The sequence below is a fragment of the Streptomyces sp. NPDC032198 genome, assembly GCF_040636975.1.
Classification (GTDB): domain Bacteria; phylum Actinomycetota; class Actinomycetes; order Streptomycetales; family Streptomycetaceae; genus Streptomyces.
The window spans coordinates 225,300-282,789 of the sequence record NZ_JBEZVL010000002.1 but is presented as its reverse complement, the minus strand read 5'-3'; the positions used below and the strand labels follow the sequence as shown (position 1 = coordinate 282,789).

At 68.1% G+C, this 57,490-nt stretch carries 49 protein-coding genes and 2 tRNA genes; 22 read left to right on the top strand and 29 right to left on the bottom strand.

Annotation, left to right across the window (positions count from 1 at the left end):
* Positions 1–40 precede the first annotated feature (40 nt).
* Positions 41–113: transfer RNA gene (locus AB0E78_RS06445), tRNA-Ala, on the bottom strand.
* 182 nt (positions 114–295) lie between these two features.
* On the opposite strand from AB0E78_RS06445, the gene AB0E78_RS06440 reads away from it, so the two are divergent.
* Both AB0E78_RS06440 and AB0E78_RS06435 read left to right on the top strand, forming a co-directional pair.
* Positions 296–844, top strand: a complete 549-nt coding sequence (locus AB0E78_RS06440) for a DNA-binding protein (protein ID WP_361828966.1) — start codon at positions 296–298, stop codon at positions 842–844.
* A 49-nt stretch (positions 845–893) separates the two neighbouring features.
* Positions 894–2,363, top strand: a complete 1,470-nt coding sequence (locus tag AB0E78_RS06435) for a serine/threonine-protein kinase (protein WP_361828964.1) — start codon at positions 894–896, stop codon at positions 2,361–2,363.
* A 90-nt stretch (positions 2,364–2,453) separates the two neighbouring features.
* Here the strand turns inward: AB0E78_RS06435 and AB0E78_RS06430 are convergent, their stop codons facing one another.
* Both AB0E78_RS06430 and AB0E78_RS06425 read right to left on the bottom strand, forming a co-directional pair.
* A complete protein-coding gene (locus tag AB0E78_RS06430; RefSeq protein WP_361828962.1) occupies positions 2,454–3,794 on the bottom strand; it encodes a hypothetical protein in 1,341 nt (446 codons plus the stop codon).
* Positions 3,795–4,083: 289 nt separating this feature from the next.
* A complete protein-coding gene (locus tag AB0E78_RS06425; protein WP_003999697.1) occupies positions 4,084–4,212 on the bottom strand; it encodes a DLW-39 family protein in 129 nt (42 codons plus the stop codon).
* A 336-nt stretch (positions 4,213–4,548) separates the two neighbouring features.
* On the opposite strand from AB0E78_RS06425, the gene AB0E78_RS06420 reads away from it, so the two are divergent.
* Entirely contained in the window at positions 4,549–4,878 is a 330-nt protein-coding gene (locus AB0E78_RS06420) for a DUF6344 domain-containing protein (protein ID WP_361828960.1), read from the top strand.
* Between the two features lie 100 nt (positions 4,879–4,978).
* Here AB0E78_RS06420 and AB0E78_RS06415 read toward each other — a convergent pair.
* The 9 genes from AB0E78_RS06415 to dnaA all read right to left on the bottom strand — a co-directional run bounded on the left by AB0E78_RS06415 (position 4,979) and on the right by dnaA (position 17,754).
* Positions 4,979–5,052: transfer RNA gene (locus AB0E78_RS06415), tRNA-Ile, on the bottom strand.
* Between the two features lie 268 nt (positions 5,053–5,320).
* Positions 5,321–6,046: a DUF3566 domain-containing protein gene (locus AB0E78_RS06410; RefSeq protein ID WP_361828958.1), complete on the bottom strand. Its 726-nt coding sequence runs from the start codon at positions 6,044–6,046 to the stop codon at positions 5,321–5,323.
* Positions 6,047–6,064: 18 nt separating this feature from the next.
* Positions 6,065–8,665 carry a DNA gyrase subunit A gene (gene gyrA, locus AB0E78_RS06405; protein WP_361828956.1) on the bottom strand — a complete coding sequence of 867 codons (2,601 nt, stop codon included), beginning with the start codon at positions 8,663–8,665 and terminating at the stop codon, positions 6,065–6,067.
* Positions 8,666–8,707: 42 nt separating this feature from the next.
* On the bottom strand, positions 8,708–10,777 hold the full coding sequence (gene gyrB, locus AB0E78_RS06400) for a DNA topoisomerase (ATP-hydrolyzing) subunit B (protein ID WP_361828955.1): 2,070 nt from the start codon (positions 10,775–10,777) through the stop codon (positions 8,708–8,710).
* A 265-nt stretch (positions 10,778–11,042) separates the two neighbouring features.
* Positions 11,043–11,615: a DciA family protein gene (locus AB0E78_RS06395; protein WP_361828953.1), complete on the bottom strand. Its 573-nt coding sequence runs from the start codon at positions 11,613–11,615 to the stop codon at positions 11,043–11,045.
* A gap of 22 nt (positions 11,616–11,637) precedes the next feature.
* A complete protein-coding gene (recF, locus tag AB0E78_RS06390; RefSeq protein WP_361828951.1) occupies positions 11,638–12,759 on the bottom strand; it encodes a DNA replication/repair protein RecF in 1,122 nt (373 codons plus the stop codon).
* An 81-nt stretch (positions 12,760–12,840) separates the two neighbouring features.
* Positions 12,841–13,725 carry a phosphogluconate dehydrogenase (NAD(+)-dependent, decarboxylating) gene (gnd, locus tag AB0E78_RS06385; protein WP_361828949.1) on the bottom strand — a complete coding sequence of 295 codons (885 nt, stop codon included), beginning with the start codon at positions 13,723–13,725 and terminating at the stop codon, positions 12,841–12,843.
* Between the two features lie 89 nt (positions 13,726–13,814).
* A complete protein-coding gene (dnaN, locus tag AB0E78_RS06380; protein WP_344518427.1) occupies positions 13,815–14,945 on the bottom strand; it encodes a DNA polymerase III subunit beta in 1,131 nt (376 codons plus the stop codon).
* Between the two features lie 871 nt (positions 14,946–15,816).
* Positions 15,817–17,754, bottom strand: a complete 1,938-nt coding sequence (gene dnaA / locus AB0E78_RS06375; protein WP_361828947.1) for a chromosomal replication initiator protein DnaA — start codon at positions 17,752–17,754, stop codon at positions 15,817–15,819.
* 367 nt (positions 17,755–18,121) lie between these two features.
* On the opposite strand from dnaA, the gene rpmH reads away from it, so the two are divergent.
* From rpmH to AB0E78_RS06330, 9 genes are all read left to right on the top strand, one after another.
* Positions 18,122–18,259 (top strand): 50S ribosomal protein L34, encoded by a 138-nt coding sequence (gene rpmH, locus AB0E78_RS06370; protein ID WP_006381191.1) that lies wholly within the window; start codon positions 18,122–18,124, stop codon positions 18,257–18,259.
* A gap of 20 nt (positions 18,260–18,279) precedes the next feature.
* Positions 18,280–18,651, top strand: a complete 372-nt coding sequence (rnpA, locus tag AB0E78_RS06365; RefSeq protein ID WP_361828946.1) for a ribonuclease P protein component — start codon at positions 18,280–18,282, stop codon at positions 18,649–18,651.
* Positions 18,648–19,007: a membrane protein insertion efficiency factor YidD gene (gene yidD / locus AB0E78_RS06360; RefSeq protein WP_361828944.1), complete on the top strand. Its 360-nt coding sequence runs from the start codon at positions 18,648–18,650 to the stop codon at positions 19,005–19,007. The genes rnpA and yidD overlap by 4 nt, the downstream gene beginning before the upstream one ends.
* Before the next feature lie 3 nt (positions 19,008–19,010).
* Positions 19,011–20,309, top strand: a complete 1,299-nt coding sequence (yidC, locus tag AB0E78_RS06355; RefSeq protein WP_361828942.1) for a membrane protein insertase YidC — start codon at positions 19,011–19,013, stop codon at positions 20,307–20,309.
* 14 nt (positions 20,310–20,323) lie between these two features.
* Positions 20,324–20,845 carry a R3H domain-containing nucleic acid-binding protein gene (locus tag AB0E78_RS06350; RefSeq protein ID WP_361828940.1) on the top strand — a complete coding sequence of 174 codons (522 nt, stop codon included), beginning with the start codon at positions 20,324–20,326 and terminating at the stop codon, positions 20,843–20,845.
* Between the two features lie 99 nt (positions 20,846–20,944).
* Positions 20,945–21,661, top strand: coding sequence for a 16S rRNA (guanine(527)-N(7))-methyltransferase RsmG (gene rsmG, locus AB0E78_RS06345; RefSeq protein ID WP_361828938.1), 717 nt, complete (start codon positions 20,945–20,947; stop codon positions 21,659–21,661).
* A 284-nt stretch (positions 21,662–21,945) separates the two neighbouring features.
* The gene (locus AB0E78_RS06340) at positions 21,946–23,022 is read left to right on the top strand and encodes a ParA family protein (protein ID WP_283779165.1); all 1,077 of its coding nucleotides are present in this window, start codon (positions 21,946–21,948) and stop codon (positions 23,020–23,022) included.
* On the top strand, positions 23,019–24,167 hold the full coding sequence (locus tag AB0E78_RS06335; RefSeq protein WP_361828936.1) for a ParB/RepB/Spo0J family partition protein: 1,149 nt from the start codon (positions 23,019–23,021) through the stop codon (positions 24,165–24,167). The genes AB0E78_RS06340 and AB0E78_RS06335 overlap by 4 nt, the downstream gene beginning before the upstream one ends.
* A gap of 308 nt (positions 24,168–24,475) precedes the next feature.
* Positions 24,476–25,093, top strand: a complete 618-nt coding sequence (locus AB0E78_RS06330) for a GNAT family N-acetyltransferase (protein ID WP_361828934.1) — start codon at positions 24,476–24,478, stop codon at positions 25,091–25,093.
* 107 nt (positions 25,094–25,200) lie between these two features.
* On the opposite strand, the gene trxA is transcribed toward AB0E78_RS06330, so the two are convergent.
* From trxA to AB0E78_RS06295, 7 genes are all read right to left on the bottom strand, one after another.
* Positions 25,201–25,533: a thioredoxin gene (trxA, locus tag AB0E78_RS06325; protein WP_135332065.1), complete on the bottom strand. Its 333-nt coding sequence runs from the start codon at positions 25,531–25,533 to the stop codon at positions 25,201–25,203.
* A 43-nt stretch (positions 25,534–25,576) separates the two neighbouring features.
* Positions 25,577–26,536 (bottom strand): thioredoxin-disulfide reductase, encoded by a 960-nt coding sequence (gene trxB, locus AB0E78_RS06320; RefSeq protein WP_361828932.1) that lies wholly within the window; start codon positions 26,534–26,536, stop codon positions 25,577–25,579.
* 182 nt (positions 26,537–26,718) lie between these two features.
* Entirely contained in the window at positions 26,719–27,726 is a 1,008-nt protein-coding gene (locus AB0E78_RS06315) for a hypothetical protein (protein WP_361828930.1), read from the bottom strand.
* Positions 27,723–28,451 (bottom strand): RNA polymerase sigma factor SigM, encoded by a 729-nt coding sequence (sigM, locus tag AB0E78_RS06310; protein ID WP_361828928.1) that lies wholly within the window; start codon positions 28,449–28,451, stop codon positions 27,723–27,725. The genes AB0E78_RS06315 and sigM overlap by 4 nt, the downstream gene beginning before the upstream one ends.
* Positions 28,452–28,483: 32 nt before the next feature.
* Positions 28,484–30,193: a protein kinase family protein gene (locus AB0E78_RS06305; RefSeq protein WP_361828926.1), complete on the bottom strand. Its 1,710-nt coding sequence runs from the start codon at positions 30,191–30,193 to the stop codon at positions 28,484–28,486.
* A gap of 118 nt (positions 30,194–30,311) precedes the next feature.
* Complete coding sequence (gene murJ, locus AB0E78_RS06300; RefSeq protein ID WP_361828924.1) at positions 30,312–32,594, bottom strand: murein biosynthesis integral membrane protein MurJ; 2,283 nt, start codon at positions 32,592–32,594, stop codon at positions 30,312–30,314.
* A gap of 47 nt (positions 32,595–32,641) precedes the next feature.
* A complete protein-coding gene (locus tag AB0E78_RS06295; RefSeq protein ID WP_361829529.1) occupies positions 32,642–34,996 on the bottom strand; it encodes a DUF6049 family protein in 2,355 nt (784 codons plus the stop codon).
* 192 nt (positions 34,997–35,188) lie between these two features.
* Here AB0E78_RS06295 and AB0E78_RS06290 point away from each other — a divergent pair, with 192 nt between their 5' ends.
* A complete protein-coding gene (locus tag AB0E78_RS06290; RefSeq protein WP_361828922.1) occupies positions 35,189–36,631 on the top strand; it encodes a CCA tRNA nucleotidyltransferase in 1,443 nt (480 codons plus the stop codon).
* A 111-nt stretch (positions 36,632–36,742) separates the two neighbouring features.
* On the opposite strand, the gene AB0E78_RS06285 is transcribed toward AB0E78_RS06290, so the two are convergent.
* The 4 genes from AB0E78_RS06285 to AB0E78_RS06270 all read right to left on the bottom strand — a co-directional run bounded on the left by AB0E78_RS06285 (position 36,743) and on the right by AB0E78_RS06270 (position 40,497).
* Positions 36,743–37,219: a hypothetical protein gene (locus tag AB0E78_RS06285; RefSeq protein ID WP_361828920.1), complete on the bottom strand. Its 477-nt coding sequence runs from the start codon at positions 37,217–37,219 to the stop codon at positions 36,743–36,745.
* 114 nt (positions 37,220–37,333) lie between these two features.
* Entirely contained in the window at positions 37,334–38,590 is a 1,257-nt protein-coding gene (locus tag AB0E78_RS06280) for an MFS transporter (RefSeq protein ID WP_361828918.1), read from the bottom strand.
* Between the two features lie 78 nt (positions 38,591–38,668).
* A complete protein-coding gene (locus tag AB0E78_RS06275; RefSeq protein ID WP_361828916.1) occupies positions 38,669–39,751 on the bottom strand; it encodes an inositol-3-phosphate synthase in 1,083 nt (360 codons plus the stop codon).
* 59 nt (positions 39,752–39,810) lie between these two features.
* Complete coding sequence (locus AB0E78_RS06270) at positions 39,811–40,497, bottom strand: helix-turn-helix transcriptional regulator (protein WP_361828914.1); 687 nt, start codon at positions 40,495–40,497, stop codon at positions 39,811–39,813.
* A 373-nt stretch (positions 40,498–40,870) separates the two neighbouring features.
* Between AB0E78_RS06270 and AB0E78_RS06265 the strand changes: the two genes are divergently transcribed.
* Complete coding sequence (locus AB0E78_RS06265) at positions 40,871–43,621, top strand: transglycosylase domain-containing protein (RefSeq protein ID WP_361828912.1); 2,751 nt, start codon at positions 40,871–40,873, stop codon at positions 43,619–43,621.
* A gap of 134 nt (positions 43,622–43,755) precedes the next feature.
* Complete coding sequence (locus tag AB0E78_RS06260; RefSeq protein ID WP_361828910.1) at positions 43,756–45,303, top strand: glycosyltransferase 87 family protein; 1,548 nt, start codon at positions 43,756–43,758, stop codon at positions 45,301–45,303.
* Between the two features lie 111 nt (positions 45,304–45,414).
* On the opposite strand, the gene AB0E78_RS06255 is transcribed toward AB0E78_RS06260, so the two are convergent.
* The 3 genes from AB0E78_RS06255 to AB0E78_RS06245 all read right to left on the bottom strand — a co-directional run bounded on the left by AB0E78_RS06255 (position 45,415) and on the right by AB0E78_RS06245 (position 48,116).
* On the bottom strand, positions 45,415–46,446 hold the full coding sequence (locus AB0E78_RS06255) for an alanine racemase (protein WP_190082970.1): 1,032 nt from the start codon (positions 46,444–46,446) through the stop codon (positions 45,415–45,417).
* 90 nt (positions 46,447–46,536) lie between these two features.
* The gene (locus tag AB0E78_RS06250) at positions 46,537–47,658 is read right to left on the bottom strand and encodes a peptidoglycan bridge formation glycyltransferase FemA/FemB family protein (protein WP_361828908.1); all 1,122 of its coding nucleotides are present in this window, start codon (positions 47,656–47,658) and stop codon (positions 46,537–46,539) included.
* Positions 47,659–47,804: 146 nt separating this feature from the next.
* Positions 47,805–48,116 (bottom strand): hypothetical protein, encoded by a 312-nt coding sequence (locus tag AB0E78_RS06245; RefSeq protein ID WP_361828906.1) that lies wholly within the window; start codon positions 48,114–48,116, stop codon positions 47,805–47,807.
* 276 nt (positions 48,117–48,392) lie between these two features.
* Between AB0E78_RS06245 and rpsF the strand changes: the two genes are divergently transcribed.
* The 4 genes from rpsF to rplI all read left to right on the top strand — a co-directional run bounded on the left by rpsF (position 48,393) and on the right by rplI (position 50,133).
* Positions 48,393–48,683 carry a 30S ribosomal protein S6 gene (gene rpsF / locus AB0E78_RS06240; RefSeq protein WP_006604399.1) on the top strand — a complete coding sequence of 97 codons (291 nt, stop codon included), beginning with the start codon at positions 48,393–48,395 and terminating at the stop codon, positions 48,681–48,683.
* An 80-nt stretch (positions 48,684–48,763) separates the two neighbouring features.
* On the top strand, positions 48,764–49,375 hold the full coding sequence (locus AB0E78_RS06235; RefSeq protein WP_361828903.1) for a single-stranded DNA-binding protein: 612 nt from the start codon (positions 48,764–48,766) through the stop codon (positions 49,373–49,375).
* A 56-nt stretch (positions 49,376–49,431) separates the two neighbouring features.
* Positions 49,432–49,668 (top strand): 30S ribosomal protein S18, encoded by a 237-nt coding sequence (gene rpsR, locus AB0E78_RS06230; RefSeq protein ID WP_003949403.1) that lies wholly within the window; start codon positions 49,432–49,434, stop codon positions 49,666–49,668.
* 18 nt (positions 49,669–49,686) lie between these two features.
* Positions 49,687–50,133 carry a 50S ribosomal protein L9 gene (rplI, locus tag AB0E78_RS06225; protein WP_361828901.1) on the top strand — a complete coding sequence of 149 codons (447 nt, stop codon included), beginning with the start codon at positions 49,687–49,689 and terminating at the stop codon, positions 50,131–50,133.
* Between the two features lie 132 nt (positions 50,134–50,265).
* On the opposite strand, the gene AB0E78_RS06220 is transcribed toward rplI, so the two are convergent.
* Positions 50,266–51,603, bottom strand: a complete 1,338-nt coding sequence (locus tag AB0E78_RS06220) for an MATE family efflux transporter (protein WP_361828899.1) — start codon at positions 51,601–51,603, stop codon at positions 50,266–50,268.
* Positions 51,604–52,063: 460 nt separating this feature from the next.
* Between AB0E78_RS06220 and dnaB the strand changes: the two genes are divergently transcribed.
* On the top strand, positions 52,064–53,542 hold the full coding sequence (dnaB, locus tag AB0E78_RS06215; RefSeq protein ID WP_344525039.1) for a replicative DNA helicase: 1,479 nt from the start codon (positions 52,064–52,066) through the stop codon (positions 53,540–53,542).
* 39 nt (positions 53,543–53,581) lie between these two features.
* On the opposite strand, the gene AB0E78_RS06210 is transcribed toward dnaB, so the two are convergent.
* Positions 53,582–54,148 (bottom strand): dihydrofolate reductase family protein, encoded by a 567-nt coding sequence (locus tag AB0E78_RS06210; protein WP_361828897.1) that lies wholly within the window; start codon positions 54,146–54,148, stop codon positions 53,582–53,584.
* A gap of 168 nt (positions 54,149–54,316) precedes the next feature.
* On the opposite strand from AB0E78_RS06210, the gene AB0E78_RS06205 reads away from it, so the two are divergent.
* Positions 54,317–54,643 (top strand): hypothetical protein, encoded by a 327-nt coding sequence (locus AB0E78_RS06205; protein ID WP_361828896.1) that lies wholly within the window; start codon positions 54,317–54,319, stop codon positions 54,641–54,643.
* A gap of 48 nt (positions 54,644–54,691) precedes the next feature.
* On the opposite strand, the gene AB0E78_RS06200 is transcribed toward AB0E78_RS06205, so the two are convergent.
* Positions 54,692–55,705 carry an NADPH:quinone reductase gene (locus AB0E78_RS06200; protein WP_361828894.1) on the bottom strand — a complete coding sequence of 338 codons (1,014 nt, stop codon included), beginning with the start codon at positions 55,703–55,705 and terminating at the stop codon, positions 54,692–54,694.
* Between the two features lie 223 nt (positions 55,706–55,928).
* Between AB0E78_RS06200 and AB0E78_RS06195 the strand changes: the two genes are divergently transcribed.
* Entirely contained in the window at positions 55,929–57,311 is a 1,383-nt protein-coding gene (locus AB0E78_RS06195; protein WP_361828893.1) for a serine hydrolase domain-containing protein, read from the top strand.
* The last annotated feature ends 179 nt before the right edge of the window (positions 57,312–57,490 follow it).

The window sequence follows — 57,490 nt, the reverse complement described above, 5'->3', positions numbered from 1 at the left end:
TGGTCCCCAGCTGGGGACCACCCGCCCTACGGCGTTTCTGTGGAGCCTAGGAGATTCGAACTCCTGACATCTGCCTTGCAAAGGCAGCGCTCTACCAACTGAGCTAAGGCCCCAAAAACGGTGCGCCCAGCCGGAAGAATCCCGCTCCGGTGAGCAACGCAGACCAGAGTACCGGGTCTCCCCCCAGATCTCGCAAAAGGATTGGGGGTCCCGGTGAACGACCACGCTCCGTAAGATGCTCGGCGTGGTTCGCGGCAGCGAACCACGGTTTTTGGGGAAGCGATGGGGAGACGCAATGGACGCCGCACAACAAGAGACGACCGCGAGAGCACGAGAGCTCCAGCGGAACTGGTACGGAGAGCCGCTGGGGGCGCTTTTCCGTCGTCTCATCGATGATCTGGGCCTCAACCAGGCACGCCTCGCCGGCGTCCTCGGTCTGTCCGCGCCCATGCTGTCCCAGCTGATGAGCGGACAGCGCGCCAAGATCGGCAACCCGGCGGTCGTCCAGCGCGTCCAGCTCCTCCAGGAGCTGGCGGGCCAGGTCGCCGACGGCAGTGTGAGCGCGGCCGAGGCCACCGACCGCATGGACGAGATCAAGAAGTCCCAGGGCGGCTCCGTCCTGACCAACACCACGCAGGCGACGACGAGTTCGGGTGCGCCCACGGTGAAGCGCGTGGTGCGCGAGATCCAGTCGCTGTTGCGCTCCGTCGCGGCGGCGGGCGACATCATCGATGCCGCGGACTCCCTCGCCCCGACCCACCCGGAACTGGCAGAGTTCCTCCGGGTATACGGTGCCGGACGCACCGCGGACGCGGTCGCCCACTACGAGGCGCACCAGAACTGAGCCGTCGGCCGGGCCACCGGGCGGCCCGGAGGGGGAGCAATGCGCGACCATGGGTGAGGTCTTCGCCGGCCGCTACGAACTGGTCGACCCGGTCGGCCGCGGGGGAGTCGGAGCGGTCTGGCGCGCCTGGGACCACCGGCGGCGCCGATATGTGGCGGCCAAGGTCCTGCAGCAGAGCGACGCGCACGCGTTGCTGCGCTTCGTGCGGGAGCAGGCGCTGCGGATCGACCACCCCCATGTACTCGCGCCCGCCAGCTGGGCCGCCGACGACGACAAGGTCCTGTTCACCATGGCCTTGGTCGCCGGCGGCTCGCTGGCCCATGTGATCGGGGATTACGGCCCGCTGCCGCCCCGACTGGTCTGCACGCTCCTGGACCAGCTGCTCTCCGGGCTCGCGGCGGTGCACGCCGAGGGGGTCGTGCACCGCGACATCAAGCCCGCCAACATCCTGCTCGAGGCCACCGGCGTCGCGCGCCCGCATCTGCGGCTCTCCGACTTCGGCATCTCCATGCGGATGGGCGAGCCGCGCCTGACGGAGACCAACTACGTCGTGGGGACGCCCGGTTACTTCGCGCCCGAGCAAATGCTGGGCGCCGAGCCGCACTTCACCGCCGATCTCTTCGCCGTCGGCCTGGTCGCCCTCTATCTGCTGCAGGGCGCCAAGCCCGACGCCAAGGCACTGATCGAGCACTTCGCCGCCCACGGCACGCCTGGGGCACCGCGGGGCGTGCCGGAGCCGCTGTGGCAGGTCGTCGCCACGCTTCTCCAGCCGGATCCGCAAGCGCGGTTCCGCACCGCCACGGGCGCGCGCAAGGCGTTGAACTCGGCCACCGAGCTGCTGCCCGAGCCGGGGCCCAATGACGAGATCGTCGAAATCTTCGACCAACTGGGCCCGCTTCCCAAGGGGTTCGGGCCCGACGGCCCCCTCACGGCCCCACCGCAGCAGCCGGGCTTCGCTCCCCCTTCCGTACCGCCACCGCCTCTCTCCGCACCCCAGACCGGCAGCTACCCGCAGACGCCACCGCCACCGCCACCACAGGCGATGCCACCGCAGGCCACGCCGCCGTCGGGGCAACCGGGGCAGCCAGTGCAGGCGGTGCAGCAGGCTCAACACGATCAGCAGGTGCAGGCCCAGCCACCGGCCCAACCGATACAGCAACCGGCAACGCCGCCCGCTCCCCCCGCTCAGTCCCCGCATGTCCCCTCCCCCCACTCGTTTCCAGCGCCGTCTCCGGCGCCCGCTCCCGTTCCGGTCCCAGACCACGTCCCGGCTTACGTCCCCGCACAGCTCCCTGCTCACCACCCGTCACAGTCCGTGATGTCACTGGCGCATGGTGTGTCCGCCCCTACTTATCCATACACCGCTCAAGCCCCACAGGTTCCACTCCAGCACCGGCCGGTTCCGCACCGGCAGAAACGACAGAAACGGCCGGGACCGCCGCCGAAGGTGGCGATCCCCATGCTGCTCGCCGCTCTGGCGTGCTTCGCGGTGGGCATCTGGGCCCTGACGCAGATCTGACGTCTGGCCCTGACGCAGATCTGCCGTCTGGCTCTGCCCCAGATCTGCCGTCTGGCTCTAAGCAAAGCCAGCCCGCGGCCTCGCCAGCCCTCAACTACCGTTCGCAGCCGAAGCAGAAGCAGAAGCCGAAGCCCTCCGCCGCCCGATCAGCGTCCACACACCCAGGACCATCAGCAGCAAGGACCCGCCACCGAACCCACCGGCGGCAACCACCTTCATCGCGTCTCCGTCTCCGTTGCCGTTGCCGTTGCCGTTGCCGTTCCCGCTCTGGCCACCGCTCCCGCCCCCGGCATCCGTCTCACCCCGCACCGCCGCGTCCTTGTCCTCACCGGTGACGCTGAACTCGTCGGCGGGCCGCGCCGTCCCCACATACGCGGGCCCCTCCTTCGCCACCCCGTCGACGTTCACCCGCAGCGTCAGGTCCAGCGGCCCCTTGCCGAACTGCCGGGCGACCTGCGGATTGAGATGGACCGAGAGGTAGTACCACCCGGCGAACCGGGTTCCGGCCACGCGGTCCATCGGAGAGAAGCGGTTCTCGTACGCCACGGGGGCCACTGGTTTCAGCGCGGTCGTCTTCTGCTGGCCGTCGTACGCCGTGTCGGCGTCGTCGATGCGGGCGCGAACCGGATTAGTCAGTGACATCACGAGCGCCGACGTGACGTACTCGTCCCTGCCCCCGCTCGCACTGCCCAGCTCGGCACTGGCGGAGATCTGCTGCCCCCAGTCGACCGGCACGCGGTAGAAGAGCGTCTGGCCCGGCTTGATCCGGTCGCCCCAGACACCTGTCTCCAGCGCCCGCGCATCGTTGAAGCCCGTGCCGCCCCTGCGTTCCTCGCGCGAACCGTCGGCCGGCGTGGGCGAAGCGGAGTTCCACGAGTCGGGTGGCGTCGTGGAGCCTCTCTTGGACACTCCGGGCTCCGATACGACGCGAAGCTCCGTGTCCCACGTCTCCGTACTGGAGCCGGGGTCGCTGTTCCGCTCGACCACTACGTAGTACGTGCCGGCCGCTTTGCACCGGTTCTCGGCGGGCCCCACCGCCCGTACCGCCCAGGCGGAAATGGGCCGCGGGCTCTGCGCCGTACCGAATCGCGCGTCTCCGGAGTTGCAGTTGTTGCCGTTCGCGTCCTGCAAGGACACCTCTACGCCGTCCCCATAGGCGACCTTGGCATCGAGACCGGGAACGGCGGTCGCAGAGACGTACACGGTCTCTCTGGCGTCGAGTTGGAGCTGGTAGTAGAGCTTCCCCCCGCGCGCGAGGGAGCTCTTGTACGTCGCCCCGGGCGTAAGCCTCACGCTGTCCGCACTGTTCTGCGCGCCGTCGACAGACGTGGCCCCTTCGGCGAAGGCGTACGGGCTCGCGTTCGGACCCGGGTTCGGACTCGACGAGCTCTTCGCCGCGGCCTCGGCCTGCCCCGGCGCCTGGAATGCCATGACCGCGCACAGTGCTGCCGCCCCCACGGCCGACATCGCCCGCGCCCGGCCTCTGCCCAGCCGCCCCATCACGCGCCACCCCTCCCCTGAGCCCCAGCCGTCCCGCCCACTATGCCCACGCGGAAGCACGACAACCTCTGCTCACGCGGAAGCCCGAAAACCTTTGCTCACGCAAGGCGAGAGCTTGCCCGCGCAAACCTGGTCGGCCGCAGGACCGAAAAGATCCGGACAGCACAGAGCCCCGGCCGCAGAAGCGGCCGGGGCTCTGTAAAGAGACTGTTGTCGGTACTCACGAACCCGTGGGCACGGAGTCAGTCGCCTCCGTCCACAGATCCTGCTCGGCGCGATCCGCCTGGATCTGGCGGTACACGAGGAGCCCGCCGATGGCGGCCAGTGCGACCAGGAGAAGCTTCTTCACCGCGCGACCTCGTCTTTCTTGACGTAAGGGACCTCTGGCGCCCGACTATACACACCGACCGATACCGATCGGTGACCTGGATCCACCCCAACTGCCGCCCTGAACACAGCAGTCGAATGGGACATCGCCGCTCTCCGGCTCCTCACGGCCCGCCGCGACATTCACCGCTCCTGACCTCACCCAGGCCTCTCCCAGGCCCCTCAGGGGCCTTTTACGGCCATACGGGTGGTGTTCATCTGAACATCGACGCGCCACGAGCGTCGGTCCCCCACTCTCGGCCCCACATACACATCATGAGGAAAGTACGCAAATCGCCCAACCCGAAAGTGAGACGCCATGACCGGCACCAAGGCCATGAAGCTGTGGACCACGCTCATCACCGCCTTCCTCGCACTCTTCGCCACACTGGGATTCACGACGACGGCAACGGCGGCCACGCCCGTGCAGCAGGCCACGGAAACGTGCAAGAGCACGCCGGCCATGACGGCCCCGCTCGCGGCCTACTGGGCAGCAGCGTACGAACGGTCCCTGCCGCCCACGATGAAGCAACGCATCCGCGCCGAGGCCCACGGATCGTCCCCGAGCTGCCGCCACCTCCCCACGGACGACACGGAGACAGCCATTGAGGCCGAGGCCCATCCGGGCGGGCTCGCCGCGGAGCCGTAGTCACACCGGGGCCCCACGGACACGGACAGCCCTAGACAGACGAACACACAGATACGAAGAAGACCCCCAGCCGACGGGCTGGGGGTCTTTCTCGTGTCTGTGGGGCTAACAGGATTTGAACCTGTGGCCTCATCCTTATCAGGGATGCGCTCTAACCAACTGAGCTATAGCCCCGCCGCGCTGCGGTATGTCCCGCGCGCTGACCTCTGAAGATTAGCGCACGTGCGGGCCAGTCCCAAAATCGATACCTCCGTGGGCACCGGACCGGCCGTGCGGGCCGGGCTCAGCCCGGCCCGCACGGCTCAGGCTGGTCCGCCCCCGGGTCCGCCCACCCCGTCGCCCGGCCCAGCCGCAATACAGAACAGGGCCCCGCTCCGTACGAGCGAGACCCTGAACCAGAAACCAAGAGAGCGGGAAGAGAAGGGGGAACGAGAGGGAAGAACTACTCGTCCTCGGCCAGCGTCAGCTCCACGCCGCCCACGAAGCCCGCGGAGAGGTTGTAGATGAAGGCGCCGAGCGTCGCCAGCGCCGTGGCGAGGACCACGTCGATGACCGCGATGATCGTCGTGAACATCAGGACGCGCGGCAGCGACAGGAAGGACTGCAGGTCGAAGCCGTTGGACTCGTTCGAGCCCGTCGCCTCCGAGATCGTGCCGCCCACCGTGGAGAAGACGCCCATGGCGTCCATGACCATCCACAGCACGGCGGCCGCGACGATCGTGCAGATGCCGAGCGCGATGGAGAGCAGGAAGCTGACCTTCATCACCGACCACGGGTCGGCCTTGGCCACCCGCAGCCGCGCCTTGCGCGTACGAGGCGTCGTGCGTGCCCCCGTCCGCGGCCTGCGCACGGAGCCCGTCTGGGATCCCTGCTGGTAGGCCTGCGGCGGGTGGTACGGCTGGGATGCCTGCTGCTGGGGCTGGCGCTCGCCGGGCAGAGCACCGGTGGCGTTCTGAGCCCCCTGGCCACCTTGGGTCCCTTGGGCTCCTTGGGCCCCGCCGCCGTACTGCGCTGACTGAGCGGGCTGCGGCCCTCGGGTGTCTGTCACGGTTCCCCCCTGGGATCCACGAGACTCATGCGAGTCGGGAGAATCAGTGGCGGAGCCACGGACACCGTCTGTACCGGCTGGGCCGGCTCCACTAGCTCCGGCGCCCGTGGCTCCACTCACGATGACTCTCTCCTCGCGCTACTCGGCCGCGGACTCCGTGCCCTCGTCCGTACCGTCGGCCTGCTCGCCCTCGGCCGAATCGACGACGATGTCTCCGTCGACCTCTTCGGCCTCGCGCCCGGCCTCGGCGTTACGAGCGATACCGACCACGGCATCGCGCTTGCCCAGGTTGATCAGTTGGACGCCCATGGTGTCACGGCCCGTCTCCCTGACCTCGTTGACTCGCGTACGAATCACACCGCCGCCCAGGGTGATCGCGAGGATCTCGTCGGTCTCCTCCGTCACCAGCGCGCCCACGAGCTCTCCGCGGTCCTCCACGATCTTGGCGGCCTTGATGCCGAGGCCGCCACGGCCCTGGACGCGGTACTCGTCGACGTTGGTGCGCTTCGCGTACCCACCGTCGGTTGCGGTGAAGACGAAAGTACCCGGCCTGACGACATTCATCGAGAGCAGTTCGTCGCCACCACGGAAACTCATTCCCTTGACGCCCGAGGTCGCGCGCCCCATGGGACGCAGCGCGTCGTCCGTTGCGGTGAACCTGATCGACTGCGCCTTCTTGCTGATGAGCAGCAGATCGTCCTCGGACGAGACGAGCTCGGCGCCGATCAGCTCGTCGTCCTTGCCGTCGTCCGTCTCACGGAGGTTGATGGCGATGACGCCACCGGCGCGCGGTGAGTCGTAGTCCTTGAGCGGGGTCTTCTTTACGAGGCCGCCCTTGGTGGCGAGCACCAGGTAGGGCACCGCTTCGTAGTCCCGGATGGCGAGGATCTCGGCGATCTTCTCGTCCGGCTGGAAGGCGAGCAGGTTCGCGACGTGCTGGCCGCGGGCGTCGCGTCCGGCATCCGGCAGTTCGTATGCCTTCGCGCGGTAGACCCGGCCCTTGTTGGTGAAGAACAGCAGCCAGTGGTGGGTCGTCGACACGAAGAAGTGGTCGACGATGTCGTCCTCCTTCAGCTTCGTGCCGCGGACGCCCTTGCCGCCGCGCTTCTGGGAGCGGTAATCCACCGTCTTCGTACGCTTGACGTAACCGCCGCGCGTGATCGTGACGACGATGTCGTCCTCGGCGATCAGGTCCTCCATGGACATGTCGCCGTCGAAGGGCACGAGCGCCGAGCGACGGTCCTCGCCGAACTTGTCGACGATCGCCGCGAGCTCCTCGCTGATGATCTGGCGCTGCCGCTCGGGCGAGGCCAGGATCGCGTTGTACTCGTTGATCTTCGCCTGCAGTTCGTCGTGCTCGGCGACGATCTTCTGGCGCTCCAGGGCGGCAAGGCGGCGCAGCTGCATCTCGAGGATGGCGTTGGCCTGGATCTCGTCGATCGAGAGCAGGCCCATCAGGCCCTCACGCGCGACGTCGACCGTCTGGCTGGCCCGGATGAGTGCGATGACCTCGTCGATGGCGTCCAGGGCCTTCAGCAGGCCGCGCAGGATGTGGGCCCGCTCCTCGGCCTTGCGCAGCCTGTACTTCGTACGCCGGACGATGACCTCGACCTGGTGCGTCACCCAGTGGCGGATGAAGGCGTCGAGGGAGAGCGTGCGCGGCACACCGTCGACGAGCGCCAGCATGTTGGCGCTGAAGTTCGACTGGAGGTCGGTGTGCTTGTAGAGGTTGTTCAGTACGACCTTGGCGACGGCGTCCCTCTTCAGGACGACGACCAGACGCTGGCCCGTGCGCGAGGACGTCTCGTCGCGGACGTCGGCGATGCCGCCGACCTTGCCGTCCTTGACGAGGTCGGCGATCTTCTGCGCGAGGTTGTCGGGGTTGGTCTGGTAGGGGAGCTCGGTGACCACCAGGCACTGGCGGTTCTGGATCTCCTCGACCGCGACGACCGCGCGCATCGTGATGGAGCCACGGCCCGTGCGGTACGCCTCCTCGATGCCCTTTCGGCCCACTACTAGTGCGCCGGTCGGGAAATCGGGGCCCTTGATGCGCTCGATGAGAGCGTCGAGCAGCTCTTCGTGCGAGGCGTCCGGGTGCTCCAGCGCCCATTGCGCGCCCGCCGCGACCTCGCGGAGGTTGTGCGGCGGGATGTTGGTGGCCATGCCGACCGCGATGCCCGCAGAACCGTTGATCAGCAGGTTCGGGAAGCGCGCCGGCAGGACCGTCGGCTCCTGGTTGCGGCCGTCGTAGTTGTCGGTGAAGTCGACGGTCTCCTCGTCGATGTCACGGACCATCTCCATGGCCAGCGGCGCCATCTTGCACTCGGTGTACCGCATGGCGGCCGCCGGGTCGTTGCCCGGAGAGCCGAAGTTGCCGTTGGAGTCCACCAGGGGCATCCGCATCGACCACGGCTGGGCCAGGCGGACCAGGGCGTCGTAGATGGAGGAGTCGCCGTGCGGGTGGTAGGTGCCCATGACGTCGCCGACGACGCGGGCGCACTTGTAGAAGCCCTTCTCGGGGCGGTATCCGCCGTCGTACATCGCGTACAGGACGCGACGGTGGACGGGCTTGAGTCCGTCCCGGACGTCGGGGAGCGCGCGCGACACGATGACGGACATCGCGTAGTCGAGGTACGAGCGCTGCATCTCGGTCTCGAGCCCGACGGGCTCGACACGCATGCCCACGCCGGGGACCGCGGGCTCCTCTTCGGGCATCACAGGGGTGTTCTCGTCGGCCATTGCTGGTCAAAGTCCTTTCGAGGTGCGGCTTGTACGGCCGACTCAGATGTCGAGGAAGCGGACGTCCTTGGCGTTGCGCTGGATGAACGAGCGCCGGGCCTCGACGTCCTCACCCATCAGCACCGAGAACAGGTCGTCGGCCTGCGCCGCGTCGTCCAGGGTGACCTGGCCGAGAACGCGGTGCTCCTGGTCCATCGTCGTGATGCGCAGCTCCTCGGCGTTCATCTCACCGAGACCCTTGAAGCGCTGGACCGAGTCGTCCCGGAAGCGCTTGCCTGCCTGGCGGCCGAGCTCGACCAGCGCGTCGCGCTCACGGTCCGAGTACGCGTACTGGAAGTCGTCCCGGCTCCACTTGATCTTGTAGAGCGGCGGGCGCGACAGGTAGACGTGGCCGGACTCGACGAGCGGCCGCATGAAGCGGAACAGGAACGTCAGGAGCAGGGTGTTGATGTGCTGACCGTCGACGTCGGCGTCCGCCATCAGGATGATCTTGTGATAGCGGAGCTTCTCGATGTCGAAGTCCTCGTGCACACCCGTGCCGAAGGCCGAGATGAGGGCCTGGACTTCCTGGTTCTGCAGGATCTTGTCGATCCGCGCCTTCTCGACGTTCAGGATCTTGCCTCGGATGGGCAGGATCGCCTGGTACATCGGGTTACGGCCGGACTTCGCCGAACCACCGGCGGAGTCACCCTCGACGATGAAGATCTCGCACTTCGTCGGGTCGTTCGACTGGCAGTCGCTGAGCTTTCCGGGCAGCGAGGCCGATTCGAGCAGGCCCTTGCGGCGGGTCAGGTCGCGCGCCTTGCGGGCGGCGACGCGGGCCGTGGCGGCCTGGATGCCCTTGCGGATGATGTCCGCGGCCTCGTTCGGATTGCGGTCGAACCAGTCCGTGAGGTGCTCGTGCACGACCTTCTGCACGAAGGTCTTCGCCTCCGTGTTGCCCAGCTTGGTCTTGGTCTGGCCCTCGAACTGCGGCTCGCCCAGCTTCACCGAGATGATGGCCGTCAGGCCCTCGCGGATGTCCTCACCCGTGAGGTTGTCGTCCTTCTCGCGCAGCAGCTTCTTCTCGCGCGCGTACCGGTTGACCAGGCCCGTCAGCGCGGCCCTGAAGCCCTCCTCGTGCGTACCGCCCTCATGCGTGTGGATCGTGTTCGCGAAGGAGTAGACACCTTCGGTGTACTGCGAGTTCCACTGCATGGCGATCTCGGCCGAGAGCATGCGCTCCTTGTCCTCGGCCTCGACGTCGATGACGGTCGGGTGGATCATCTCTCCCTTGCGGGAGTTGAGGTACTTCACGAAGTCGACGATGCCGCCTTCGTAGTAGTACGTCACCGTGCGGGCCTCGGCGGCCTCGTCGTCGGTGGCCTCGGCCGAGTCCGCACCCGCCGTCGCCTTCGCCGAATCGCGCTCATCAGTGAGTTTGATCGTCAAACCCTTGTTGAGGAACGCCATCTCCTGGAAGCGCCGTGCCAGCGTCTCGAAGGAGTACTCGGTCGTCTCGAAGACGTCCGGGTCGGCCCAGAAGGTGACCGTGGTGCCCGTGTCCTCGGTCGCCTCGTGCTTGGCCAGCGGGGCCGTCGGCACACCCAGCTTGTAGTCCTGGGTCCAGCGGTAGCCGTCGGTCCGGATGTCGACGGCGAGCTTCGTCGACAGTGCGTTCACGACGGAGACACCGACGCCGTGCAGACCACCGGAGACCGCGTATCCGCCGCCGCCGAACTTGCCGCCCGCGTGCAGCACGGTGAGTACGACCTCGACGGCCGGCTTCTTCTCGACGGGGTGGATGCCCACCGGGATGCCTCGGCCGTTGTCGATGACGCGCACGCCACCGTCGGCGAGGATCGTGACGTCGATGGTGTCCGCGTGCCCGGCGAGGGCCTCGTCGACGGAGTTGTCGACAACCTCTTGCACGAGGTGGTGCAGGCCGCGCTCACCGGTCGATCCGATGTACATGCCGGGTCGCTTGCGGACCGCGTCCAGACCCTCGAGGACGGTGATCGCGCTGGCGTCGTACAAGGCTGTGACCTCGCCGTTCTCGCCAGCGACGGTAGACGGGATGTTCTCGTTGGGGTTGCCGGAATCGGCCACGAAGCGCCCTTTCTGGCACAGCACAAGCCAAGCACCCGGCGGTGGCCGGAGCGGCTGCGTCGTTCAGCGATAGTCAGCGTTGTTCTATGCGTCCCACAAGTGGGGCGGGATTAGCTTCCAGTCTACCGGTAGCGCTGACAGTGATGGGGGTTTGCCGGTACCTGAGTCCGCATGTGCCGTCCTGAAGCGGCATCCTCCGACTCCCCATATACGGAGCGGGGCCCTAGGAGGCTCACAGCGGCACTCAGCGCTTCGGAGCGTCAACCCCGAGCTACCACCCGGTACGGCCTCAGCCGTAGGTGTCGCCGGGGCCCGTGCTGCCCGGTGCGCGCAAGGGTCCGAAGCGGCGCGCGGGGCCACCGGGGCCGAGGACTTTGATGAGGCGCACGGTGCCGTGACCCAGGTCCTCGTTGAGGCGCGCGACCAGCTGGGGGGCCAGGAGCCGCAGGTTCGTCGCCCAGGCCGTGGAGTCGCACTGGACGGTCAGGACGCGCTCGTTCTCGTCGTACCGCTGCGGGACGCAGTGGTTGGCCAGGTCCTCGCCGACGATCTGCGGCCAGCGGCCCATCACCCCGCCGACCGCGGCCGGCGTCTCCCAGCCGCGCTCGGTGATCAGGCGGTTGATGGCGGAGCCGAGCGGCTGCGGGTCACGCCCGTCGGCGCGCGCGCCGGAGCGCAGACCGCCCCTGCGGGCCTGTTTCTTCTGCTGCGCGGCGTCGCCACGCGCGCGTGCCTGTTCCTTGGCTGCGCGCAGGGCGACCCGGGCGAGGTCGACGCCGGAGGGCTCTGGGGTCTTCGGCGTCTCCTTGGGGGCGTCGGGGGCGCCCTGAGGAGTGTCCTTGGCGGGCTCTTCGGCGCTCATGCACGCTCCCTGCTCGGGCGCGTCATACGCGCTCCACTGCGCCGTCCGCCACCGCGAACCGCGTCCCGGCGAGCACGCCCGGCACGTCGTCGTCCACCGCGGCCGTGACCAGGACCTGCTCGCCCGGCGCCACCAGCTCCGCGAGGCGCTCCCTGCGGCGCGCGTCGAGCTCCGCGAACACATCGTCAAGGACGAGCACGGGCTCATTGCCTTCCGCGCGCAGAAGGTCGTACGAGGCCAGGCGCAGCGCCAGGGCGTACGACCAGGACTCGCCATGGCTCGCGTACCCCTTCGCGGGGAGCTGGCCGAGCTTGAGGAGCAGGTCGTCGCGGTGCGGGCCGACCAGCGTCACGCCCCGCTCGATCTCCTGCTTGCGCGCCTCTTCGAGGGCGGCGATCAGCTGCTCGAACAGCACCTCGCGGGTGTGGCCCTCGCCGGGCGCCGAGGGCTTGTACTCCAGCGAGACGGGGCCGCCGCCGGGTGCCAGCTGCTCGTACGCCTTGTCGGCAAGGGGCTGCAGCGCGGCGATCAGGTCGAGCCGCTGGGTGAGCAGCTCGGCGCCCACGCGCGCGAGGTGCTGGTCCCAGACGTCGAGGGTGGACAGGTCCATCGTGCGGCCGCCGTGCCGCCGTGCGAGGGCCGCCGACTTCAGGAGGGTGTTGCGCTGCTTCAGTACGCGGTCGTAGTCGGACCGCACGCCCGCCATGCGCAGGGAGCGCGCCGTGATCAGCTCGTCGAGGAACCGTCGGCGCTCGCCGGGGTCACCTTTGATCAGCGCCAGATCTTCGGGGGCGAACAGCACCGTACGGACGATCCCGAGCACATCGCGGGGCCTGACCTGCGAGGACCTGTTGATCCGGGCACGGTTGGCCTTGCCCGGGTTGAGCTCCAGTTCGACCAGCTGCTGGCGCTCGCCCTGCTGGACCGCGGCCCGGACGACGGCACGCTCGGCGCCCATGCGCACCAAGGGGGCGTCCGAGGAGACCCGGTGGCTGCCGAGCGTGGCGAGATAGCCCACGGCCTCGACGAGGTTCGTCTTGCCCTGGCCGTTCGGGCCCACGAACGCGGTGACTCCCGGGTCGAGAGGGACCTCGACCCGGGAGTACGAGCGGAAGTCGGCCAGCGACAGATGCGTGACGTGCATGGTGTGCGCCGACCTCCCCCGGCTTCCTTCACTTGCTGAGAGGCCTGTGGGAAACGGCTGGCGTTGCCCACAGGCTGTGGATCAGTTCTCGCTCTTGGACTCGACGGCGTGGCCACCGAACTGGTTGCGCAGCGCGGCGATCATCTTCATCTGCGGGGAGTCGTCCTGGCGCGAGGCGAACCGGGCGAAGAGCGAGGCCGTGATCGCGGGCAGCGGCACGGCGTTGTCGATGGCGGCTTCCACCGTCCACCGGCCCTCACCGGAGTCCTGCGCGAAGCCGCGCAGCTTCGCCAGGTGCTCGTCGTCGTCCAGGGCGTTGACCGCGAGGTCGAGCAGCCAGGAACGGATGACCGTGCCCTCCTGCCAGGAGCGGAAGACCTCGCGCACGTCCGTGACGGAGTCGACCTTCTCCAGGAGCTCCCAGCCCTCGGCGTAGGCCTGCATCATGGCGTACTCGATGCCGTTGTGGACCATCTTCGAGAAGTGGCCGGCGCCGATCTTGCCCGCGTGGACCGAACCGAAGTCACCCTCGGGCTTGAGGGCGTCGAAGATCGGCTGGACCTTCGCGATGTTCTCGGTGTCGCCGCCGTACATCAGGGCGTAGCCGTTCTGCAGGCCCCAGACGCCGCCGGAGACGCCGCAGTCGACGAAGCCGATGCCCTTGGCGGCGAGCTCCTCGCCGTGCTTCTCGTCGTCCGTCCAGCGGGAGTTCCCGCCGTCCACGACGACGTCACCGGGCTGGAGCAGCTCGGCGAGCTCGTCGACGGTGGACTGGGTCGCGGCTCCGGCCGGGACCATCACCCATACGACGCGCGGGCCCTTGAGCTTGCCCACAAGCTCTTCGAGGCTGTGGACGTCCGCGACGTCCGCGTTCCGGTCGTATCCGATGACGGTGTGGCCTGCGCGGCGGATGCGCTCGCGCATGTTGCCGCCCATCTTGCCGAGGCCGACGAGACCGAGCTCCATCAGTGGTTCCTTAAGTCGCGATGTGGCGTGGAGGCACCTTCGTACCCGCGTCCGAGCCTACGCCCGGACGCCCGCTCACACCTGTGGGCTCAGCCGCTCAGACGTACCGGCATGATCAGGTACTTGTAGGCCTCATCGGCCTCCGCGTCCACGGCCGGCCTGCCGCTCAGGAGTGCCGGCTTCGTCGAGGTCGTGAACGACAGCTGGGCGACCGGGGAGTCGATCGCGCTCAGGCCGTCGAGCAGGAACGTCGGGTTGAAGGCGATCGAGACGTCGTCGCCCTCGAGCTGGGCGTCGACCCTCTCCACAGCCTGTGCGTCGTCGCTGGAGCCGGCCTCCAGGATCAGCACGCCCTGCTCGAAGCTGAGCCGGACCGGGGTGTTCCGCTCGGCCACCAGGGCCACGCGCTTCACGGCCTCGACGAACGGGGCGGTCTCGATGACCGCGATCGAGTTGAACTCCGTGGGGAAGAGCGTCTTGTACTTCGGCAGGTCGCCCTCGAGGAGCCGCGTGGTCGTACGCCGGCCCGCGCCCTCGAAACCGATCAGGCCCTCACCGGCACCCGAGCCGGACAGCGCCAGGGTGACCGTGTCGCCGCTCGTGAGCGCCTTGGCGGTGTCCAGGAGCGTCTTGGCGGGCACCAGGGCGACCGCGGACGCCTCGGGGTTCTCCGGCTTCCACAGGAACTCGCGGACCGCGAAGCGGTAGCGGTCGGTGGAGGCCAGCGTGACGGTGTCGCCCTCGATCTCGATGCGCACGCCGGTCAGGACGGGCAGCGTGTCGTCGCGGCCCGCGGCGATGGCCACTTGGGCTGCGGCGGAGGCGAAGACCTCACCGGGGACCGTGCCGGTCGCGGTGGGCATCTGCGGCAGCGCGGGGTACTCCTCCACAGGAAGCGTGTGGAGTGTGAATCGCGAGGAGCCGCAGACCACCGTGGCCCGCACACCGTCTGTGGAGATCTCCACCGGACGGTTGGGAAGGGCGCGGCAGATGTCGGCGAGCAGCCGGCCGGAGACGAGGACCGTGCCCTCGTCGTCGATCTCGGCGTCCACGGAGACACGCGCCGAGACCTCGTAGTCGAAGCTGGAGAGGCTGAGTGCGCCTTCCTCGGCCTTCAGCAGCAGTCCCGCCAGGACAGGTGCCGGTGGCCGGGCCGGGAGACTGCGCGCCGCCCACGCCACCGCCTCTGCGAGTACGTCGCGTTCCACCCGGATCTTCACTTAGCCGCCCTCCTGCTGTTGCTGGCACTGGGGACCAGTCTGACGCACCGCACTGACAGCGGGTGCCCGTCGGGGTCAAGTCGTGACGAGCGGCGTCGGAGGTCCGGAGGGCGAGTTGTGCACAGGCCCCTCTTCCAAGCGAATTTCCCGGTAACTCTAAGTGGGAGTAGTAGTAGGGCCTGTGGAAACCGTGGATAACCCCGTTTTCGCAGGTCAGTGCCGGTTTTTTATCCACTGAGCCTGTGGGCGGAGGCGGTGGACAACCGGTGGTTTCTGTGGACGGGCGAAAGTTCTGCACACCCGATGCACAGGCAGGGGCTACTTCTCCCCAGCGCTGTCCCCAGCTTTACCCACCTTCCCCACAGGCCAACCGACCACCTTGGTGTGACGCCTTTCACTCGGCACGGTGACGGGGCGCGTTGCGTTGCCGAACAGTGGACAGGCGTGTGGAGAAGCTGGGGAAAGCTGGGGACAACCGGCTCGAGCCTGTGGGTTGCCGGTGGACAAGTTCGTGCACACCCTGTGGACGAGATTTTCCTCCACAGGCTGTGGAGGACCGTCGTCCACCAATCCACAACCACCTGACCTGGCTTGATGATCCTTCAGCAGGGTCCCCTGTGGACATCATCTGGACAACTTCCCGGTCCCCAGGGTGTGGAAGGAAAAAAGGACCCACATCTGTGGAGAACAGGCCTCTCAGCTGGGGAAATCGAACAGCGGCGGGGGACGAAGGGGCTCCACGCGCGCGTGCGCAACAGCAAAAGGCGCCCCGGAAGTTGTCCCGGGGCGCCTTTCAGAGACGTACGAACGATGCGTCGGCGTCGTGTGCCGGTGGCTCTCAGCGCTTCTGACAGAAGCCGCGCAGAGGCCGTCAGCCGTTCTTGATGCGGTTGGTGAGCTCAGTGACCTGGTTGTAGATGGAGCGCCGCTCGGCCATCAGGGCACGGATCTTGCGGTCCGCGTGCATGACCGTCGTGTGGTCGCGGCCGCCGAACTGCGCGCCGATCTTGGGCAGCGAGAGGTCCGTGAGCTCGCGGCAGAGGTACATCGCGATCTGCCGCGCCGTCACCAGGACGCGGCTGCGGGAGGATCCGCAGAGGTCGTCCACGGTCAGCCCGAAGTAGTCCGCGGTCGCGGCCATGATGGCCGGCGCGGTGAGCTCCGGAGCGGCGTCCTCGCCGCCGGGGATCAGGTCCTTGAGGACGATCTCCGCCAGGCCCAGGTCCACCGGCTGCCGATTGAGCGAGGCGAAGGCCGTGACCCGGATCAGCGCGCCCTCGAGCTCACGGATGTTGCGTGAGATGCGGGACGCGATGAACTCCAGGACCTCGGGCGGGGCGTTGAGCTGCTCCTGCACCGCCTTCTTACGAAGGATGGCGATACGCGTTTCCAGCTCGGGCGGCTGGACGTCGGTGATCAGTCCCCACTCGAAGCGGTTGCGCAGCCGGTCCTCCAGGGTGACCAGCTGCTTGGGCGGCCGGTCACTGGAGAGCACGATCTGCTTGTTCGCGTTGTGGAGCGTATTGAAGGTGTGGAAGAACTCCTCCTGCGTCGACTCCTTGCTCGCGAGGAACTGGATGTCGTCGACGAGCAGGATGTCCATCTCGCGGTACCGCTTGCGGAAGGTGTCGCCCTTGCCGTCGCGGATGGAGTTGATGAACTCGTTCGTGAACTCCTCGGAGCTCACGTAGCGCACACGCGTGCCGGGGTAGAGGCTGCGGGCGTAGTGCCCGATCGCGTGCAGAAGATGCGTTTTGCCGAGCCCGGACTCCCCGTAGATGAAGAGGGGGTTGTAGGCCTTGGCGGGCGCTTCGGCGACGGCGACCGCGGCCGCGTGCGCGAAGCGGTTCGAGGCACCGATGACGAAGGTGTCGAAGAGGTACTTGGGGTTCAGGCGTGCGGTGGGTTCGCCGGGGGCCGACGCGGGCGCGGGCTGCGCGGCCAGTGGGCCGGGGGTGCCGCTGCCGTGGACGCCGTGGCCGTTTCCGTGGCCGCCGCCCCTGGGGTCGTGGCCGCCGGAGGCCGTGGACTGGTCGTGACGCTCGCGTCTGTCGTGCCGGTCGTGGCGGTCCTGCTGGTCCTGCCGGTCCTGGCGCTCTTGCCGGTCCTGCCGGTCCTGGCGGTGCTGGTCGTACGGGGAGTGCCCCTGCGGCTGCGAGCGGTAGTCGTGCTGCGGCTGCTGGGGGCTCGCGTACGGGTCCCGCTCGGGGAAGCCGAGCCGCGGCTGCTGCCAGCCGTAGTCGTCCTGCTGCTGGGGCTGCTGCGGCTGGTGCTGCGGCCAGGCGCCGGGCCCGGGGCGCTGGTAGTCGGGGTACGCCGGGCGGGCGGTGGGCAGCTGCTCGGGTCCGCGGCCCGGGGAGTGCTCGTCCGGGGTGCGGCGGCCGTAATTGTCGTACGGCTCGTGGCCCTGACCGGGGCCCGGGTGCTGCTCCGGCTCCTCGTAGCGCTGCTGCTGTTGCTGGCCGGACTGATGCTGACCGGGCTGATGCTGGAGCGGCGGCGCCGGCGGGGTGGGCCTGTCCATGGGGTCGCCGACCGAGTCGTCCACCGTGATGGCGATACGGATCGGGCGGCCGCACTCGCGGCTCAGCGATTCACTGACGATGGGTGCGAGGCGTCCTTCGAGTACGCCCTTGGCGAATTCGTTCGGTACGGCCAGCAGAGCGGTATCGGCGACCAGCGCCAGCGGCTGGCAGCGCTTGATCCAGCGCTCGTCCTTCGCGTCTACACCGTGCCCCCGCCCCTCACCCAGCAGCTGCTCCAGAACTCGTGGCCACACTGCGGCAAGATCGGCAGGTACATCAGCCACAAGGCACGCTCTCTCACGGGGTCCCACGAAGGTGTGGTTCTTGGGACGGAAATCGGGATGGGCAGGGAGAAGGGAATGAATCGGAGTTTGGCCACGGTAGTCAGGGCAATGGCTGCGGTTCAAGTTGTTGTCCACAGGCTGTGCACAGTGTCTCGCCCTGACGGGCGGTTTGACCGGATGGCGTAGCCCCGCGTACCGTGACCAGGTCGAGTTGTCGATGGCTGCTGCCGCCTGCCTCCGATGGGCAAAGATCACGATCTGTGATTGTGAAGCGGTGCACTCGGTGCGTATTCGCGAGCTTCTCGTGGGCGCACGGTGACAGCCAGGCGATGTCCCGCCTCCACACAATCATTTCTGGAGCCCCCGAGTGAGCAAGCGCACCTTCCAGCCGAACAACCGCCGTCGTGCCAAGACCCACGGCTTCCGCCTGCGGATGCGCACCCGTGCCGGCCGCGCGATTCTCGCGAACCGTCGTGGCAAGGGTCGCGCCAGCCTTTCCGCCTAATCGCATTAGGTCATGACGTCGTGCTGCCTACCGAGCATCGGCTGAGGCGGCGCGAAGACTTCGCGACCGCGGTACGCCGAGGACGACGGGCCGGACGCCCGCTTCTCGTCGTCCATCTACGTAGCGGTGCAACGGACCCGCACGCGCCTGGGGAGAGCGTTCCCCCGACGCGTGCGGGTTTCGTCGTGAGCAAGGCCGTTGGCGGAGCCGTCGTACGCAACAAGGTGAAGCGCAGGCTTCGCCATCTGATGCGTGACCGGGTGGCTCTGCTGCCCCCCGGTAGCCTGGTAGTCGTACGAGCGTTGCCCGGATCGGGCGACGCCGCCCATGCACAGCTGGCCCAAGACCTGGACGCCGCCCTTCAGCGGCTGCTGGGAGGGGGCGCTCGATGAAGTACCCACTGCTGGCTCTGATCAAGCTGTACCAGTGGACGATCAGTCCGCTGCTTGGTCCGGTGTGCAAGTACTACCCGTCGTGTTCCCGCTACGGCTATCTGGCCATCGACCGGCACGGTGCGATCAAGGGAACGGCGCTCACTGCCTGGCGCATCCTTCGGTGCAATCCGTGGTCGCTCGGTGGTGTCGACCATGTCCCGCCGCGCAAGCGACCGCGGTGGCACGAGATGCTGCGCACCATGTGGCGCGAACGCAAGGGCGGGCCCTCCGCCGCTGGCGTGCCCTCCGGGGAGATCGCCCCGGATACCCCGAGCCCGGCCGCCGAGACCCCGTCCCATGCTCAAGGAGCCTGATTAGTGGACACGATTGCCAGTCTGTTCAGCTTCATCACGACACCCGTTTCCTGGGTCATCGTCCAGTTCCACTCGTTGTACGGGGCGATCTTCGGTCCTGACACGGGCTGGGCCTGGGGCCTGTCCATCGTGTCCCTGGTGATCTTGATCCGTATCTGCCTGATCCCGCTCTTCGTGAAGCAGATCAAGGCGACCCGGGCGATGCAGACGCTGCAGCCCGAGATGAAGAAGATCCAGGAACGCTACAAGAGCGACAAGCAGCGTCAGTCCGAAGAGATGATGAAGCTGTACAAGGAGTCGGGTACCAACCCGCTCTCCTCGTGCCTTCCCATCCTGGCGCAGTCGCCGTTCTTCTTCGCGCTGTACCACGTGCTCTCCGGCATCGCGTCGAACGACACCATCGGCGTCATCGACAAGCCGCTCCTGGAGAGCGCCCAGAAGGCGCACATCTTCGGCGCCCCGCTGGCCGCGAAGTTCATGGACAGCGAGGAAAAGGTCGCGGCGCTGCACGCCTCGCTGACCGACGTCCGCGTCGTGACCGCGATCATGATCTGCCTGATGTCGTTCTCGCAGTTCTACACGCAGCGTCAGCTGATGACGAAGAACGTGGACACGACGGTCAAGACGCCGTTCATGCAGCAGCAGAAGATGCTGATGTACGTCTTCCCGATCATGTTCGCCGTGTTCGGCATCAACTTCCCCGTCGGTGTTCTCGTCTACTGGCTGACCACCAACGTGTGGACCATGGGCCAGCAGATGTTCGTGATCCGCCGGAACCCGACTCCGGGCTCCAAGGCCCAGGCCGCGTTCCTGGAGCGCCTGCAGAAGCAGCTCACGCACACCAAGAAGGTGCGGGGCCGTGGCAACGCGAACGTCATCAAGGCGATCGTCGCCAAGGGCCGTGACCGCAACGAGTTCGAGCGCAAGTTCATCAACGGTCTGAGCAAGGCGGGCCTCGTCGCCCAGGCCGACGGTTCCGTCGCGCAGAGCGATTCCGCTGTCGCCACGGAGACCGAGGACGGCACTCCCGCCGCCGCCGGCGGTGGTGCCCCGAAGCGGCAGCAGCCCAAGCGCCAGAGCAAGTCGCAGCGCCAGTCCGCCGCCGCACACGGCAAGGCGGAGAGCGACACGGAGACGGCTTCGGAGGCGAAGACGTCGCTGGAGAAGACTCAGGACGAGCCTGAGGACGCCGCTCCCCAGGGCAAGCCCGCGGGTGGCAAGTCCGGGTCAGGTAACGCACGCCAAGCCAAGTCGGGGCAGCGCAAGGGCCAGCAGCGGCCCAAGCACCCGTCCAAGAAGTAGAAGGAGTCCATCCCGTGACGGAAGGCACCACCGCCCCCGCCGAGGCCGAGGTCGAGGCCGGCGACACTCTCACCCGTCTTGAGCAGGAGGGTGAGATCGCGGCGGACTACCTCGAGGGTCTGCTGGACATCGCCGATCTCGACGGTGACATCGACATGGACGTCGAGGCCGACCGCGCCGCTGTCTCGATCATCAGCGACTCGAACAGCCGCGATCTGCAGAAGCTCGTCGGCCGTGACGGTGAGGTCCTGGAGGCGCTCCAGGAGCTGACGCGCCTCGCGGTGCACCGCGAGACCGGTGACCGCAGCCGCCTCATGCTGGACATCGCGGGTTACCGCGCGAAGAAGCGTGAGGAGCTCTCCGAGCTGGGCGCCAAGGCGGCGGCCGAGGTGAAGAGCTCCGGTGGGCCGGTGAACCTCAAGCCGATGACGCCCTTCGAGCGCAAGGTCGTGCATGATGCGGTCAAGGCCGCCGGTCTGCGCAGCGAGTCCGAGGGCGAGGAGCCGCAGCGCTTCGTCGTCGTCCTTCCTGCCTGATCGCACGTAGTTTCCCCGGCCCCGTCTGTTCGCAGGCGGGGCCGGTCTTTGTCAGCCTGATAGTCAGCCACCCCAGTGCGGTACGGAAGGACGGTCCCCGTGACGGAGGCAGCGGAGCTCCCCTCGGCGCCCGAGCAGGCCCGGGCGGTATTCGGTGAGCGCTTCTCGGACGCGGTCCGGTACGCGGAGTTGCTGGCCGACGCGGGAGTGCAGCGAGGCCTGATCGGCCCTCGCGAAGTGCCTCGGCTGTGGGAGCGGCATCTGCTGAACTGCGCGGTCCTCTCCGAGGTCGTGCCCGAGAACGTGATGGTGTGCGATGTCGGTTCGGGGGCGGGTCTGCCGGGCATTCCGCTGGCTCTCGTCCGCCCGGACCTGAAGATCACGCTGCTTGAACCCCTGCTGCGGCGGACGACCTTCCTCACCGAAGTGGTCGAGCTGCTCGGACTCGACCATGTGACCGTCGTGCGGGGGCGCGCCGAGGAGGTCCTTGGGAAGCTGCCTCCCGTCCACGTGGTGACCGCGCGGGCTGTTGCGCCACTGGACCGGCTCGCGGCCTGGGGAGTGCCGCTCCTGCGTCCCTACGGGGAGATGCTTCTCCTCAAGGGCGACACGGCCGAGGAAGAGGTCAAGGGTGCGGGGGCCGCACTGAGCAAGCTCGGTGCGGTGACCACCTCGGTGCTGCATGTCGGCGAGGGCGTGGTGGACCCGCTGTCCACGGTCGTGCGGGTCGAGGTCGGGGAGAGCCCCGGCGGTGTGCGCTTCGCAGCCAAGCGTGCGAAGGCTGCTCGTACGAACCGAACCCGGCGTCGTCGCTGAGTCGTCCGGGCCGCGTCGTTCATCCGTCCTGACGACGAGCCGTACTCCACAAAAGCTGCCAAACGTACGCATACCGGGGTGTCGCGCAAGCGGCACCCCGGCTGCCGTGCATCGTGTTTCACGTGAAACGTCGCTCACTGCTGCATGGCATCATCAGTCGCGGCCGCGCTGCGGAACCTCGCGAGCGTCGGCCACTCGGTTCCCTCGATAAGGGAACGGAGTTGTCCACAGAGGTGGATTCGTCCACAGAAGACCGGGCCTCGCTGGTTCACGACCCTCAAAGCATGGGAGGCTCTGTTCATTGCGAGCCTGAAGTCGAGGAGAGTGAATCCTTGCGGTCCGACGCCAACATCGCGGGACCGATGACCGATCCGGTCCCCGGTCCCCGTACCGAGTCGGCGGGGGAGGATGTTTCACGTGAAACACCGCCCCCGATGGACGACACCCCTATCGGTCGTGCTGCCCAACTGGCGGTGGAAGCCTTGGGCCGTGCAGGCGAAGGCCTGCCACGACCCGAGCAGACCAGAGTCATGGTGGTCGCCAATCAGAAGGGTGGAGTGGGCAAGACGACGACAACCGTCAACCTCGCCGCTTCGCTCGCTCTGCACGGCGCGCGTGTCCTGGTCATCGACCTCGACCCGCAGGGCAACGCCTCCACGGCTCTGGGTATCGACCACCACGCCGAAGTGCCGTCCATCTACGACGTGTTGATCGACAGCAAGCCGCTCTCCGAAGTCGTGCAGCCGGTCCCTGATGTCGAAGGACTCTTCTGTGCCCCGGCCACTATCGATCTCGCCGGTGCGGAGATCGAGCTGGTGTCACTGGTGGCACGGGAGAGCCGACTGCAACGGGCGATCCAGGCGTACGAGCAGCCGCTGGACTACATCCTCATCGACTGCCCACCGTCCCTCGGCCTGCTGACGGTCAACGCCCTGGTGGCCGGCGCGGAGGTGCTGATCCCCATCCAGTGCGAGTACTACGCGCTGGAGGGCCTCGGTCAGCTTCTGCGCAACGTCGACCTGGTGCGCGGGCACCTCAACCCGCATCTGCACGTCTCGACGATCCTGCTCACCATGTACGACGGCCGCACCCGGCTTGCTTCACAGGTGGCGGACGAGGTGCGCACCCACTTCGGCGAAGAGGTCCTGCGGACGAGCATTCCCCGCTCGGTCCGCATCTCCGAGGCGCCGAGCTACGGGCAGACCGTGCTCACCTACGATCCGGGATCGAGTGGCGCCCTCTCGTATTTCGAGGCGGCACGGGAGATCGCGCTTCGCGGCGTCGGCATTCGCTACGACGTACAGCATGCCCACATGGGCGCTCAGAATGATCAGCACAGCACGACGGAGGGGATGCAGTGAGCGAGCGACGGAGAGGGCTGGGTCGTGGCCTCGGTGCCCTGATCCCTGCGGCCCCGACGGAGAAGTCGACCGCCCAGGCCATGAGCGGAGCTGCGGCCTCGCCCAGTGCTGCACCGGTACTCACCGCCGAGCGGGGCGTGGCTGCCGCGAAGGTGACGGCGCTCCCGCAGAGCCCCGTTTCACGTGAAACGGAACGGTCGGCGAGCGAAGCGGTGGAGACCGAGGAGAGTCCGGTCGGCGCGCACTTCGCCGAGCTGCCTCTCGACTTCATCACGCCCAACCCGAGGCAGCCCCGTGAGGTCTTCGACGAGGATGCCCTCGCCGAGCTGGTGACCTCCATCAAGGAGGTCGGGCTTCTCCAGCCTGTCGTGGTACGACAGGTCGGAGACTCGCGCTACGAGCTCATCATGGGTGAGCGGCGCTGGCGCGCTTGCCGTGAGGCAGGACTCGAGCGCATCCCCTCGATCGTCCGAGCCACGGACGACGAGAAGCTCCTCTTGGACGCCCTCCTGGAGAACCTGCACCGTGCGCAGCTGAATCCGCTGGAAGAGGCTGCCGCCTACGATCAGCTGCTCAGGGACTTCAACTGCACACACGACCAGCTGGCGGACCGGATCGGCCGTTCCCGCCCGCAGGTCTCGAACACGCTGCGGCTGCTGAAGCTGTCGCCGGCGGTTCAGCGCAGGGTCGCCGCCGGGGTGCTCTCCGCGGGCCATGCTCGTGCTCTGCTGTCCGTCGAGGACTCGGAGGAGCAGGACCGTCTTGCGCACCGGATCGTGGCCGAGGGGCTCTCGGTGCGGGCCGTCGAGGAGATCGTGACCCTCATGGGTTCGCGGCCGCAGAGCACCCCGCGGGCCAAGGGGCCGCGTGCGGGCGCTCGGGTTTCGCCGTCGCTGACCAGCCTTGCCACGCGTCTCTCCGACCGGTTCGAAACCCGGGTGAGGGTGGACCTGGGGCAGAAGAAGGGCAAGATCGTCGTTGACTTCGCCTCGCTGGAGGACCTGGAGCGCATCCTCGCGACGCTCGCTCCGGGTGAGGGGCCGGTCCTGAAGAACGGACTCGCCGAGGGCTCCGAAGAGGACTCCGACGACGCCGCCGACAGGGACTCCGTCGAGGGCGACTCCTCCGAGGGCAAAGAGGCCTGAGCCTCATCACGTAGTCCGACGAGAGCGGGCCGTGTCCGGTGTGTACCGGAACACGGCCCGCTCTTTGCTTTCTTACGGTATCGGTGCAATCGCATCGTGGATACGATGCGATTGGGTATGGCACATCCAGCTGGCGACACCTCATTGGGGAGGGGGAGGGCCATGCGATCGGTGAGCCGCACCGGACTGATGACTGCGGGCCTTGGGCTGGGAGCCGTCGGCGGATTCGTCGGCAGCCTGCTGAAGGAACGGAGCGCTCTGACTGCCGCCCGTGATGCGGCGGGCGAAGGAAGTGAGGAACAGCCTTCATGGGGCGTCGGCTCGTACCGCTCACGCTGGACAACCTTCCGGACCTTCCCCAGCGTTGCCGGACGTGTGTCTTCTGGGAGCTGGACCCGGTCAGCGGCCAGGCCGCAGTAAAGGCCGGTACGCCGGAGCACGAGAAGGAAGCGTGGATCTCCGCCGTCCTGCTGGAGTGGGGCTCCTGCGGTCGCGTCGTCTACGTCGATGATGTCCCGGTGGGCTTCGTGCTGTACGCCCCGCCCGCGTACGTGCCACGGGCCACCGCCTTCCCGACGAGCCCCGTGTCCCCCGATGCCGTGCAGCTGATGACCGCCTGGATCAGGCCGGGATATCAGAGCCAGGGGATCGGCCGTGTCATCGTCCAGACCGTCGCGAAGGATCTGCTGCGCCGGGGGTTCAAGGCGATCGAGGCCTTTGGGGATGCCCGATGGGAGAAGCCCGCCTGTGTGCTGCCCGCCGATCATCTGTTGGCGGTGGGCTTCAAGACGGTCCGTCCACATCCCTCATATCCACGGCTGAGGCTTGAACTGCGTACGACGCTCTCTTGGAAGGAGGACGTCGAGTTGGCGCTCGACCGACTCCTCGGAGCGGTACAGAAGGAGCCGGTGCTCCGGCCGCTCTGACTCGCCCGTCGCAGGCTCGCCGCTGTCATGCGAATGGGCCAGCCCCTGAGGGCTGGCCCATTCGTGTTTCACGTGAAACAACGCGTCGCTTGGTGCGGCGCCGCTCGTTACTCGGCGATGAAGTCCGCGAGGTCGCGCTCAAGAGCAGCCTTCGGCTTGGCGCCGACGATCGTCTTGGCCACCTCGCCGCCCTGGTACACGTTCAGGGTCGGGATGGACATGACGCCGTACTTGGCGGCGATGCCCGGGTTCTCGTCGATGTTGAGCTTGACGATCTCGATCTTGTCGCCGTGCTCGGCCGCGATCGCCTCGAGGGACGGCGCGATCTGGCGGCACGGTCCGCACCAGGCGGCCCAGAAGTCCACCAGGACGGGCTTGTCGTTCTTCAGGACGTCTTCCTCGAAGGAGGCGTCGGTCACGTTCTTCAGAGTGCCGGCCACGGCGGGCTCCTTAACTCGGTGATGCGGTGGGGAGGATGGGATGTCAGACGGTGGCTGCGGCCGTCGCGTTGTCCACGAGGGCAGCGAGGAACCGCTCGGAGTCGAGGGCGGCGGAGCAGCCGGTGCCGGCCGCCGTGATCGCCTGGCGGTACGTGTGGTCGACGACGTCACCGGCGGCGAAGACACCGGGCACGTTAGTCCGGGTCGAGGGAGCGTCGACCTTCAGGTAGCCCTCGTCGTCCAGGGTGAGCTGGCCCTTGAAGAGCTCCGTGCGCGGGTCGTGGCCGATCGCGATGAACAGGCCGGTCACGGGCAGCTCGGAGGTCTCGCCCGTCTTCAGGTTCCGCAGCGTCAGACCGGAGAGCTTCTGCTCGCCCTTGATCTCAGCGACCTCGCTGTCCCAGACGAAGCTGATCTTCGGGTCGGCCAGCGCGCGCTCCTGCATCGCCTTGGAGGCGCGCAGGCTGTCGCGGCGGTGCACGATCGTCACGGACTTGGCGAAGCGCGAGAGGAAGGTCGCTTCTTCCATCGCGGTGTCGCCGCCGCCGATCACGGCGATGTCCTGGTCCTTGAAGAAGAAGCCGTCACAGGTCGCGCACCAGGAGACGCCGCGGCCGGAGAGCGCGTCCTCGTTCGGGAGGCCGAGCTTGCGGTGCTGGGAGCCCGTCGTCACGATCACGGACTTCGCTCGGTGCACGGTGCCCGCCGTGTCCGTCACGGTCTTGATCTCGCCGGTGAGATCCACGGAGACCACATCGTCCGGCACCAGCTCGGCGCCGAAGCGCTCGGCCTGGGCGCGCATGTTGTCCATGAGGTCGGGGCCCATGACGCCGTCCTGGAAGCCCGGGAAGTTCTCCACCTCGGTGGTGTTCATCAGCGCACCGCCTGCGGTGACGGCGCCCTCGAACACCAGGGGCTTCAGCGACGCTCGCGCGGTGTAGAGCGCCGCCGTGTAGCCGGCGGGCCCGGAGCCGATGATGATCACGTTACGGACGTCGGTCACGGCTTGATTCCTCGTCTCTGGAGACTGCTGCGTAGTGCTGGTGGGTGCCTGTCTCAGGTCTCTCACCCCACCCAACGGATCCTACGGGGCATGCATTCCCGACGTGTCCGAGCGCACGGAAGCATGTCAGGGACGCCAGGATGCCACGCTGAGCCGAGTCTCCCGCCGCAGCGGTGAAACGGTCAGGGCCGCGCGTAGGAGTTGGTCAGCAGTACCTTGCCCGCGGCGTTGGCCGACGAGGTCTTGTCCACGCACGTCGCGTCGATGACGAACGCCGCGACCTTCGTGGTGTCGGAGTCATGGGACGCCACGACGAGGTAGGCGTCCTTCCCCTTATAGGTGCCCTCTTCGGCGGCGAGCGGTGTCCTGTCGCCGATGCCGAGCTGGATGCACTTCGGGACGGTGACCGTGGACTCGCGCATCTTCTGGTCCTTCGGGGACTCCGGGCTGGACCGCACGTCGAAGGACGGCTTGGTGCTCCCGGACTCGGGTCCCGTGGTGGGGGCCTTGGCGAGCAGGTCCGTCACCTGGCCCTTGAGGTTGCCCTCCGAGAAGGCGTGCGCGGAGTCGGTGTGGCCCGAAGCCGTGTCGTTCTTACCGCCCGAGTCGCCGCCCACGTTCTGTATCAACAAGGAACCCAGACCGATGGCGGCCGCCGTGAAGACGGCACCGAGGACCACGTTGCGCCGACGGCCGCCCCGGAATCGGCTGCGGCGTCCAGGGCCCGTGGAGGCGCGGGAGTGGCCCGCGGGCCGGTCCGCGGGTGTGCTGGAGGCAGGGGAGGGAGAGGACCCAGAGGGGTTGGCGAGCGTGGAGGGTTCAGAGTGCTCGGAGGGTTCAGCGGAGACGCGCGATGTTTCACGTGAAACGCGTACGGCGGCCGCGGGCTCGAGCAGCGGGTCCGGATCGATCGACTCGGCGGAACCGGGTGCGATGGAGTCAAGGAGCGCCTCCGCAGCCAGCGCCGCGTCGATGCGCCCGGCGACATCGGCAGGCATCCGTGGCGGACCCGGCAGCGTACCGAGCAGGCCGCGGATCTCCTCCAGGGAGTCATGGACATCGGCACAGAGCGCGCAGTCATCCAGATGCCGCCGTACATCGACGGTTCGGGACGGGGTGAGCAGCCCCTCCGTGAGGTCGGAGATCTCAGCGACTTCCGGGTGCTCGGCCGAGTCGGTCGTGGTTGTCACGCTCGCCCACCTCCGCCCTTCACAGCAGCTGAATCGCTTGGTCCCGCATCCCGTGGTCCCGCTGCAGGTGGGACGGATGCCCCCTGCGTCCGGTTCCTTCCCGGGCTCGACTTCTTGTCTTTGTCGCCGCCGTCTCCGCTCGGTGTACGGGGCTCCGTACGCAGGTGGGTGAGCAGCGGCAGCAGTCTGGCTCTGCCGCGTGCGCAGCGGCTCTTCACGGTGCCGGTGGGCACCTCGAGCACGAGGGCCGCCTCGGCCACGGGATAGCCCTGCATGTCCACCAGGACGAGAGCGGCGCGCTGGTCGTGCGGCAGGGTGCCCAGCGCCTCGGCGACCTCGCGGCGCAGGTCGCCGCGCTCGACGGGTGCCGCCGCCGACTCGTGCGGCTCGAGGAGCTGCTCCAGCCGTTCGGTGTCGTCGATGGGAGAGGTCTTCCGGGACTTCGCCTTGCGTGCCCGGTCGAGGCAGGCGTTCACGGTGATCCGGTGCAACCAGGTCGTGACGGCCGACTGCCCGCGGAAGGTGTGCGCGGCGCGGTAGGCCGAGACCAGGGCGTCCTGGACGGCGTCAGCGGCTTCCTCGCGGTCGCCCAGCGTGCGCAGGGCCACGGCCCAGAGGCGGTCGCGATGACGCCGGACGAGCTCGCCGAAGGCGTCCTTGTCCCCTGCCACGTGGCGGGCCAGGAGGTCCTGGTCGCTCATCTCGCCGTGCGTGGTGTCGTCCACCGTCGAACCCCCTCCCCCGGTGAGCCTCAGCCTCAGCCTGCGAACTTCACATCCGTGATGGCCTGCTTGTACCCCGCGCCGCTGTACTCATCACGCGGAGACTTGGGAACATCGGTGAGCCAGACCAGCACGTACCGTGTCGTGACCGGCTTCTTCGCCTTGATCTTCGCGCTCTGACCTGTGGTCGTCACGGTCCCGATCTTCTTCATCGAGCTCGGAGGCGTCGACGAGGACATCGAGTCCGCGGCGTACAGCTCGACCTTCGTGTGGTCGCCGCCGTAGCGGAGCCCGAGCGACGCGGCCGACACGTCATGCTCCTTGCCGAGGTCGTAGACGATGCCGACGCCCGGCTTGTACGGGGCCAGCTTCGGGCCCCCTATGAAGCTGTTGCTCCGCCAGTACGTCGAGTCGTCGCCGTCGTACGTGTTGGGGACGCCCTGAAGATCCTGCGCGTCGCCCTTGAGGACGTACTCCTCGGCGGCCGCGATCTTGATCGGCTCTGTGGGCTTCGGCTTGTTCTTGTCGCCGTCCTCGGAGGTGTCCGCGCTACCGGGGTCGTCCGTCTTCCCCCGCTCCATCAGCGCGTCCGCGAGCTGCCAGCTGCCGAGTCCCAGGGCCGCGATGAGCAGCGCGGACACGGCCCACTTGAGGGCCTTGCCCGTACGGCTCTGCAGCGGGGGCGGCGGGGTCGGGACCGGCTGCGTGGCACCGGGACGGGGCGCGGTGCGGCCGTAGGTGCCCTGCTGATAGGTCGTGCGCTGGTACTCGGGGGGCGCGGTGAACGCGGGCTCCGGCGGGCGGATGCGGGGCATCTCACCGATCGCCTTCACCAGCTCCTCCGGCGTGGTGCACGGCGGCTCCTGGCGGGAGGCCGTCGCACCCTCGTTCACGAGCGCCCGCATGGCGAGCTCGGAGAGGCCCCTGTGGACGCCTGCGCGCACCTGGTCTGGGGCGATCAGACCGACGCCCTTGGGCAGCCCTGAGAGGCCGTACGCGTCGTCCTCGTACGGCCAGCGCTGGGTCAGCGAGGCGTACAGGAGCGCGCCGATCGCTTCGGTGTCCGTGCGCTGCGGGGTGTCGGAACTGATGCCGCGGAGTGCCGCGTTCACGGCGAGGCCGCGGATGCGGTACTGGCCGGAGGATGTCCGAAGCACCGCGCTCGGGGTCAGCCGCAGGTGCGCGAGCCCCTCGCGGTGGGCGGCAGCCATGGCCTGGGCGACCTGGCTGACGAGCTGATACGCGTCGTGCGCCTCAAGAGGGCCCGCGGCGAGCAGCGCCGTCAGTTCCGTGGCGTCGGGCAGCCACTCGTGCACCACGTAGACGAGGTCGTTCTCCTCGACCGCGTCCAGGACGTGGACGAAGCGGGGGTCGCCAAGCAGCGCCGACGAGCGGGCCGCGGCGAGTACCGATCGTGCCCGCGGATGGTCGGCGGGAAGCAGATGCACGCCGACTGCTCGGCGCAGCTTCTCGTCCACCGCACGCCAACTGCTGAAACCGTCCAGACGGGTGACGCATTCTTCGAGTCGGTAGCGTCTGGCGAGCTTGTGACCGCTGTGCAGCTCGGGAGGTGATGCCGCCCCCGTGCCCGTGGGCTCATCGGTCTCCGCTGCGCCTTCTTCTGCCGTTTCCCGCTCCCGGGTCTGGGCCACCCCGTCGGCCGTGGCCTCGTCCGCCTTCGCGGTCAGCGGCTCATCGCCGCTGTTGTCTGCCACGTCGACGGCAGCCGTGCTCCGTTCCGCCACCGTCGTTCCTGCCTCCCCATCCATCGCGCTTTGTCAGACGCCAAAGCCAATTGTGCCCACAGTCCGGCGCTATGCACGACACGCGGTGGCCGGTGATGGTTGTGCGAACCCCTACATCTCACCGTCCGAGACGGCCGCGCACCATCCCGACCAACGAATTGAGCTCTGCAATCCGCATTTTTCGGGCAGCCACGAAGAAGACGCCACCGAGAATGATTCCACCGACCACCAGAGCGATCAGAGAACCGCCGGCGCCGTCGCCCAGAGTCTTGAGGATTCCGTAACCGGCGGCGCCGCCGAGGATCGCCGCCGGGATGCACGCCATGGAGAGCCGGGCGTACGTACGAAGGACGTGGGTGCCGTCCAGATCGCCGCCGAGGCGGTTGCGCAGCCTGCGCCAGGCGACACCGACGCCGACCGCGTAGGCGAGGCCGTACGAGGCGGCCATGCCGATCACGGCCCACTGGGCGGGCAGGAGGACGTAGGCGATGGCGCTGGCCGCCGCGTTGACGGCCGCCACGATCACCGTGTTGTAGAAGGGCGTCCGGGTGTCCTCGTAGGCGTAGAAGCCGCGCAGGACGACGTACTGCACCGAGTACGGGATCAGCCCCAGGCCGAACGCCATCAGGACGAAGCCCATGGACTGGGCGGCCTGGCTGCCGCTGGAGGCGAAGAGCAGGGTGCACATCGGGACGCCGAGGGCGACGAACGCGAAGGCGACCGGGACGATCGCCACCGCGGAGGTGCGCAGCCCCTGCGAGATGTCGTCACGGACCGCGCCCGGGTCGTTGTCGTGGGCCGCGCGCGAGATGCGCGGCAGCATGGCCGCCATGACGGAGACGGTGATGATGGCCTGCGGCATGCCCCAGATCAGCTGGGCGTTGGAGTAGGCCATGATGCCCGTGCCGTCCTTGCCGGAGGCTTTGCCCGCGGCGGTGGCCAGCTGGGTGACGACGAGCACGCCGGCCTGGTTGGCGAGGACGAAGAGCACCGTCCACTTGGCGAGCTTGACCGCCTTGCCGAGACCGTGGCCCTTCCAGTCGAAGCGCGGCCGGAACCGGAAGCCCGTCTCCCGCAGATACGGAATCATCGCCAGGGCCTGGACGACGAGACCGAGCAGGGTGCCGATGCCCAGGAGGCGGACGCCGTCCGCGGGGATCGACTCGACCCTCATGCCCGAGTCACCGGACGTTCCGTAGACCCAGATGAACAGGCCGAACGTGAAGATCATGACGATGTTGTTGAGGACCGGGGTCCACATCATCGCGCCGAACTTCCCGCGGGCGTTGAGGATCTGCCCCATCACCACGTGCACGCCCATGAAGAAGATGGTGGGCAGGCAGTAGCGGGCGAAGGTGACCGCGACGTTGTTGGCCGGCGGGTTGTTCGCGATGGGGGTCGACATCAGCTTGATCAGCAGCGGCGCCGCGAACACGGCCAGGGCGACGATGAGGCCGAGAGCGACCATGACGAGGGTCAGCAGGCGGTTGGCGTAGGCCTCGCCGCCGTCCTTGTCGTCCTTCATGGCGCGCACCAGCTGCGGCACGAAGACCGAGTTGAGGCCACCGCCGACGGTCAGGATGTAGATCATCGTCGGCAGCGTGTACGCGACGGTCCAGGCGTCACCGAGTGTCGCGGCGCCGAGGGCCGCGGTGATCACCATCGTGCGTACGAAGCCGGTGAGCCGGGAGACCATCGTGCCCGCGGCCATCACCGCGCTCGACTTCAGGACGCTCGCCGCGCGTCCGCCGCCGCCCGACTTCGGGGCGGGTGCGGGGGCCGGGGGAGCTGCCGGGGCCGGGACCATGGGCGGCTCGGGAGGCTGGTAGCCGCTCTGCTGCTGGTAGTCGTCGCCCTGGGAATAGCCGTCGCCCTGCGGGTAGCCGTTGACTTGGGGGTAGCCGTCCTGCTGGTATCCCTGCTGGTAGCCACCGGGCTGTTCGCGGTAGCCGCCCGGCTGCTGGTCCCGGAAGAGGTGCGCGAAGGCGTCCGGCTCGTGGCGCTCCTCGCCGGAGTGGGTGACCAGGTCGTCGACGCCCACGAACTGCGTCGTACGGGCGTCGTCGCCGTACGGCAGGTGTCGGGTCGGGCCTTCGGGTTCCGGGGCCGGGGTCTGCGCCCACACGCGGGGGTCCGGGGCGTGCTGGGGGGAGGGCGGCTGGGCGTAGAGCGGCTGCGTGTCCTGGTAGTAGCCGGGCGGGGGCGGAGGGTGCGCGGCGCGGTCGTACAGCGCCTCGGTCACCGGGTCCTGGGCGGCGAGGTCCTGTGCCCGGTAGGGGTCCTGGTCGTAGGCATCCTGGAGGTACACGTCCGGGGCGGGCTGGGGTGGCACCTGCCCGTCCTCAGGGGGACCGGAACCGCCCGCGCCCTGGCCACGGTCACCGTCGTACGGCGCGTTCATGGATTACCCCACCTCATCGTCCCCGGGCCCACCGGCCACGACATCGCTCAACGGTCCACTCTCTCACCCGTGTCCGACGGGTCGGTGCTTTCCGGAGCGGTGTCCGGTGTCGGGTCACTCGGCTGCTCGGGGTCGTCCTCCCCCGGCTCCGTGCCGGACTCGCCGTCGGGTCCGTCCTCCGGACCCTCCTCGGCCTGCTGCCGGGCGGCCCGCTTGCGCTGGGTGTACATCCGGAATCCGGCGAGCACGAGGAGCAGCACGCCGCCGGCGATGACCAGCATCACCGTGAGGGTGATCTCGGTGACGTTCACGTCGAACTGCACCGCCTCGCCGTACGGCTGGCCGTCCTCCGTGTAGAGCTGGGCGTAGACCGGGACCGGGCCGTTGGCATTGGCCGTGGTGGTGAACTTCACCGACTGCGCGTGCCCGCCCGCGACCTTCACCGGCTGTTCGTAGTAGGCCTTGCCGCCGATCTTCAGACGCGTGGGGTTCTCCGATGTCAGGCGCAGAACCATGTGGTCGACGCCCTGGACCAGGTTGTTCTGCACCGTCACGGGGATCGTCGCGCTGCGTCCCGAGAGCTTCGCGTCGGACTTCTTGATCAGCGCCACTTGTTCGACGAGCGTGGTCAGGTAGTGCTCGACTCCCTGGCGGAATGTCGCCGCCTCGGCGGGCCTGCCCCGCCAGGACGTCGACATCTCACGGTCTATGGCCCGCCCGAAGGGCGTGATGACGCGGTCGGGCTCGCTGAGGATCGTCTGGAAGCGCTTGAGCTTGTTCTGGGTGTTCTGAATCGACTTGAAGGCCGACTTCGGCAGCTCCTGCTTGCGCAGCGACGTGGGGTAGGACCTGGCCGACGGCACCTGGGTCGTAGCCGCCGGGTCCGGCTTCGCCTTCGCCGCCGCCGACAGGTCCTGCGGCTGCGACCAGCGCTCGTCGGAGAGGGCGGTCAGCGCCTTCGCCATCGACTGGGCCTGGCTGGCGGACGGCATGCGCTGTGGGGCGACGACGATGCTGCGCTGCTTGTCCGGATCCTGCAGCGTGACCATGAGGCTCTGGGCGAGGAACTCCTGCACGGCGAGCGTGGAGCTCTCGGCCCCCGTCATGTCGCCCTGGAAGGCCGTGGAGAGGCGTGCGTCGGCCACCACGGCCGTCGTGCCGCCGCCGATGGGCCGGGCGGCGTTGGGCGTGTACGGCAGCGCGCTCCCGTCACGCAGGCTGTCGCTCCTGGCGATCACCGAGTGGGCGCCCGCCGAGGTGGAGACGTCGACGATCGACGGGTCGAGGGCACCGTTCACGGGCCACGCGAAGTCCGACTGGGGCTTGACGTGGAGGATGGACTCCACGGCCAGCGCTCCCGCATCGGTGGCGTCCTTGAGCTGGCTCAGGGAACCGGTGAAGGTCCTGCCGTTGTGGGCGAGCGAGGCCAGGTCGGGATCGGCGAAGGGCAGTGCGACGACCTTCTTGTCCTTCTCGGCCTTCACGGTCTGCTCGAGCTTGTTGAGCCAGTCCTTGGCGACCGCCTGGTTCTTGCCCGCCGTGGTGCTCTTGCCGTCGGCGGTCTGTACCCGGTAGCTCCGCGTCATGTGGTCGACCGAGGCCAGCAGGTCGGGGTCGATGACCCAGGTGACATCGAGCTGGCGGCCCAGGGACAGCATCTGCTCCAGGCGGCCGCCCGGGGCGAGCTCCTTGCCCAGGTCGTCGTCCGTGAAGACGGGCGTCTGCTGCTCGTCCGAGCCGGTCTCCGCCGTGAGGTGTGAGGTGGAGATGAGCGGCCACAGGTAGGTCGTCTTGGTCTTCGTGCCGGTGGCGCCCGACTGCCAGGGCAGGAAGGTCCGCTCGAAGCCGAGCACCTGGGACCACGGCTGGGCGGCGGTCCGGCCCGTGAGCGAGACGCCCAGCTGGTAGACGCCGTCGGCGCCGAGGTCCAGGGCCTTGACCGGGACGGAGATGCTGAAGTCCTGGCGGATGCCGGGGGCGAGCTTGGAGAACTTCTTGACGTACTTGCCGCCGACCTCCGTGCCGTCGGCTCCCGGCCGGTAGCCGGTGCGCTTGGCGGCGGAGTCGATCTGGCTCCGGCCGTTCAGGACCGGGCCCAGGCGCAGCCCGACCTGGGCCCCTGTCACCGTCTGCTTGCCCTCGTTGGTGACTGTGCCGGAGACCGTGAGCGTGTCTCCGTCCGTCGGGGCGGTCGGTGTGAGTTTGTTGAGCGAGACGTCGACGGTGTTCGAACCGGTGGCGTCTGCCGGCGCGCTCGGCGCCGCGGCGTGCGCTGTCGGCTCGGCCGACAGCTGCAGCATGCCGGCCAGCAAGGGGGCTCCAGCCAGCAACGCTGCCGTACGCCGCAGCCACCGGCGGGCAGGTGAGGGACTGGTCCCCGGGAAGTCTGCCGCCTCGGCCACGCGTTGCCCGTCCTCGTTGTCGTCAGTGGTCGTCGGTTGTGCGTCCACGCATGGTAACGAGGTGCGCTGTGGCGAAGTGCCGCGGACTGCTCCACATGATCGGAAGGCCTGGCCGGGGAGGGGCGCGCGGCCTCGGAGGCCCGCCGAAAACGGGGCGGCTGGGGGCGTCCGGGGCACGTACCCTTTTCTGTTGTGCCGAACGCCAATGAAGAAAATCCCAGCGCACTGAGCCAGGTGCAGCGCCGCGCGGTCAGTGAACTGCTGCGGGTGTCCCCTGTCGCGGACGACCTTGCCCGCCGTTTCCAGGAGGCCGGGTTCTCCCTCGCCCTGGTCGGTGGGTCGGTCAGAGACGCGCTCCTTGGCCGGCTCGGCAATGACCTGGACTTCACGACCGATGCCCGCCCCGAGGACGTACTGAAGATCGTCAGGCCGTGGGCGGACTCGGTGTGGGAGGTCGGGATCGCCTTCGGGACGGTCGGTAGCCAGAAGGACGGCTATCAGATCGAAGTCACGACATATCGGTCCGAGGCGTACGACAGGACCTCGCGCAAGCCCGAGGTGTCGTACGGCGACTCCATCGAGGAAGACCTCGTACGCCGTGACTTCACCGTCAACGCGATGGCCGTCGCTCTCCCGGAGAAGGAGTTCGTCGACCCGCACGGAGGGCTCGATGACCTCGCGGAGCGTGTCCTGCGTACCCCTGGGGCCCCGGAGGACTCCTTCTCCGACGACCCGCTGCGGATGATGCGGGCCGCGCGGTTCGCCGCGCAGCTGGACTTCGAGGTGGCTCCGGAGGTCGTCGCCGCGATGAAGTCGATGGCCGAGCGCATCGACATCGTCTCCGCGGAGCGTGTCCGTGACGAACTGAACAAGCTGATCCTCTCGCCGTACCCGGCGAAGGGACTGGCTCTACTTGTCGACACAGGCATCGCCGAGCACGTTCTGCCCGAGCTCCCGGCCCTGCGTCTGGAGAGTGACGAGCACCACCGTCACAAGGACGTCTACGACCACTCGCTGATCGTCCTGGAACAGGCGATGGCGCTGGAGGAGGACGGCCCGGATCTGACGCTGCGGCTCGCGGCGCTCCTGCACGACATCGGGAAGCCGCGGACGCGGCGCTTCGAGGACGACGGCCGGGTCTCCTTCCACCACCACGAGGTGGTGGGCGCCAAGATGACCAAGAAGCGCATGGTGGAGCTCAAGTACTCGAACGAGCTCGTGAAGGACGTCTCGCGCCTGGTGGAGCTGCACCTGCGCTTCCACGGCTACGGGACGGGCGAGTGGACGGATTCGGCCGTACGCCGTTACGTCCGCGACGCGGGCCCGCTCCTCAGCAGGCTGCACAAGCTGACCCGGTCCGACTGCACGACGCGCAACAAGCGCAAGGCGAATGCGCTGTCGCGTGCGTACGACGGTCTTGAGGAGCGCATCGAGCGGCTTCAGGAGCAGGAGGAGCTGGACTCGATCCGCCCCGACCTGGACGGCAACGAGATCATGGAGATCCTGGACGTGCGGCCGGGCCCGGTGATCGGCCAGGCCTACAAGTTCCTGCTGGAGCTGCGCCTGGAGAACGGGCCGATGGAGCGGGACGCGGCGATCGCGGCGCTCAAGGAGTGGTGGGCGGCGCAGGAGTGAGGTGGGGTTCGGTGCGACGTTTCACGTGAAACATCGCTCGGCGCCGGACAGACGAAGACATGCGAAGGGGCACTGTTTCACGTGAAACAGTGCCCCTTCGTGTACGTCGTTTTACTTGGCGCTCTTCAGGCAGAGCACCACGTCGTGGCTGCCGCCGGTCTGGTAGTAGGAGACCTGGGTCCCCTTGACCGTTTCGCACTTGCTGACGCTGCTCGTGCCGTCGAACTTCTCGATGACCTTGAACTCGGCGTCGCTCGAAGAGCAGTCGGTGTTCTTCAGATCCGGCTGCGACTGCGTGCCCTTGTTGTGCAGGCAGTCGCCCACAGCGGTGGTCTCAGCGTCACTCTTACCCAAGTACCACTTGCCGACGGCGATCAGGATGCCGACGACGATGACGACGCCGATCCGCAGGACCAGCTTGCTGACCTTCCGGCCGCCGCTCGGAGCAGCCGGAGGAATCGGCGCCCCCTGGTTGTACGGCGGGTAGGGCTGCTGCGGAACGCCGGGCTGGCCGGGCTGTCCCGGCTGGCCGGGGTACGGCTGCATGCCCTGGCCGTACGGATTCTGGCCCTGGGGCGGAGTAGTCACTTTGGGGGTCCCCCTCGAACGGAAGCGCGATGGCGCGGATACGACGTCCGTAAGTTATAGGGACGCGGTGACATCTCTGAAGCCCAGAGAGGCTCTGTGGCGTTGATGTGACACTTACTGCGCGTCAAACCTGGCCATAGCGGCAGCAATTGCTGCGTAGATAACGGCCACCGTGACCACCAGCGGCACCGATCGGCCGTCGGGCGGCAGCATCAGCGCTGCTACTCCCGCCGCGCCGACGAAGGCGACGTTGAACAGGACGTCGTAAACGGAGAAGATCCGGCCACGGAAGCGGTCGTCCACCGAGGACTGCACCACGGTGTCCGTGGCGATCTTCGCCCCCTGCGTCGTCAGGCCCAGCAGGAACGCGGCGATGAGCAGCGGGGCAGGGGTGAAGGGGAGGGCGAGCGCCGGTTCCAGGACCGCGGCAGCGCCCGCGCAGACGACGATCCAGCCGCCGGGCGTCAGCTGGTTCACCGCCCAGGGCGTCACCACGGCCGCCGCGAAGAAGCCCGCTCCCGAGACCCCCACGGCCAGCCCGAGCAGGGCGAGCCCGTCGGACTCCGACGATGACCAGGCGTACCGGCAGAGCATCAGGACCATCACCGACAGGGCGCCGTAACAGAACCGCATGAGCGTCATCGCCAGGAGCGCGCGGGCGGCGGGCCGGCGCTGCGACAGGTGCCGCACCCCGGCCATCAGGTCCCGGGCCGTACCGGAAAGCGCCGCGACGAGGCGCGGCTGCACCACTTCCGGTTCCGGGCCGAGGAGTTCACGTTCCATCCGCAGCGAGGCGAGCGCCGCGCAGAGGTACAGGGCGGCGCCGATCAGAACCACCACCGCGTCCGAGTCGGAGCCCGCCAGGCGCACGGCGAACGCGAGGCCACCGCCCGCGGTGGCGGCCAGTGTCCCCGCGGTCGGCGAGAGGGAGTTGGCCATGACCAGACGATCGGTGTCGACGACGCGGGGCAGCGCCGCGGAGAGTCCGGCGAGGACGAAGCGGTTGACGGCCGTGACGCAGAGCGCGGAGGCGTAGAAGAGCCAGTCCGGCACGCCGCCCAGGATGAGCAGCGCGGTCACGGAGGCAAGAGAGGCCCGCAGCAGATTGCCGTACAGAAAAACCTGACGGCGCGGCCAGCGGTCGAGGAGCACGCCGGCGAAGGGCCCGATCAGTGAATACGGCAGGAGCAGCACCGCCATCGCGGAGGCGATCGCGGCCGGTGAGGTCTGCTTCTCCGGCGAGAAGACGACGTACGTGGCGAGGGCCACCTGATAGACGCCGTCCGCGCCCTGGGAGATCAGCCGCACGGCGAGCAGGCGCCGGAAGTCTCGCAGGCGCAGCAGTATGCGCAGGTCACCGACGACAGCCATGATCCCCAGCCTCACATACGAGGAGGGTCCCCGGGCGGATTGCCCGGGGACCCTCAACAGCCGTTCAAGGGACGAGCTTTAGCGCTCGACCTCGCCCTTGATGAACTTCTCGACGTTGGCGTACGCCTCGTCGTCGAAGTACTGCACCGGCGGGGACTTCATGAAGTACGAGGACGCGGAGAGGATCGGGCCGCCGATGCCGCGGTCCTTGGCGATCTTCGCGGCGCGCAGAGCGTCGATGATGACACCGGCCGAGTTCGGTGAGTCCCAGACCTCGAGCTTGTACTCCAGGTTCAGCGGGACGTCGCCGAAGGCGCGGCCCTCAAGGCGGACGTACGCCCACTTGCGGTCGTCGAGCCACGCGACGTAGTCCGACGGGCCGATGTGGACGTTGTCCTCGCCCAGCTCGCGGTCACGGATCTGCGAGGTGACGGCCTGCGTCTTCGAGATCTTCTTCGACTCGAGGCGGTCGCGCTCGAGCATGTTCTTGAAGTCCATGTTGCCGCCGACGTTGAGCTGCATCGTGCGCTCGAGACGGACACCGCGGTCCTCGAACAGCTTCGCCATCACGCGGTGCGTGATGGTGGCGCCGACCTGCGACTTGATGTCGTCGCCGACGATCGGGACGCCCGCCTCGGTGAACTTGTCGGCCCACTCCTTGGTGCCGGCGATGAAGACCGGGAGGGCGTTGACGAAGGCGACCTTGGCGTCGATGGCGCACTGCGCGTAGAACTTCGCCGCGTCCTCGGAACCCACGGGCAGGTAGCAGATGAGAACGTCGACCTGCTTGTCCTTGAGGATCTGGACGACGTCGACGGGGGCCTCGGCGGACTCCTCGATGGTCTGGCGGTAGTACTTGCCCAGGCCGTCGTGGGTGTGGCCGCGCTGGACGGTGACGCCCTTGTTCGGCACGTCGCAGATCTTGATGGTGTTGTTCTCGCTGGCGCCGATGGCGTCAGAAAGGTCGAGGCCGACCTTCTTGGCGTCGACGTCGAACGCGGCGACGAACTCGACATCGCCGACGTGGTACTCGCCGAACTGGACGTGCATCAGGCCCGGGACCTTGGCGTCCGGGTCTGCGTCCTTGTAGTACTCGACGCCCTGGACCAGCGAGGCGGCGCAGTTGCCTACGCCGACGATGGCTACGCGAACCGAACCCATTCCGGTTGCTCCCTGTGTGATCTGTGTATTCCGGATGAGACCCTGCGGACCGCGGGGCCTCATTTGGCGGTGTCATCGGACGGATCCGGCGGCGGGTTGTCGTCCCGCCGCCGGGGCAGGCCGCCCGACTCCCCAGATGTGCTGTCGTGCTGAGCGGAGCCGTCCGGGGCGGACCGTTGCTGGTCCCGCCCCGCGCGCTCGCTCTCGATGAGCTCGTTCAGCCAGCGCACTTCGCGCTCCACGGACTCCATTCCGTGCCGCTGCAGCTCAAGCGTGTAGTCGTCCAGGCGCTCCCGGGTACGGGCCAGGGAGGCGCGCATCTTCTCCAGACGCTCCTCGAGGCGGCTGCGACGCCCCTCGAGCACCCGCATGCGTACGTCCCGCGAGGTCTGCCCGAAGAAGGCGAAGCGGGCGGCGAAGTGTTCGTCCTCGTACGCGTCGGGGCCGGTCTGGGAGAGCAGCTCCTCGAAGTGCTCCTTACCTTCCGCCGTCAGCCGATAGACGATCTTGGCGCGGCGCCCGGAGAGGGGAGCCGCGAGGGCTTCCTCGGGGGTGCCGCCCGATTCCTCGATCAACCAGCCGTTGACGACCAGCGTCTTGAGGCACGGGTAGAGCGTCCCGTAGCTGAAGGCGCGGAAGACTCCCAGCGATGTATTGAGTCGTTTCCGCAGCTCATAGCCGTGCATCGGGGACTCGCGCAGCAGGCCGAGCACGGCGAACTCGAGGATGCCGGAGCGTCTGCTCATCTTCGCCTCCCGTCTGCCAGCGTCTGTCGGCACGGTCTTTATGCCGAGCTGATGTATCGACTCGATACATCGAGACGATAGAACGGCCCGACTGTTGAGACAAGAGGGGAAACGGTGAACGGCGTCACATCACCGATTCGTAGGAAGTAACTTGCCTGATTTGGGGTGAACTTCGGTCCTAAGAGGGTTTTGACGGTGCGTAGTCTGTGCGCCATGCAGACCGCCGGGAACCAAGTGACGCGTGAGGGCGTCGTTGACCCTGGTGTAGTGCGGGTGAGCGCGGGGATGGGCGCATCCGTACTTCGGGGGGACCGGAAACCAGCCGCCGTTTCCAGGCGCGGATACCTGCGCCTGCCCGAGGAGTAATCGTTCGATGAGCGAGCACCGTCGCAAACCGCCGCAGCCGCAGGGCGGCGGACGCGCCGCGGCCAGACGCGGCGTCCCAGGCCCGTCGTCGGGCCGCCGCGCGGCACCGCGTGGAGCCACTGGATCGCCCACTTCCTCAACCGGCTCGCACGGAGCGGGGGCCCCTGATGACGGGGACCGTTCCTACGGCGGCCGTGCCGAAGCCCGGCGTGCCGCGCAGCGCAGTGGTGCTGCCGGCGCGGGCGGAGGCCGCCGCAGAGCGGCCGACGGGGCCGGAGCCGGGCGCGGAGGCGCCGGTGGCGGCGGTCGTCGCGGTGGCGGTGGCCCGAACGGGCCCGGCCGTGGACGAGGCCGTGGCGGCCATGAGCCCCGGAAGAAGAGGTTCATCGACTACCCGCGCGCGGACAAGGACGGCCTGCGGCGCTGGGTGCCGTCGTGGCGCCTTGTCACCGGCCTGTTCGTCGGGTTCCTCGGCAGCCTGATGGCGGTCACGGGGATCGCGTACGCCCTGGTGGAGGTGCCGAAGGTCGACGAAGCGGCCAAGGCGCAGAACAACGTCTATTACTGGGCCAACGGCAAGCAGATGGTCGCGACCGGTGGTGAGACGAACCGCCAGATCATCGACTACGACAAGATCCCCGAGGAGATGCGCACCGCCGTCATCTCGGCCGAGAACAAGTCGTTCGAGGACGACAAGGGCGTCGACCCCATGGGCATCACGCGTGCTCTGGTCAACATGGCCAAGGGCGGCGAGACCCAGGGTGGCTCGACCATCACTCAGCAGTACGTGAAGAACGCGCGCCTGGGCGACCAGTCGCAGACGTTCACGCGTAAGTTCAAAGAGCTCTTCATCTCCATAAAGGTCGGCCGGACCGAGTCCAAAGAGAAGATCATGGCGGGGTACCTCAACACCGCCTACTACGGACGTGGGGCCTATGGAATCCAGGCCGCCGCCCGCGCCTACTTCGGCGAGGACGCCAAGGACCTGGACCCGAGCCAGTGCGCGCTCCTGGCGACGGTGCTCAAGGGCGCCACGTACTACGACCCGGCGGGATCCCCTGAGGTCGACCCTGCGGCCACTCGTGATGCCAACACCGCGAGGGCCAAGAAGCGCTGGAACTGGATCCTCGACGAAGAGGTCAAGGACGGTCACCTGACCGCCGAGGTTCGGGACAAGTACAGGAAGTTCCCGACGTTGGAGAACCCCCGTTCCAACGCCCAGCTGGGTGGTCAGGTCGGTTATCTGGTCGACCTGGCCAAGGCGTATGTGATCAACAACAGCAACGGCCAGATCACGGCCAACGACCTTCAGCAGGGCGGCTACGAGATTCACACGACCTTCGACAAGAGCAAGGTCATGAAGCTCGAGAAGTCCGTGGAGAAGGTCCGCAAGGCGAAGATCAAGCCCAAGCAGCGGCCGGACAAGGACACACACGTCCAGTTCGGTGGCGCGTCCGTCAATCCCAAGGACGGCGCGATCGAGGCCATTTACGGCGGCGAGGACGCGACCAAGCACTTCACCAATAACGCGGACCAGACCGGTGCGCAGGTCGGTTCGACGTTCAAGCCCTTCGTGCTGGCAGCGGCGTTCAAGGACGGAACGCGCGACCCTGACGGGTTGGCGGACCAGGGCGAGGACCAGCGGACGATCGTCAACCCCAAGAGTCTCTACAGCGGCAAGAACAAGCTCAAGATCCAGAACTACGACGGCACGGTCTGGAAGGACCGAGAGGGCAAGGAGTGGCTGCAGACCAACGACGGTGACCAGGACTACAACCCGCCGACCTACCAGATCGACCTGCGTGAAGCGATGCGGGAGTCCGTCAACTCGGCCTATGTGCAGCTCGGTATGGATGTTGGCCTGGACAAGGTGAAGGAGGCGGCCATCGCCTCCGGCATCAAGGAGAAGAGCCTGGCCAGTGCCAACTACCCGTCCTTCTCCCTCGGTACGTCCTCTCCGAGCGCGATCCGCATGGCCGGCGCGTACTCCACCTTCGCGGCCAGCGGCAAGCAGAACGATCCGTACTCGGTGAAGGAAGTCGAGTACAAGGGCAACACCGTCTACCAGCACAAGGTGCCCCCGAAGCGGGCCTTCGACAAGGAGGTCGCCGACAACGTCACCGACGTGCTCAGGACCGTCGTCGAGAAGGGCACAGGTACCTCGGCCCAGCTGAGTGGTCGCCAGGTGGCGGGCAAGACCGGTACGACCGACGGCAACAAGTCCGCCTGGTTCGTCGGGTACACCCCGCAGTTGTCGACCGCGATCAGCATGTACCGCCTCGATGACAACGAGGGGAGCAAGAAGCGCGAGTTCCTGGAGATGTTCGGCACGGGTGGCGAGGAGAAGATCCACGGCGCCTCGTTCCCCGCGCAGATCTGGAAGGACTACATGCAGCAAGCCCTGAAGGGCCAGCGTGTGATCAACTTCCCGGTCCCGGCGCCGATCGGTTCGGTTGTGGGTGAGACTCCGCCGCCTGCCCCGAGCCCGACTCCGTCCAAGACTGAGGAGCCGGAGAAGTCTCCTTCGCCAACCCCCTCGGACACCGGGCCTTCACCGAGTCCGTCGGATACCCCTGACCCCGGTGAGTCCTGTGCCGACTGGGACTGGCAGTGCAACAACAACGGCGGCCAGGCGGACGGTGGCGCCACCGACGGAAGCACCGGCGGGGAGTCGCCACCGGCCACGGACGAGCCGACCGGTGGTGGAGGAAATAACGGCAACGGCAATGGCGGGATCTTCGGAGGCCCGTCAGGCTGACCGCGTTCCCCGTGAGTGTGTTTCACGTGAAACGCACTGTTTCACGTGAAACATGCGCCGCCGAGCGCTGACGAGGGCCGCCACACCGGACCGGTGTGGCGGCCCTCGCCGCGTTCTCAGGTGCGTACGGCAGGATGTGCGGCATGCCCAGTGCAGAGACGACGCGCACGAGCGTGCACAAGACCACTAGTGCGCAGCAGCCCGAGCCCGTACGGCCGACCAAGGAGGATGAGGTCGCCGCGGCTGGCAGCGAGCTGATCGGCGGACCCATCGGCCGCAGAGTGCTGTACGCGGCGACATGGTGGACTCCCGTGCGCGTCATCGCGCTCGTGGCCATCGGGATGTTCGCGCTCGGCATGGTGCAGAAGATGCCGTGTTACGACGGCGCCTGGTTCCAGGGTGCGAGCTCGCAGTACACGCACGCCTGCTACTCCGACATCCCGCACCTCTACCAGGGGCGTGGCTTCGCCGACGGGCTCGTGCCCTACTTCGACAAGCTGCCCGGCGACATGGAGTACCTCGAATACCCGGTGCTGACCGGTGTGTTCATGGAGGTGGCCTCCTGGCTGACGCCGGGTAGCGGCAGCATCCAGCACCAGGAGAAGTTCTACTGGATGGTCAATGCCGGGATGCTGATGGCCTGTACGGCGGTCATCGCCGTCTGCGTCGCCCGCACCCACAGGCGCCGCCCCTGGGACGGCCTGATGGTCGCCCTGGCGCCCGCCTTCGCGTTGACCGCCACCATCAACTGGGACCTCTTCGCCGTCGCTCTCACAGCCGCCGCGATGCTGATGTGGGCGCGCGGGGGGAAGTTCGCCGCCGGTGTCCTGCTGGGCCTGGCGACCGCCGCGAAGCTCTATCCGGCGCTGCTCCTGGGCCCGCTGCTCATCCTGTGCTGGCGGGCGGGGCGCTGGCGGGCCTTCTGCGTGACGGCCGGGGCCGCGGTCGGCGCCTGGCTCGTGGTGAACCTGCCCGTGATGATCACGCACGACGCGACGGGCTTCCACATCCGCGAGGGCTGGGCGAAGTTCTACACCTTCAGCCAGGAGCGGGGCGTCGACTTCGGGTCGTTCTGGCTGGTCCTCTCGCAGCGCATGGACGACCCGCTGTCCACGGACACGGTCAACACCCTGGCGACGGCGCTGATGCTCCTCGCCTGCCTCGGTGTCGGCGCGCTGGGCCTGACCGCGCCGCGCCGCCCGCGCTTCGCGCAGCTGGCCTTCCTGGTGGTCGCCGCGTTCATCCTCACCAACAAGGTCTACTCGCCGCAGTACGTACTGTGGCTGATCCCCCTCGCCGCGCTGGCCCGGCCGCGCTGGCGTGACTTCTTGATCTGGCAGGCGTGCGAGGTCGCGTATTTCCTGGGGATCTGGCTGTACCTCGCGTACACGACAAGCGGAGAGGCCCACAAGGGACTGCCGACCGAGGGGTATCAACTCGCCATCGTGGTGCACCTGCTGGGGACGCTGTACCTGTGCGCCGTGGTCGTACGCGACATCCTGATGCCGGAGAGGGACCCGGTACGGCGGTCCGGTGACGATGACCCCTCAGGAGGCGTCCTGGACGGCGCGGAGGACGTCTTCGTCCTCGGCCAGGCGGCTCATCCGCCCCGGCATGCGGTGCACGCGACAGAGAGGCCTCAGGTGCGGTGGGGCTCGACCTCTACTGACGTTTCACCCTGAGCGAACAGGCCTGGTCGCGGGGGCGGCAAGGAACGACTGAAGGGCCGGGAGCGACAAGCGTCGCTCCCGGCCCTTCAGTCTGTGGCCGTGCCTGAGTCGGACCCGCTGCGATCAGCGGTCGACGATGCGGTCGAACTGCGTGGTGGTGTGCCGCAGATGGGCCACCAGTTCCTCGCCCACCTTCGGCTCGGGTGCGTCCGAGGGCACGAAGAGGATGGAGACCTGCATGTGCGGCGGCTCCGCGAACCAGCGCTGCTTGCCGCCCCAGACGAACGGCGAGAGGTTGCGGTTGACGGTCGCGAGGCCCGCGCGGGCCACGCCCTTCGCCCGCGGCACCATGCCGTGCAGTGCCTTCGGGGCCTCCAGGCCGACGCCGTGCGAGGTGCCGCCCGCGACGACGACCAGCCAGCCGTCGGACGCGACCTTCTGCTGGCGGTAGCCGAAGCGGTCGCCCTTGGCCACCTGCGTGACGTCCAGGACGGCGCCGCGGTACTCGGTGGCCTCATGGTCACCCAGCCACAGATGCGTGCCGATGCGGGCGCGGAAGCGCGTCTGCGGGAACTGCTGCTGCAGGCGGGCGAGTTCGTTGGCCTTGAGGTGGCTGACGAACATCGTGTGCAGCGGAAGACGGGCGGCACGCAGCCGGTCCATCCAGCCGATGACCTCCTCGACGGCATCCGAGCCGTCGGTGCGGTCCAGCGGCAGGTGGATGGCGAAGCCCTCGAGCCGTACGTCCTCGATGGCCGCGTGCAGCTGTGAGAGCTCCTGCTCGCTCACGCCGTGCCGCTTCATCGAGGACATGACCTCGATGACGACGCGGGCGCCCACGAGGCCGTGTACGCCGTCCAGGGACGATACGGAGCGGATGACGCGGTCGGGCAGCGGCACGGGCTCCTCGCCCCGCCGGAACGGGGTCAGGACCAGCAGATCACCGCTGAACCAGTCCTTGATCCGGGCGGCTTCGTACGTGGTGCCGACGGCGAGGACGTCGGAGCCGAAGCGGGTCGCTTCTTCCGCGAGGCGCTCATGACCGAAGCCATAGCCGTTGCCCTTGCAGACCGGGACGATTCCCGGGAACTGCTCCAGCACGTGCTTGTGGTGTGCCCGCCAGCGCGCGGTGTCGACATAGAGCGTGAGCGCCATGGCCGGATCCCGGAACCTTTCTAGTGGCTGCGGTGTATCAGAGGTATGAAGACTATTTGCGGTGGTGCGAATTGTGCCGGGGCAGCGCGGTCAGCGGCGCGACATGTAGATGTCGAGCGCCTTGTGGAGCAGCTTGTTGAGCGGGAAGTCCCACTCGCCGATGTACTCGACAGCCTCTCCACCCGTGCCCACCTTGAACTGAATCAGTCCGAAGAGGTGGTCCGTCTCGTCCAGAGAGTCGGAGATGCCCCGCAGGTCATAGACGGTGGCGCCGAGCGCGTAGGCGTCCCGGAGCATCCGCCACTGCATCGCGTTCGAGGGCCTGACCTCACGTCCGATGTTGTCCGAAGCGCCGTAGGAGTACCAGACATGCCCGCCCACGACGAGCATGGTGGCCGCGGACAGGTTCACGCCGTTGTGCCGCGCGAAGTACAGCCGCATGCGGTTGGGGTCCTCGGAGTTGAGGGCCCGCCACATCTGCTGGAAGTAACCCAGCGGCCTCGGACGGAACTTGTCGCGGATCGCGGTGATCTCGTAAAGGCGCTGCCATTCGGCGAGGTCCTCGTAACCGCCCTGGACGACTTCGACGCCGGCCTTTTCGGCCTTCTTGATATTGCGTCGCCACAGCTGGTTGAAGCCCTTGAGGACTTCGTCCAGGGAGCGGTTGGCCAGCGGAACCTGGAAGACATAACGCGGCTGTACGTCACCGAAGCCGGCGCCGCCGTCCTCGCCCTGCTGCCAGCCCATCTTCCGCAGCCGGTCGGAGACCTCGAAGGCACGCGGCTCGATGTGCGAGGCCTCGACGTCCCGCAGTCGCTTCACGTCGGGGTTCTGGATGCCCGACTTGATCGCGGGAGCGTCCCAGCGCCGGATGACGACCGGCGGGCCCATCTTCACGGAGAAGGCACCCTGCCGCTTCAGATGCGCGAGCATCGGCTGCAGCCAGTCGTCCAGATTGGGTGCGTACCAATTGATGACCGGGCCCTCGGGAAGGTAGGCGAGGTAGCGCTTCACCTTGGGCAGCTGTCGGTAGAGCACCAGGCCCGCACCGACGAGTTCGCCGGTCCGGTCGTCGAACCAGCCCAGGTTCTCCGAACGCCATTCACTCTTCACATCCGCCCATGCGGGGACCTGGCAATGACTTGCCGACGGCAGGCTCTGGATATACGCCAGATGCTGCTCGCGACTGATGGTCCTCAGGGTCAGACTCATTCGGGGCGCTCCTCGGGCTGGTGTGTCCCCATGGGTACAAGGGCTCCGGCTCTCGCGCCGAAGCCTACTGTGCCCCGAGAGCGCCCCGTCTGGGCGTACGGAACCTTGGCCCCCGGCCTATGCGCGCCGGGGGCGTCAAGGGGCGGCTACCAGAGCCCGCCGAAGAGTCCTCCGTGGGCCATACCCAGGAAGAATCCGACCGCCGATGCACCGAGGCCGAGGATCAGGCCGAAGCGTTCGCGGGTCGTCTCGGAGATGAACTGTCCCCACGCACCCGTGGCGATCCCCGCCAGGCCGGCCCAGGAGCTGAGCAGGTGGAGGTTGTGGAACATCGCCGTGACGAAGGCGATCGCACCCAGGACGAGGGTCAGGCCGAGAAGCGTGTCCTGCATGGGATGGGCCTTGCCGTCCGTGGCGAAGAGAGAACCAGCGGTGTTCGGTCGCAATACCTGTGCCATAAGGCACCTCCTGCGGAAGGCGGCGCATCGTAGCGCCATACACACCCGATGTGTACAGATTCTGCCCGTCGCCCGCCGGATTTCAACCGGAAGCCCAGGTGCGGGTAGTGTGTACCGTCTGCACCGGTGTCTGCCCATGCCATGGCAGGGCTTCCCGATCGGTCCAACGGCCGGGACGCCCGATTGTCAGTGGCTGCCGATACCGTTGCGTACGCATCACGACCCTCCTGCCACGGAACGACCGTGGCCGCTGAGTCCAAAGGAGGTGGGTTCCACATGCGTCACTACGAAGTGATGGTCATCCTCGACCCCGATCTCGAGGAGCGCGCTGTCTCCCCGTTGATCGAGAACTTCCTCTCCGTCGTCCGTGAGGGCAACGGAAAGGTCGAGAAGGTCGACACCTGGGGCCGTCGTCGTCTCTCGTACGAGATCAAGAAGAAGCCCGAGGGCATCTACTCGGTCATCGACCTGCAGGCCGAGCCTGCGGTCGTCAAGGAGCTCGACCGCCAGATGAACCTGAACGAGTCGGTCCTCCGGACCAAGGTCCTCCGTCCCGAGACCCACTGAGCTTCCTAGCTCAGCGGTACTCGGGATCCGAGTAGCAGCAGCAAAAGCAGCCAGCAGCAAACCCGCCGAGAGGTTCCCCCATGGCAGGCGAGACCGTCATCACGGTCGTCGGCAATCTTGTCGACGACCCCGAGCTGCGCTTCACCCCCTCCGGTGCGGCGGTCGCGAAGTTCCGTGTCGCGTCCACTCCCCGCACCTTCGACCGCCAGACCAATGAGTGGAAGGACGGCGAAAGCCTCTTCCTCACCTGCTCGGTCTGGCGTCAGGCGGCGGAGAACGTCGCGGAGTCGCTTCAGCGAGGCATGCGCGTCGTCGTGCAGGGCCGGTTGAAGCAGCGGTCCTACGAGGACCGTGAGGGCATCAAGCGCACGGTCTACGAGCTGGACGTCGAGGAAGTCGGCGCCAGCTTGAAGAACGCCACGGCCAAGGTCACCAAGACCACCGGTCGCGGTGGCCAGGGCGGCGGCGGATTCGGCGGCGGTGGCGGCGGCCAGCAGGGCGGCGGCAACTGGGGCGGCGGCTCCGGTGGCGGTCAGCCTCAGGGTGGCGGCGGTGCCCCCGCCGACGACCCCTGGGCGACCAGTGCGCCGGCCGGCGGCGGCCAGCAGCAGGGCGGCGGCGGTGGCTGGGGCGGAAGCTCCGGCGGCTCCGGCGGCTCCGGCGGCGGCTACTCGGACGAGCCTCCCTTCTAGGCCTCAGGCCAAGGGTGGGCCGTTCCCACACTTCTTGATCAAACAGGAGAGAACACATGGCGAAGCCGCCTGTGCGCAAGCCTAAGAAGAAGGTCTGCGCATTCTGCAAGGACAAGGTCACGTACGTGGACTACAAGGACACGAACATGCTGCGGAAGTTCATTTCCGACCGCGGCAAGATCCGTGCCCGCCGCGTGACCGGCAACTGCACGCAGCACCAGCGTGACGTCGCCACGGCCGTGAAGAACAGCCGTGAGATGGCGCTGCTGCCCTACACGTCCACCGCGCGATAAGGGAAGGGTGACCGACAAATGAAGATCATCCTCACCCACGAGGTCTCCGGCCTCGGTGCCGCCGGCGAGGTCGTAGACGTCAAGGACGGCTACGCCCGCAACTACCTGATCCCGCGGAGCTTTGCGATCCGCTGGACCAAGGGTGGCGAGAAGGACGTCGAGCAGATCCGTCGTGCTCGCAAGATCCACGAGATCGCGACCATCGAGCAGGCCAACGAGGTCAAGGCCAAGCTCGAGGGCGTCAAGGTCCGTCTGGCCGTCCGCTCCGGCGACGCCGGTCGTCTCTTCGGTTCCGTCACCCCGGCTGACGTCGCTTCGGCGATCGAGGCCGCTGGTGGTCCGAAGATCGACAAGCGTCGTGTCGAGCTGGGCTCGCCGATCAAGACGCTGGGCGCCCACGCGACGTCCGTGCGTCTGCACCCCGAGGTTGCCGCTCAGGTCAACATCGAGGTCGTCTCCGCCTAAGCACTGCGCTTGGCAGAGCTGAAGCAACCGTTGGGCCGCACCCTCAGGGTGCGGCCCAACGTGTTTCTCGGACGCTGTTTCACGGCCGCTGTTTCACGTGAAACACGTGGGGCGGTGTTCAGCTCGTCAGGGTCAGCGGGTGGCGCCGGTGACGATCCAGTGGCCGGAGCGTGTGCGCAGCCAGAGAGTCACCATGCGGACCGCCATCATCAGGGCCATCGCTGCCCAGACGGCGGTCAGTCCGCCCCCGAGGGTGGGCACGAGGAGCGCCACCGGAGCGAAGACCGCCAGTGTGGCCAGCATCGCCCAGGCCAGATACGGGCCGTCTCCCGCTCCCATCAGGACGCCGTCGAGGACATAGACGATGCCGCAGATCGGCTGGGAGATGGCCACCACCACAAGTGCGGGCAGGGCCGCGTCCTGGACGACGGAGTCGCTGGAGAAGAGCGGGATGAACAGCGGCCGGGCCAGGACCACCAGTACGCCGAGCGCGACCCCCGACGCGATGCCCCACTGCACCATGCGGCGGCAGACGTCGCGGGCGCCCTGGGGATCGTTCGCGCCCAGGTAGCGGCCGATGATCGCCTGGCCGGCGATGGCGATGGCGTCGAGTGCGAAGGCCAGCAGGCTCCACAGGGACAGGATGATCTGGTGGGCGGCCACATCGGCGTCGCCGAGGCGGGCCGCCACCGCGGTCGCGATCATCAGGATGGCCCGCAGCGAGAGCGTACGGACGAGGAGCGGGGCGCCGGCTTGGGCGCAGGCCCTGATGCCGGCGGCGTCGGGGCGCAGGGAGGCGCCATGGCGCTTGGCTCCGCGGACGACGACGAAGAGGTACACGGCGGCCATCGCGCACTGGGCGATGACGGTGCCCCAGGCAGAACCGGCGATGCCCAGACCGGCGCCGTAGACGAGGGCAACGTTCAGGACGCCGTTGGCGACGAAGCCGCCGATCGCCACGTACAGCGGGGTCTTCGTGTCCTGCAGTCCGCGCAGGACACCGGTGGAGGCGAGCACGACGAGCATGGCGGGGATGCCGAGCGAGGAGATGCGCAGATACGTGATCGCGTACGGGGCCGCGGTGTCCGAGGCGCCGAAGAGCTCCACGATCGAGGGTGCGGCGGGCAGGACGACGGCGATGACGGCGGCGCCGAGCAGGAGGGCCAGCCAGATGCCGTCCATGCCCTGGCGGATAGCGGCCTGGAGATCTCCGGCGCCCACCCGGCGGGCGACGGCCGCCGTGGTCGCGTAGGCGAGGAAGACGAAGACGCTCACGGCGGTGGTGAGGAGCGCCGAGGCCACTCCGAGTCCGGCCAGTTGTGCGGTGCCGAGGTGGCCCACGATGGCGCTGTCGGCCATCACGAAGAGAGGCTCGGCGACGAGTGCGCCGAAGGCGGGAACGGCGAGGGCGATGATCTCTCGGTCATGCTGTCGCCGAGCGGCCTTGGTCGCCGCGGGAGCCTGTGTCATGCACACCAATCTAATCTTCCACAGGTAAGAGATGCAATGCCTCTAGGACCCTTACCGGGTCTCGAGTCGGACACTCTTCGAGGCGCTGTTCGGCACGATCTTGGGCCGACTGGGGAAGTTTTTCTTCTGCACAGCCGGTGGATGCGAAAGCTGCAGGTCAGGGTGGGTTTCTGGCGTAGGTTGAGTGCTTGTTCACAGGCCTGTCCACCGAGCCGTGCACAGGTTTGGCGGGGTTCTCCACAGCAACGCGCCCGTCATCCACACCGCCTGTGGATAACCAGATTGGCTGACGGTGGCCGCGGGCCTACCGTGGTGCGGCGCCCCCCTCGTGATCCTGCCTCGGAAAGCCCGAAAATCCGACGCGTCGGAACCGGAGTTGGGTCGCTTATTTGTCAGTGTCGTGCCGTAAGAAAGAGGGGCACGGCTAGGTCCGCGCGGCGGACGTGAGGGAGGTGGCCCGGTGAGTATTTCCGAGCCCTTGGACGACCCCTGGGCCGACAGCGGTCCCAGTGACCGTCTGCCCGCCTCCCGACAGCGTCGTGACGGAGGCAGAGGCCGCGACGAGCAGCACGACCGCGGCCGTGAAGGCGGTGGCTGGGACGGTGGTGGTACGGCCTTCGAGCGCGTACCGCCGCAGGATCTCGACGCCGAGCAGTCGGTGCTCGGCGGCATGCTGCTCTCCAAGGACGCCATCGCCGATGTCGTCGAGGTGCTCAAGGGCCACGATTTCTACCGGCCCGCGCACGAGACGATCTACACGGCGATCCTCGACCTGTACGCCAAGGGGGAGCCGGCCGACCCGATCACCGCGGCGGCCGAGCTCACCAAGCGCGGCGAGATCACCAAAGTCGGCGGGGCCTCGTATCTGCACACGCTGGTGCAGACGGTGCCGACGGCGGCGAACGCCGAGTACTACGCGGAGATCGTTCACGAGCGGGCGGTCCTGCGTCGCCTCGTGGAGGCGGGCACGCGCATCACCCAGATGGGATACGCGGCGGACGGCGACGTCGACGAGATCGTCAACAGCGCCCAGGCCGAGATCTACGCGGTCACCGAGCAGCGCACCAGCGAGGACTATCTGCCGCTCGGCGACATCATGGAGGGCGCACTCGACGAGATCGAGGCGATCGGTTCGCGCAGCGGTGAGATGACCGGTGTGCCGACGGGCTTCACCGACTTCGACTCGCTGACGAACGGCCTCCACCCGGGCCAGATGATCGTCATCGCTGCCCGTCCCGCCATGGGTAAGTCCACCCTGGCGCTCGACTTCGCGCGCGCGGCGTCCATCAAGCACAACCTGCCCAGCGTCATCTTCTCCCTGGAAATGGGGCGCAACGAGATCGCGATGCGTCTGCTGTCCGCGGAGGCCCGGGTGGCGCTGCACCACATGCGCTCCGGCACGATGACGGACGAGGACTGGACGCGGCTCGCGCGCCGGATGCCCGAGGTCTCGGCGGCCCCGCTCTACATCGACGACTCCCCGAACCTGTCGATGATGGAGATCCGCGCGAAGTGCCGGCGCCTCAAGCAGCGCGCCGACATCAAGATGGTGATCATCGACTATCTGCAGCTGATGCAGTCCGGTGGTTCCAAGCGCGCCGAGAGCCGTCAGCAGGAGGTCTCGGACATGTCACGAAACTTGAAGCTGCTGGCCAAGGAGCTCGAGGTTCCGGTCATCGCGCTCTCGCAGCTGAACCGTGGTCCCGAGCAGCGCACCGACAAGAAGCCCCAGGTCTCCGACCTGCGTGAATCCGGCTCGATCGAGCAGGACGCGGACATGGTGATCCTTCTGCACCGCGAGGACGCGTATGAGAAGGAGTCACCGCGCGCGGGCGAGGCGGACATCATCGTGGGCAAGCACCGTAACGGCCCGACGGCGACGATCACGGTCGCCTTCCAGGGGCACTACTCGCGTTTCGTGGACATGGCGCAGACGTAGCCGACGTGCGGACATCCCTGGCGCGTGGGGTGCTGCTGCTCAGCGCCTCGTCTCGTACGTCGTCAGGACCACGCCGCCGGGAAGCGTCCGCGTCTCCACCAGGTTCAGGTTCACCCAGCTGTCCAGCGCGGTGAAGAACGGCGTGCCGCCGCCCACCAGGACCGGATGAGTGGCGATCACGTACTCGTCGATCAGCCCGGCGCGCATGGCCGCCCCGGCGAGCGTTGCGCCGCCGATGTTCATGGGGCCGCCGTCCTCCGCCTTGAGCCGGGTGATCTCGGCGATCGCGTCGCCGGTGACCAGGCGGGTGTTCCAGTCGACCTTGTCGATCGTCGAGGAGAACACCACCTTCGGCGTGTCCCGCCAGTTCCGCGCGAACTCGATCTCCGCCGGGGTGGCGTCGGGCTGCTGGTCGCCGGTCGGCCAGTAGGAGCTCATCGTCTCCCAGAGCTTGCGCCCGTACAGCGTCAGGCCACTCGCCTGCTCGTGCTCGAGCCACCACTGGAACAGCTCCTGGCTCGGCGGCCCGCCCCAGCCGATGTCGTCGCCGGCCGCGGCGATGTAGCCGTCCAGGGTCAGGTTCATGCCGTAGATCAGTTTCCGCATGGCCCAGCCTTCCGTCCGTGGATGTCCGGCATACAGACCAGCGTGACGCGGAAGACTCATCGGTGCGCGATCTGGCCTCGGTGGTAGTCCTCGTGCTCGGGGCTCAGCGTGGTGTTACGAGCGGCGAGACCCCGCAGGCGGCTTCGAGGATTTCGTCATCATGGGCTGATGACGACGTGGATGCGCTGCTACTGGGACGAGGAAGACATCTGGTTCTACTTCGAGGTCGACGCCGAAGGCTGGGTGACCCGGCAGATCGAGCTGCAGGGCTCTGCGCTGACCCCGATCGCCGCGGCCGCCCTCGACGAATGGCAGCGGGCCCAAGATGCGGGCCGCCTCGATGAGTACGACAGCAGGTTCGGACTCACGGCCGAACTGCCCGTCTCGGAGTGGGAAGGCCACGACCCCGAGGAGCTGACCTCCGACCAGTTCGAGGAGGTCTGGGGAATGGCCCGACGCCACATCGCAGCCCTGCCACGACGCGGGACAGCCTGAAGGCTGCTGGTCAGCAAAGACTGCTGGTCGGCGTAATGCTCTAGGCGGTCACGGGATATCGAGCAGGACCCTCCCCACCACGCCCTGTTCGAGTGCCGTGTGGGCTTCGGCTGTGTGTTTCAGGGGGAAGCGGTGCAGTGGCATTCCGGCCTTCTCGCCCACGCGCAGCGCGCCCGCGTCCACGGCTGCCGTGACGTCGGTGAGTGCCTGCTGCTTCGCGGGGGGCGGGACGGTGTAGACGAAGACGCTCTGCCAGCGCAGGTTCGCCGCCAGCGAGGAGAGCACCGGGACGGAGAGCTGTTCGCCCTCGCCTCCCGCGTAGTAGGCCACCACAGCACCCTGGGCGGCCACCGCGATGTCGAGAGCCGTGTTGGCGCCCGGTGCGACCTCCACGATGATGTCGACGCCGTTGGGGGCGAAGGCCAGGATCTCCGCTGCCGCGTCCTGCGTGCGGTAGTCGACCACGCGGTGGGCACCGGCCGCGCGGGCCAGCGCTGCCTTGGCGGGGCCGCTGACCGTGGTGATGACACGCGCCCCGGCCCAGCGGGCGAGTTGGACGGCCGCGTTGCCGACCGCGCCCGCGCCGCCTGCCACCAGGACCGTCATGCCTTGCAGGGTGCCGGGCGCGATGCGCTGCGGCCCGCCGTCATGAACGGTCAGTGCGCGGTGGGCGGTCAGGGCCGGAATGCCCAGGGCCGCACCGAGCTCGAACGGGGCATGGTCGGGCAGGGCGACGGCATGCCGGTCGGGCACGAGCGTGTACTGCTGTGCCGTTCCCCAGGGCCGCTCCCACGCGGCCTCCCAGATCCACACCCGCTGCCCGACCCGTGCCGGGTCGATCTGTGAACCGACGGCATCGATCACCCCGGCACCGTCCTGGTGGGGCACCTGTTCCTTCATGCCCGGCGGCAGCGCGCGCCTGCGGCTGCGCCAGTCGGTGGGGTTGACGCCCGAGACGTGCACCCGGACCCGTACTTCGTCCGGGCCGGGCTCGGGCACCGGACGTTCGACGAGCTGCAGGACCTCGGGTCCGCCGGCAGCCGTCCGGATGACGGACTTCATCTCGTGCCCCTCTTTCGCTCGCCTCGTCGCCCCACCGTCTCTGGGAGCCGACGTCCGGAAAGAGCGCTGCTCTGTGTGGGGCATCGTTTGAACTGCTTGGTGGGGGCAGGTATTCCGGGGGCCCGGTGAAACCCTGCTGCACCTGCCCTTATGCGGGTGGCCCGCGTAACGCCCGTGGCGGAATTCGCTCGACGGGCGGCCCCCGCGAAGGTGGACTGGGGGCATGACATCACCGCGTGAAGAGTTGTTGCCCACCACTCGTCGAGCCCTGCTGCACCGCGTCGCCACCGCACAGGCGGAGGGGAGGGCGCCCTCGCTCGTCGCCTCGGTGTTCAGGGACGGCGAGTTGGTGTGGACCGAGGGGCGCACCTGCGTCGAGGGGCACGCACCGGACGAGGACGTCCAGTACCGCATCGGCTCGATCACCAAGACCTTCACCGCCGTGCTGGTGATGCGGCTGCGCGACGAGGGCGCCCTCGACCTTTCCGACCCCCTGGAGAAGCACCTTCCTGGGACCGCCGCGGGTGACGTCACCATCGCGGAACTCCTTGCGCACACCAGTGGGTTGGCGGCGGAGACCCCCGGTGAGTGGTGGGAGCGTACGCCTGCCTCGCAGCGCCCCGAGCTCGGGGACGTACTTGGCGAGCAGCCCTTCAAGCACCCCACCGGGCGCCGGTTCCACTACTCCAACCCGGGCTATACGTTGCTCGGTTCGCTGATCGAGGCGCTGCGGGGAGACTCCTGGGAAGCCGTGCTGCGGCGCGAGATCCTCGAGCCCCTGGGCCTGGACCGTACGAGTGCGCAGCCGCAGGCCCCGCATGCGGGTGGCTGGGCCGTCCACCCGTGGGCGGACGTGATGATGCCCGAGCCCGCCGAGGACCTGGGCCTCATGGCTCCGGCCGGGCAGCTGTGGTCCACGACGGCGGATCTGGGGCGCTTCGCCGCCTTCCTCCTGGCGGGCGACGACCGGGTCCTGTCCGCCGACACGGTGCGGGAGATGCGGGCGCCCGCGTCGCCTCTGGGCCCGGGGGACTGGGACGTGACGTACGGCCTGGGGACGCAGCTGATCCGTGGGGACGGGCGCACCCTGGTCGGGCACGGGGGCTCGCTGCCGGGCTTCATGGCCGGGCTGTGGGCGAGTGAGGCGGACGGTCTGGTGGCGATCACGCTGACCAACTGCACCTCCGGCCCCGCCGTGACGGCATTGGCCTTCGACCTGCTGAAGATCGTCGCCGATGCCGAGCCCCGTATCCCCGAGCCCTGGCGCCCCCTGCCCGAGCTGGACGAGGGTCTGCTGGAGCTGGCGGGGCCCTGGTACTGGGGGACGAGCACCTTCGTGCTGCGACCGCAGGCCGACGGAGCGCTCGAGTTGGCGCCCCTCACGGGCTATGGCCGGGGTTCAGGGTTCCGGCCGGACGGGAAGGGCGCCTGGATCGGGCTCGACGGCTACTTCGCCGGGGAGCGGCTGCAGGCAGTGCGGCGGCCCGACGGGTCGGTGAGCCATCTCGACCTGGGGTCGTTCTTCTTCACCCGGGAGCCGTACGACGCCGGGACTCCCGTGCCGGGCGGAGTGGACCCGGAGGGGTGGCGCGGGCTTCCCTCGTAGTGGCGCGGGCTCCCTTGTGGGAGTCTGCCACCGCTGGTGAGTGTCGGGTGGGGGGGGGGGGGGGGGGGGGGGGTTTGGGTGGTTATAAAGCACCCCCCCCCCCCGGCGCTCCACAACAGACTAAACAGTGGCGGGGTTGGCAACAAGAAGTGACCGGTGCCCACCGCCCCCGGAACACA

Excerpts from the sequence above, each read along its gene's own strand:
- AB0E78_RS06440 (WP_361828966.1), top strand. The coding sequence starts at position 296 with ATGGACGCCGCACAACAAGAGACGACCGCGAGAGCACGAGAGCTCCAG.
- AB0E78_RS06435 (WP_361828964.1), top strand. The coding sequence starts at position 894 with ATGGGTGAGGTCTTCGCCGGCCGCTACGAACTGGTCGACCCGGTCGGC.
- AB0E78_RS06430 (WP_361828962.1), bottom strand. The coding sequence starts at position 3,794 with ATGGCATTCCAGGCGCCGGGGCAGGCCGAGGCCGCGGCGAAGAGCTCG.
- AB0E78_RS06420 (WP_361828960.1), top strand. The coding sequence starts at position 4,549 with ATGACCGGCACCAAGGCCATGAAGCTGTGGACCACGCTCATCACCGCC.
- gyrA (WP_361828956.1), bottom strand. The coding sequence starts at position 8,665 with ATGGCCGACGAGAACACCCCTGTGATGCCCGAAGAGGAGCCCGCGGTC.
- AB0E78_RS06395 (WP_361828953.1), bottom strand. The coding sequence starts at position 11,615 with ATGAGCGCCGAAGAGCCCGCCAAGGACACTCCTCAGGGCGCCCCCGAC.
- recF (WP_361828951.1), bottom strand. The coding sequence starts at position 12,759 with ATGCACGTCACGCATCTGTCGCTGGCCGACTTCCGCTCGTACTCCCGG.
- gnd (WP_361828949.1), bottom strand. The coding sequence starts at position 13,725 with ATGGAGCTCGGTCTCGTCGGCCTCGGCAAGATGGGCGGCAACATGCGC.
- yidD (WP_361828944.1), top strand. The coding sequence starts at position 18,648 with ATGAAGTACCCACTGCTGGCTCTGATCAAGCTGTACCAGTGGACGATC.
- AB0E78_RS06340 (WP_283779165.1), top strand. The coding sequence starts at position 21,946 with ATGGGAGGCTCTGTTCATTGCGAGCCTGAAGTCGAGGAGAGTGAATCC.
- AB0E78_RS06330 (WP_361828934.1), top strand. The coding sequence starts at position 24,476 with ATGGGGCGTCGGCTCGTACCGCTCACGCTGGACAACCTTCCGGACCTT.
- murJ (WP_361828924.1), bottom strand. The coding sequence starts at position 32,594 with ATGAACGCGCCGTACGACGGTGACCGTGGCCAGGGCGCGGGCGGTTCC.
- AB0E78_RS06280 (WP_361828918.1), bottom strand. The coding sequence starts at position 38,590 with ATGGCTGTCGTCGGTGACCTGCGCATACTGCTGCGCCTGCGAGACTTC.
- AB0E78_RS06275 (WP_361828916.1), bottom strand. The coding sequence starts at position 39,751 with ATGGGTTCGGTTCGCGTAGCCATCGTCGGCGTAGGCAACTGCGCCGCC.
- AB0E78_RS06270 (WP_361828914.1), bottom strand. The coding sequence starts at position 40,497 with ATGAGCAGACGCTCCGGCATCCTCGAGTTCGCCGTGCTCGGCCTGCTG.
- AB0E78_RS06265 (WP_361828912.1), top strand. The coding sequence starts at position 40,871 with ATGAGCGAGCACCGTCGCAAACCGCCGCAGCCGCAGGGCGGCGGACGC.
- AB0E78_RS06260 (WP_361828910.1), top strand. The coding sequence starts at position 43,756 with ATGTGCGGCATGCCCAGTGCAGAGACGACGCGCACGAGCGTGCACAAG.
- AB0E78_RS06255 (WP_190082970.1), bottom strand. The coding sequence starts at position 46,446 with ATGGCGCTCACGCTCTATGTCGACACCGCGCGCTGGCGGGCACACCAC.
- AB0E78_RS06250 (WP_361828908.1), bottom strand. The coding sequence starts at position 47,658 with ATGAGTCTGACCCTGAGGACCATCAGTCGCGAGCAGCATCTGGCGTAT.
- AB0E78_RS06245 (WP_361828906.1), bottom strand. The coding sequence starts at position 48,116 with ATGGCACAGGTATTGCGACCGAACACCGCTGGTTCTCTCTTCGCCACG.
- rpsF (WP_006604399.1), top strand. The coding sequence starts at position 48,393 with ATGCGTCACTACGAAGTGATGGTCATCCTCGACCCCGATCTCGAGGAG.
- AB0E78_RS06235 (WP_361828903.1), top strand. The coding sequence starts at position 48,764 with ATGGCAGGCGAGACCGTCATCACGGTCGTCGGCAATCTTGTCGACGAC.
- rpsR (WP_003949403.1), top strand. The coding sequence starts at position 49,432 with ATGGCGAAGCCGCCTGTGCGCAAGCCTAAGAAGAAGGTCTGCGCATTC.
- rplI (WP_361828901.1), top strand. The coding sequence starts at position 49,687 with ATGAAGATCATCCTCACCCACGAGGTCTCCGGCCTCGGTGCCGCCGGC.
- AB0E78_RS06220 (WP_361828899.1), bottom strand. The coding sequence starts at position 51,603 with ATGACACAGGCTCCCGCGGCGACCAAGGCCGCTCGGCGACAGCATGAC.
- AB0E78_RS06210 (WP_361828897.1), bottom strand. The coding sequence starts at position 54,148 with ATGCGGAAACTGATCTACGGCATGAACCTGACCCTGGACGGCTACATC.
- AB0E78_RS06205 (WP_361828896.1), top strand. The coding sequence starts at position 54,317 with ATGACGACGTGGATGCGCTGCTACTGGGACGAGGAAGACATCTGGTTC.
- AB0E78_RS06200 (WP_361828894.1), bottom strand. The coding sequence starts at position 55,705 with ATGAAGTCCGTCATCCGGACGGCTGCCGGCGGACCCGAGGTCCTGCAG.
- AB0E78_RS06195 (WP_361828893.1), top strand. The coding sequence starts at position 55,929 with ATGACATCACCGCGTGAAGAGTTGTTGCCCACCACTCGTCGAGCCCTG.